Origin of the sequence: Mesonia hippocampi, assembly GCF_014197445.1 — a bacterium.
In the GTDB taxonomy this organism is placed as follows: Bacteria; Bacteroidota; Bacteroidia; order Flavobacteriales; family Flavobacteriaceae; genus Mesonia; species Mesonia hippocampi.
The window spans coordinates 1-57,671 of sequence record NZ_JACIFO010000007.1; the positions used below are offsets into that span (position 1 = coordinate 1).

Here is a 57,671-nt window from a genome sequence, read left to right on the forward strand (position 1 = left end):
GTTAGTGCCGATGGTACTGCGTATTGTGGGAGAGTAGGTCGCCGCCTTCTTTGAAACCCTTCATCATTCCGATGAAGGGTTTTTTGTTTTTATATACTTGCTTATTTTATAGATTTCTTACTATAAAGTTGATATTATTATCAATCTTTTTCTTTTTAAAATTCTTCTTTTAAGTTAAAATACTGGTTAATAGTTTTTTATATTAATAATAATTTAGTAACTTTAGTTAATATTTTATTAATGTTTCAGGTGTTAAATACTTGTATTTTTGTATCACTTGATAAAAAACAATTTATTATGAAAACAAATTTACTAGGCTATAAATATGTTTATAGCTTTATGCTATGTGTAACCATGCTGTTTAGCTATTCGATTAGTTGGGGGCAAACGACGGTTAGTTATGATTTTTCTGCTTCAGGAGCAGTAACTGGGCTTAATGCTAATCCAGCAATTGCCTTGGATGTTAATGTAGGATTTTCTTCTCATAAAAATTTAGGTTCATCTAATCCTGCAATACATTCTAGCCAGCTTCGCTTATATCAAAATGATACAAAAGGAGGCGGGATTAAAATATATGCTCAAAATGGTGTTACAATAACTAGTATTGTTGTGCATGCATCAGGAAGAACAGGTAATGCTGCTTATGTTGTAGATGGAGGATCGGAAACAGATTTAGCAGGTTCTACTACCTATACAATGAGTGGTTTGACAGCTGTTACCGAAGTGGAGTTTTATCAGAAAGATGCTAGTAGTAGTAATCGAATTTATGTAGATAGTTTTGATGTTACATATACGACTACCGCTGCCGTAGGACCACAAATCACTAACATCACTACAACACCTGCAGGTGTAATTACCTCTTCGGATGCTGTAACTGTAAATGCAGATGTTATCGATGCTGCAGGAATTGCAAATGTAGCTTTAAAATGGGGAACTACTTCTGGAAGCTTAAGCAATAGTCTAGCAATGACAAATACTACGGTAGATGCTTACGAAGCGATTATTCCTGCACAGGCAGATGGGACTACGGTATATTATGCACTAGAAGCAGAAAACACTACCGGAGATACCAATACATCTACCGAGATGTCTTATACGGTAGAAGACCCAGTTGTAGTTAATTTACCTTATGCAGTAGATGCAACAACTGTAAATCCGTTTACTGAGGGATGGACAGCACAAGATTTAGCAGGTGGAAATTCATGGCAATACAATACTGGTAGTGGTGTTAGCATGAATGCTTATAGTGATAATTGTGATGCTGAAGATTGGTTAATTACACCAGCATTTGATCTTTCTACAACAGCTAATGAATTACTTTCTTTTGAATTATACGAAAATTTTTCAGGTACCTCTATAGATGTATTATACTCTACAAATTACGATGGAGTTTCAGACCCTAATACAGCTATTTGGACTAACATTACAACAATACAAACCGGAAATTCTGGAGTTATAACCAATAATATTAGCTTACAAGGACTATCTGCAAATAAAGTATATGTAGCTTTTTTGTATGAAGGGACAGGAGGATCTTGTTCAGATTGGGAGTTAACCAACTTCTCTTTGGAAGAAGGCGTTACAACTCCTACTATACTAACTTCCACTGCAAGTCTTACAGGTCTGAACTATATGGATACTGATGGACCATCGGCGGCACAAAGCTTTGATTTAAGCGGTTTATTTTTAGATGGCACACAGGATGTTAGTATAGAAACCATGATGGGAGATTTTGAAATTTCTTTAGATGATGTTGCTTATGCCGATAGCTTAACTTTAACTAATTATGATGGAACAACCACTCCTGTTTATGTACGTTTAAAAGCAGGACATCCACAAGATATATATGCTGATTCTGTTTTAATTAATGGATATGGTTTAACAGAAATTGAAGTAAGTCTTGAAGGTGAAGTAACGCCAGTTATTGCTGGAGCTACAAACCTTTTCTTTTCTAAATATGTAGAAGGGTCTAGTAATAATAAATATTTAGAAATATACAATGGTACAGGAACAACAGTAGATTTATCAACTTATACTGTTGAGCTTTATTCTAATGGAGGTACTACAGCTAATAATACTGAAACATTAGGAAATTTAATACCTGTTTTAGGAAATGGAGAAGTTATTGTTTTAAAAAATTCATCTGCAACTTTGACTTTACCAACAGGAGTAACAGCACATAACAGTACAGTATGTAACTTTAACGGAGATGATGCTATTGTGTTAAAACATAACGGTAATATTATTGATATTTTTGGAAATATAGGTTGCGATCCAGGTTCTGAATGGAGCGAAGGAGGAAATAATACTCAAGATAGGACTTTAGTAAGAAATACTGATATTTGTGGAGGGGTTACTGTAAATCCTACTACTGCTTGTGATTTTCCAACACTTGCTACCGAGTGGACAGGATATACTCAAGATGATGTGTCAACTTTTGGTTCTCATACAGCAAATTGTGGGGTTAGCCCAATAGCCGATTACACCTATACTTCAGGCGCATGGTTTCCAATAGATCCTAATGGAATGGCTTTACCTACAGAGAGCATAGAAATTTTAGATGGTACTGCAACTTTTAATAATACCATAGAGATAAATAACCTAAGTATAGCTACAGGTGCTACTTTGGAAGTACAAGATGTTTTAACCGTAAACGGAAACATTACCAATAACGGGAACATTATTTTTAAAAGTACCGCAATAAAAACGGCTCAATTAGATGAATTTAACGGTACTATTACTGGTTCAGGAAATGTAACGGTAGAACGTTATATACCTGCAAGAAGAGCATTCAGAATGTTAAGTACAGCGGTAAGTGGGCAAACCATAGCTAACGCGTGGCAACAAAACACACATATTACAGGAGATCAAGCAGGCAACAATGGTTTTGATGCAACAGCTACAGGAAATCCTTCTATGTTTACATTTGATAATCAATATACTACTGCGCCTTGGGCTGCTATTGCCAATACCGATAATACTACTTTAACCGCAGGAAAGGCATACAGACTTATGGTTAGAGGTGATAGAACGGTAGATTTAACCAACAATGCAACGCCAGCCACCGTAACCACTTTAGTGAGCACAGGAGATTTACATACCGGAACTTACAACGATGCTAACTTAAATACCGTAGCAGGGAAGTTTAATTTTGTAGGAAACCCTTATCAAGCAGTGGTAGATATGAATTCAGTATTACCAACATCTACCAATTTAAATACAAACAACTATGTAGTTTGGGACCCTAGTTTAGCAACCCGTGGCGCTTATGTAACTATAGATTTAGCAACAGGAACAAACTCATCAGGTTCGGCGGCAAATCAATATTTACAACCAGGGCAGGCGGCGTTTGTAACCACAGCAGCAAATGGAGCAACAGAAATTGCTTTTAACGAGGTAGATAAAGCCGTAACCAATCCGCAAACAAGTGTATTTAATATGTATACAGAGGATGCACAAGCCATAACTATGCAATTGTACACACAAGAGCAATTTACAGCAGGAGAAGCCATGAGCGATAGCTTCCGTGTAAACTTTGTTGCAGGAGCTTCTAATGCCGTAAACTTAAAAGATGCACAGAAATTCCCTAACCTAGACGAAAATATTGCTTTGGTAAATAACAACGCTTATTTAAGTTTAGAATACAGAGATGTACCACAAGCTAATGAAGTATTACCAATATTTATAAACAACTACCGTGCAACGGCTTATGTGATGAACATAGAAGTAGGTACTTTTGAAAATGTTAAAGCTTATTTAAAAGATAACTATACGCAAGAAGAAACCGAATTAGCAACAGGAAACAATCAAATAACATTTAGCCTTACCGATGAAGCTAGTAAAGATGCAAATCGTTTTGAGATTTATTTTGCTGCTGTTTTAGGAACAGACAATTTCACATCGGCAGATGTTAGTTTATATCCAAACCCAGTAAACAATGGTTTACTTACAGTAAATACTGCACATGCAACCCAAGCTGAGCTTAGCCTATATAGTTTATTAGGACAAAAAGTATATCACCAAGACTTAACAGGTACAGTAAATACGGTAGATGTATCTGGCTTAAATGCAGGAACATATATTGTTAAGATTACTTCTAATAAAGCCGTAGTTACTAAGAAATTAATTATTAAATAAGAAATTATGAAAGCAAAATATATATTCCCAGTATTGGTAATTGCTTTACTACTAGTGGCAACTAGTGGTTATGCGAATCCTTTTGATGAAATTATTTTTGAAAACGATGTGGACGATGCTCCTATTGATGGATTCATTGGAATTGCAATGGCAATAGGCGCTTACTTTGGCGTAAAAAAGCTTAGAAACAGAAAATAATAAGACATTGTTATTTTAGACAAGAAAAGAGGTTGCGTTAAGCAGCCTCTTTTTTTTATATAGGTAGAAGTTTACTAATTCTTTCTTTAAAAGCTAAGAGAATTTCTTATATAAATAGTAAATTTACTACTTCAATAGCGAATAAATATATGGAAAAACCAAAAATATGGCTGTCCTCTCCTCATATGGGAGGCGAAGAGCAAAACTTTGTGAATGCCGCGTTTCAAGAAAATTGGGTAGCTCCTTTAGGACCTAATGTTAACGGGTTTGAGGAAGATATAGAAAATTACCTTCAAGCAGATAAAAAAGTAGCCGCTTTAAGCAGCGGAACAGCAGCATTGCATTTAGCACTTATACAGTTAGGCGTACAACCAGGCGATGAAGTCTTGTGCCAGAGCATGACCTTTGCAGCTTCGGCAAATCCTATTACTTATTTAGGTGCAAATCCAGTTTTTATAGACAGCGAACCCACTACCTGGAATATTTGTCCTAAAGCGTTAGAAAAAGCAATTTTAGATCGAAAAGCTAAAGGAAAAACAATAAAAGCAATTGTCATCGTACACTTATATGGGATGCCATGTTTGTGGAATGAGGTAAAGCAAATAGCCGATAAACATCAGCTTCCTATTGTAGAAGATGCTGCAGAAGCTCTAGGTTCTATTTATAAAGGCAAAAAATGTGGAACTTTAGGGCAGTTTAGCGTACTATCATTCAACGGGAATAAAATTATTACGACAAGCGGAGGTGGAGCCTTAGTATGTACAACAACCCAAGCTAAACAGAAAACCGTATTTTATGCAACACAAGCAAGAGATAATGCACCTCACTATCAGCACACACATATAGGTTATAATTACCGGTTAAGTAACATTAGCGCAGGGATAGGTCGTGGGCAGATGCAGGTGCTTGATAAGCATATAGATTTACGTAGACAAATGAATGCTTTTTATCAAGCGTTGTTTGCACCAATAGCAGGTGTAGAAGTGTTTAGCGAACCAACATCCGACTTTTTCTCGAACCATTGGTTAAGCGCAATTTTAGCAGACACAGACAAAACAGGAGGAATTTCTCGTGAAGATATACGCTTAGCTTTGCAGGAAGAAAATATAGAAAGTCGTCCGTTATGGAAGCCTATGCATTTGCAACCCATTTTTAAAGAAGCTCCTTATTATGGCGAAAAAGTAGCAGAAAACTTATTTGATAGCGGACTTTGTCTGCCTTCGGGGTCAAACCTTACCGATCAAGATCGCGAACGAATAAAAACAACAATTCAAAAACTTTTTAAGCAGTAGTGAAAATGGTAAAAGATATTATACAAAAGCGTCGTTCTATTTATCCAGAGCAATATATAGCTAAAGAGATTCCTACCTCTTTTATCCAAGATTTATTGTTAGCAGCCAATGCAGCACCAAATCATAAAAAAACACAACCCTGGCGATTTAAAGTTGTTCAAGGCAAAAAATTAGAAGATTTAGGCGCTTTTTTAGCTCAAAAATATAAAGAAACTTCGGGAGATAATTTTTCGGAGTTTAAACAAAAAAAACTACAAAGTAAAGCTACAAAATCTAGTTGTGCAATTGCAATTTTTATGCAACCAGATGCTAAAGCTCGTATTCCTGAGTGGGAAGAAGTAGCCGCTACGGCAATGGCGGTGCAAAATATGTGGTTGTTATGTACCGAAAATAATATAGGTTGCTATTGGAGTAGCCCAGGACTGATAAAACATGCTAATGCATTTTTTGACGCACCTACCAAAGAAAAATGTTTAGGTTTTTTATACATGGGGTATTATGAGGGAGAGCGTCCAGAAAGCAGTCAAAAACCTTTAGAAAATGTAGTAGAGTGGTTTTAGTAGTATTGCTTTAAAAGCATTAAAAAACAGCCTTTCAATAATTTTTAAGGCTGTTTTTTTTATTGAAAATTATGCAGAAGTAGAAAAACTAACTTCTCCGAGCCCTTTTATAGAAGCTTTTACCGTATCCTTAGGATTTAAATTTGCCATAGGCCCTAAGGCTCCAGAGAGTATTATTTCGCCCTTTTTTAAAGGGTTTCCTAACGCAATCATGGTATTGGCTAGCCAAACTACCGCTTCTAGCGGGTTTCCAAGGCATGAAGTGCCATCGCCTGTAGAAACAAGTTGGTTGTTGATATGCATTTCCATTGGACTATTAATTACATCAAAACTATCAAGACTTACTTTTTTATCACCTAAAATAAAATGGCTAGAAGAAGCATTATCGGCAATCGTATCGGTAATGCTAATATTCCAGTTTTCTATGCGGCTTCCCACTATTTCTACAGCAATAACAGCATAATCTATAGCGTTTTTTATATCTTCTAAAGTTGGTTTAGCGGCTGTTAAATCTTCTTTAAGAACAAAAGCTATTTCGGTTTCTGCTTTTGGTTGCATGAGTAAGGAGTACGGAAAACTGCTTTTATTTTGAAGCTGCATAGTGGCTAATAAGATTCCAAAATCGGGTTGGTCAACACCTAATTGCTCCTGTACTTTAAAAGAAGTAAGCCCTATTTTTTTGCCTACTGTTTTGGCTCCTTGAGCTACTTTTTTATCTATATTAAGTTGCTGAATTTTATATGCAGACGCGAGGTCTTTTTCTTCTAAATAAGTTCTAATAGGAGCACAAGCAGTTTTGTTTTTTTCTGCATTGAACAATTGCTCGGCAATAGCTGTTATATCCACAAATAATTATTTTTTAGGTTAATTAAAAGGTGGTTTTTAGAAAATAACCGACCAATTTGTATAGGCAATGTATATAAAAATTACTAGGTAGCCAAAAGCCACAAAAACTTTCATAAAGGTTGAGGCTAAAAAGCCAAGAAATGAACCAACAGCAGCACGAAGTGCGTTTTTAGATGAACTACGGTTAAAAAGTACTTCTCCAACAAAAGCCCCTACAAAAGGACCTATTATAAACCCAAGCGGAATAGGAGCAATAAGCCCTACAATAAGCCCAATGGTGGTTCCCCAAGCACCATATTTACTACCCCCAAAGCGTTTGGTACCCATGGCAGGAATGGTATAATCGAGAATAAAAATAGCAATAGCAACCACAAGCGTAATTCCTAACAGCCAGTAATTTATAGCTATGCCTTCGATAAGGTAAATAAAAAGCAAGCCAAGCCAGCTGATTGGGGGGCCAGGTAATACTGGTAAAACACTGCCTATTATGCCTACTATACAGCAGAGTAATCCTAAGATGAGCAATATAACTTCCATTGGTTTTTTTATGGAAAAGTACATAATTTTTGAATGTAAGACCTTTAAAAAACTCAAATTTTATAACTAAAAAATTAGTTAAAAAGAAAATAAAATGTATATTTGAGTTATGTAACTAAAAACTTAGTTTAAAAAAATGAAAGAACTTACAAAAGCAGAAGAAGAAATAATGCACTGGTTATGGAAATTAGAAGAGGCCACTGTAGCCACAATTATAGCACAAATGCCCGAGCCTAAACCTGCCTATAACACTGTTTCTACCATTATCCGGATTTTAGAAAACAAGGGCGTTGTTGGATACAGAAAGCAAGGTAGAGGGCATATTTATTTTCCAATGGTAAGAAAAGAGGCATATAGTAAATTTTCGTTGCGAAAATTGGTAGATAATTATTTTGATGGTTCGGCAAAAAGTCTGCTATCCTTTTTTGTGCAGAAAAACGATATGAGTGTTACAGAACTCGAAGAAATTTTAAACGAAATTAATAAAGAAAAAGACTAATCCCATGCTTAGCTATCTAGTAACCGTAAACCTGTTTCTAATTTTATTTTGGGTATTCTATAAGTTTAGCTTATCTAGAGAAACCTCTTTTGCCATAAACAGGTTTTTATTATGCAGTGTGCCTGTGGTGCTTCTTGTAGCGCCTTTGTTAGAATTTAATTTTCTAAAAACACCTGTGCCAAAAGCGGTAGAGCAATTATGGCTATTAGAGCCTGTTTTTGTAAACAATTCCATCAAGCAGCAAGAAAGCACAACAGGGGTAGGGATTGTAGCTTACCTCACATGGTTTTATGCTTTGGGAGTTCTAATGGGTGTATTAAGGTTAGGAATACTTGGTTTTCGAGTTGTTAGAATTCAGCAAAAAGCAAGAAAGAAACAACACCAAGGCATTGATTATTATTGTGTAGAAGACAGCAAACAGGCATTTACCTTTTTAGGAAAAATCATGATAGGAGAGGGAATCTCTAAAGCAATGCTTCCCATTATTTTACAACACGAGCGAGTGCATGTAAAACAAAGACATAGCTTAGATTTATGTTTCTACGAAATTTTAAAATTGCTGTGCTGGTTTAATCCTGTGGTTTATAAACTGCAAAAAGAACTCGGTTTAGTTCATGAGTATTTAGTAGATAGCGAAGTAACCAAACATATTCCTAAGAAAAAATATTATACAGAACTGCTAAACGCAAGCTTTAGTACTTCTCAAGTTTCATTCATCAATTCATTAGTCAATTATTCATTCATCAAAAAACGAATTATTATGTTACAAAAATCAACTCCCACCCGTCGGACCAAATTAAAGTATTTAGGAATATTACCTTTTTTCCTTCTTTTGTTTACTTATGTTTCCTGTGTTAAGGAAAACAAAACCGAAACTCCTGAAGCCACCTCGCCAACAACCACAACAAAAAATACAGTAACTACACAAGAGTTTGGATTTGCAGAAGTAGATCAAGCACCTATATTTCCAGGTTGTGAAGAAGCTACAGATGCAAAACAATGTATGTCTGAAAAAGTTAAGGCTTTCGTAAACGAAAATTTTGATGTGAACCGCGTAAAAGAACAAGCAGAAAAAGGTACACAACGAGCTTATGTACGTTTTAAGATAGATAAAAATGGTAACATAACCAACATCGAAGCTAGAGCCTCGCATAAACGTATAGCCGAAGAAGCCAAACGTGTGGTAGGAATGTTGCCCGCTATGAAGCCCGCAATGCATCAAGGGCAAACAATAGGTGTGTTATATTCTTTGCCCATTACATTTAAAAATGAGTAAATGCGACAATTACTATGCTTAGGGATGTTAATTGCCCATCAAGTAACTCTAGCACAAACCCCAATACAAGTAGCAGATAGCTTAATCAATGTAGGTAATTATACCGCAGCCTTGCATATTTATAACGAACAAAGCCCAACGGCAAGAAAGTATTCAAGGCTGGGGAATATTTATGAAGCCCTTGGAAATCATCAGAAAGCAAAAGTAAACTATAAAAAAGCAATACGTATAGATACAAGCTTTTTAATAGCTGCTGTACGTTATGCCAAGTTGCTGTATAAAACAAAGAATTTTCAAGAATCAGACAGTGTTTTTAAGCAATTAAGCCATCGATTTCCTAATAACCCCGACTTTTATTTTCAACGGGCAAAAGCATTAATCAAACAGCAAGATACCTTAGCGTACCCCCTGTTAAATACAGTTGTTTTATTAGATGGAAATCATCAAGAAGCTTTGTATGAATTAGCAAAATACAATTTAAGTAAGCGCAGGTTTAAGGCTACCAATGCCTTAGCTTTACAAGCCTTAAAAACCTATCCTAGCAATCCTAAAACAGTAGGTGTTTTAGCCCAAAGTAAGTTTATGCAAAAACAGTATAAAGAAGCCATAGCGCATTACCAACATTTAATAAAGTTAAACTATGGTTCTGAATATGTATATACTAATTTAGCAAACGCTTATTTTAATGTATCGGAGTATAAATATGCCATAGAAAATTATAAAAAAGCCCAAGAAATCAATCAGCATGACCCTATGCTGTACTACCAATTAGGGATGTGTTATTTTCAACAGGGCAATTATAATAGCGCTGTAAAATATTATCATTTTGCGTTACTTTTAGAAGAAAAATCATTAAAAGAATATTATCGTCAATTAGGTTTTTCTTACAAGAAATTAGAAAACTATAAAGAAGCCATAACCTATTTAAAACAAGCAGTAGCCGAAGATGCTTTTGATTATCGAGCAAAATATGAACTGGCAGTAGTAGCCGATAATTATTATAAAGATAAAACAATAGCCATTACTTATTATGAAAGCTTTTTAAAAACCTTTAAAGCATATCCCGCAGCAGCAGTTTATTATAAATTGGCAGCACAACGATTAAGGCATTTGTATAAAGAAATACATTTAGAAAACAAATCACCTAGCCCTAAATAATCGATATAAATTGGTAACGGACTAAAAATAGCTATTTAAGATATTAATTGTATTTTTAGTTATGAGTGATAGTGTTAAATAAAAAAGCCAAAAAGATATACATACCATAACCTATAAAAAAGCGAAGCCCAACAAGTGGGCTTCAGGCGGTACGAGCCGCCCGAAGCGTAACAGGTCCCTTTGAATTGTAAAAATACAAAAAAATATACAACATAAAACGAATAGTTGTAATTAGCTTTCAAAATTGTACTTTTAGTTATGATTGATAGTATTAAACTCACCACAAAAACTAATTTACGTTAATGTTGTTTTCTATGAGGTCTTATTATTCATAAATCACGTAAAGTACTAAATATTAAGGTTTGATAGGTAAGAAGCCCGCAATCTTCTACTACTCATACAATTTATCGTTGTGGTGCATTTGGAGCAACCATTCGATAAAATCTTAATCTACAGTAAAAATAAAATATATTAAAATGAAAAAAGCACTAATCCTAATTATAATTGGAATATCATTTTTTAGCTGTTCAAGTGATGACGATAACGGAAATCAAAATAACTGTGATTTTAAAACTATAATAAATAAAAATCAATATGAAGCTGCCCCATCAGACCCTTTAGCGATTAACAGTTTAGAGATAAACGACAGCTGTTTGAAAATTAATTTTAGTTCGAGTGGTTGTAGTGGAGAAACCTGGGAAATAAAATTAATCGATTCAGAAGATATTATGGAATCAAATCCACCTCAGAGGAATTTAAGATTGTCATTAAAAAATGAGGAAGTTTGTTTAGCAATAGTAACAAAAGAATTGACTTTTGATATTTCAAATTTACAAATTGGTGGAAACCAAGTCCAATTGAACATTACGAATTCTGAAGAAATAATTGTATACGAATATTAAAAACGTTGTACAACAAAGAACTGTTACACAAGCCTATAACTTTGTCTAAATTGATATTATATAAACCGTAAGCCTCCCCAAAAACAGAACTGTTTAAAAGTAGAAAAATAATTTTAACTTTGACATTATTATAAAACAGAAACGAAACAGTGAAATTAAAACAAAGAAGAAAATTAGTAACATACTTAAATATTTTAGACCAACCTGTCCGATTTAACCCATTCGTTTTCAGTCGGACTTTTTTATTATGGGCTTTACTTGGGTTAATTGGAGGAATAATTGCAGGAATTTATTGGATTGGACTTGAGTTTCTGACCCACCAATTAGCTTTTTTTAATGGTTGGCAAGTAATTCCTGTAATGGCAATTTGCGGGCTTTTAGCAGGCTTGGTAATTCACTTCATTGGAGACCCAGGAGAAATACATTTAATCGTAAACAACATTCGGTTCAACAAAGGAAAACTTGACCCTAGAAACAATCCGTCAATGATTCTCTCCTCATTACTATGTGTTGCTTCAGGAGGAAGCCTTGGACCCGAAGCACCATTAGTTCAAGTGACAGGCTCAACAGGAACTTGGTTAGGTAAATTGTTAAGGCTTAAAGGAGAAGAATTACGGTCATTAAGTATCGCAGGAATGGCTTCAGGATTTACAGCATTGTTCGGTGCTCCTTTAGGCGGTAGTCTTTTTTCTTTAGAAATACTTCACCACAAACACGCAGTTGAATATTACAAAGCCATTATTCCTGCATTTGTTTCAAGTTGTTTTAGTTACTTGGTGTTTGCATTAATCATTCATTTAGGACTTGGCCCAGTATGGGACTTATCAGCTTATGAATATTCAGGGATTTTTGATTTTGGTTATGCCGTTCTATTTGCAGCAGTTGGAGCTACTTTTGGATGGGCTTTTATTTTTTGTACCAAATTTTTTAAATCTTTATTTGAGAAAAAACCAATTCCCATTTATATCAAAACGCTAATTGGAGGAATTTTACTTGGAGTAATCGCATTCTACTTTCCAATAACAAGATACTTTGGACATCACGAAATTAACGAACTGCTTTCAGGGAATTTCTCATTGACTTTGTTGTTTGCTATTTTAATTTTCAAGATTATAGCCATTTCAATAACAGTTACATCAGGTTGGAGAGGTGGATTTATCATTCCTTTGTTTTTTGTAGGAGCAACCTTAGGACTAATTATTCATCAACTATTCCCAACAATAAATCTGTCATTAGCAATAGTTAGCTGTATGGCTGCAATTAATGCTTGCGTAACTCGAACACCTATGAGTACAACCATTTTACTTGCAACATTGACCGGATTTGGACATTTTATCCCTATCTTATTCGCAAGTTTAACAGGCTATTTTTTAGCACCAAAAATACCCTTTATTGGCTCACAAATGGAAAAAGAATAAAAATGTAGCTTATAAATATTTGCACCAAATTTATTAGATAGTCTATTTCTTAAAAAGGGAGGTTACAGATAAATTTTCTTTTTTAAGTGTGTGAAATTTTAAGTTATATAAAAAAGGCTTGGGATATGACCCAAGCCTTTTTTTATTTCAAAGCTTTTAAGATATTACTTTTGTTAATTTAGGACAAGCTTTAAGCGTACCCTGTACAATTATTTTTTTGCTTCTACAGTAAATTGCAAAGTAAAGTTATCGCTAATTACTCTATCTTTAGCTACGTCTTTAAAAACAGAACCAGAATTAAAGTTGATTTTCCAATCGGTACGGTCTATTGTAAAAGGTTCGCTAACAAGGGTCAACATCCCGTTTTCTTCAGAAACTTTTACAGGAACCTCAATATTATTGGTGATGCCTTTAAGGGTTAAATTCCCTTTAAGCGCTTTTCCTTTTTCATGTCCTGTAACCTCGAAAGTTGCTGTTGGGAAATCCTTTACGTCAAAGAAATCAGATTTTTGCTTATCGTTAGTTCCTTTTAAGTGTCCTTCAAGCATTTCTTTTTCTTCACCTTCTACATCAGTAGCGTTGATAGAATTCATATCAATAACTACTTTTCCGCTTTCAATAAGCCCTTCTTTTACAGAAAAAACACCCTCTTTTAAATTTACAGTTCCAAAGTGTTTTCCTCCAATTACCTTAGCACCTTCCCATTTCAAGGTAGAATTGTCTGTAGAAACCTTGTAGGCAACAGCTTCAACGGTTGGTTTAGCCGTTTCTTGAGCATCGGAGGTAGTCGTTTTTTTGTCGTTTTTACAAGCAACTGTTGTAGCCGTAAGGACAGCAACTACAAAAACATTCATCAATAATTTTTTCATAATGGTGATTTTTAAAGTTTACATACAAAAATAACAGACTTTTTCATATTTAGTATTAAATAAATAATAAAAAAATCAAGCGTGACATTTTGACATTTTTATAAGCTTGGCAGTACATTTGCTTATGCAAGAACACAATGCTTAATTAAAAAGTTATGAGTAAGAAAGAAAACCCGCAAACAGCAGAAAAAGCAACGGCAACAGATATAAATACAAACGAAGAAAGAGCAGCAGAAACCTCTAAGCAAACCAATGAAACTCCACAAGAGGAGGAGAAAACAGAGGTAGAGCAGCTTAAAGAAGAATTAGAGAAAGAAAAAGATAAATTTTTACGTTTATTTGCAGAATTTGAAAACTATAAACGTCGTACCAGTAAGGAACGCGTAGAGCTTTTTAAAACCGCAGGACAAGAGGTAATGCAAGCCATGCTTCCGGTGTTAGACGATTTTGACAGGGCTTTATTAGAAATAGGGAAAAGCTCGGACAAAACCTTGTTTGATGGGGTGAAATTAATTAATAATAAATTTTACGAAACCTTAAAAAGCAAAGGTTTAGAGGTGATGAATGTAAAAGCAGGCGATAGTTTTGATGCCGATTTGCATGAAGCCGTAACCCAAATTCCTGCTCCAGATAAAAAGCTAAAAGGTAAAATTGTAGATGTAGTGGAAAAGGGATATACTTTAGGAGAGAAAATTATTAGATTTCCAAAAGTAGTTACCGGGAAATAAAGTAATCAAGCTTAATAACAATAAGCTAGAAAAACAGGATTAATGAAAGAAGATTATTACGAAATATTAGGAATAAGCAAAGGAGCAAGCGCTGCAGAAATAAAGAAAGCCTACCGAAAGATGGCGGTAAAATATCATCCAGATAAAAATCCGGATGACAAAACGGCTGAAGAAAAATTTAAAAAAGCAGCCGAGGCATACGAAGTGCTTAGCAACCCAGACAAAAAAGCACGTTACGACCAATTTGGGCATTCTGCATTTGAAGGTGCCGGCGGCTTTGGTGGCGGCGGTGGCATGAATATGGATGACATATTTAGCCAGTTTGGCGATATTTTTGGTGGTGCTTTTGGTGGTGGTTTCTCAGGTTTTGGCGGCGGCGGAGGTCGTCAAGCACGAGTAAAAGGAAGCAACTTGCGTATTCGTGTTAAACTTACCTTGGAAGAAATTGCTAACGGAGTAGAGAAAAAAATAAAAGTTAAACGAAAAGTACAAGCTCCAGGAACCACCTATAAAACATGCCCTAGTTGTAATGGATCTGGCCAGGTTACCAAAATTTCTAATACAATTTTAGGAAGAATGCAAACCTCGGCGCCTTGTACACAATGTAGCGGAAGCGGACAAATAATAGATAAAAAACCTGCTGATGCCGATGCGCATGGATTAAAAGTTAGCGAAGAAACGGTAGCCATAAAGATACCTGCTGGAGTAGAGGATGGTATGCAGCTAAAAGTATCGGGAAAAGGAAACGATGCGCCAGGAAACGGAATCCCAGGCGATTTACTGGTACTTATAGAAGAAAAGCAACACGAGCACTTGCAGCGTGAAGGTGATAACTTGCATTACGATTTATACATCACTATTGCTGATGCTGCTTTAGGAGCATCTAAAGAAATTTCGACCGTAAATGGTAAAGTGAGAATAAAAGTAGAACCAGGCGTGCAAAGTGGTAAAATACTTAGGCTTAGAGGAAAAGGAATTCCGAGTTTGCAAGGTTATGGTAAAGGAGACTTGCTTGTACACGTAAATGTATGGACGCCAAAAACCTTAACAAAAGAGCAACGAGAATTTTTTGAACGCATGAAAGATGATGATAACTTTAAACCAAATCCAGAGAAAGGCGATAAATCTTTTTTTGAGAAAGTTAAAGATATGTTCTCTTAAGTTAATTTTTTAACAAAATTTTATATATATTTGAATATCACTAACAATGTTGGTGATATTTTCTTTTTCATAGCAATTTTTTTCCCATCCTTGGTTGTGTGATTACAATAAGGGTGGGTTTTATTTTTAAAAAGTTAAAGAAAATTCTACATTCGTATTTGAAATTAATATTAGTATAGATTTTCTATAAAATAACAGACTAAACTATAGTAATATAATTACCTTTAACCTATAAGCACTTAAACAATAATGAAAGATATGCTCTTAGTTGCCGAGGAAGTAAGCAAAGCCTATGGCAATTATACTGCTTTAAACAAAATGTCTATTCAGGTGCCAAAGCAAAGCATTTTTGGTATTTTAGGCCCTAATGGAGCAGGTAAAACTACTTTTATTCGTATAATCAACCAGATTACCTTACCCGATTCTGGAAAAATTTGGTTAGACGGAGAACCTTTGCAACCTAAGCACGTACAATATATAGGCTACCTTCCGGAAGAACGCGGCTTATATAAAAGCATGACGGTAGGCGCGCAAGCTCTATATTTAGCACAATTAAAAGGCTTAAGTAAAAAAGAAGCTAAAAGACGTTTAGAATATTGGTTTGAGCGTTTAGAAATAATGGGCTGGTGGAATAAAAAAATACAAGAACTCTCTAAAGGGATGGCTCAAAAAATACAATTTATTGTAACGGTATTGCACCAACCTAAGCTTTTAATTTTCGATGAACCTTTTAGTGGTTTTGACCCTGTAAATGCAAACCTTATTAAAGATGAAATTCTTAAATTAAAAGAAGACGGAGCTACGATTTTATTTTCTACACACCGTATGGAAAGCGTGGAGGAAATGTGTGATTATATGGCACTCATCAATAAGTCTAATAAATTGATAGATGGTAAGGTAACAGACCTTAAGCAAGAATACAAAACCAATACTTATCAGGTGGAAATTGTAACCCAGCAGCAAGCGGAATTAACAGAGGTGTTAACTACGCATTTTAATTTGCTACCAAATAAGTTTAGCAGCATTCATCAAGGAGAGAAGTTTACCATACGTTTAAAAACAGGGCAAACCGTAAACCAACTTTTACAAGTACTTATAAAGTATGGAGAAGTACATCATTTTGTAGAGCAAATCCCATCGGTTAACGATATTTTTATTCAAACAGTTACAGCAAATGCGTAGTTTAAAACTAATTATACATCGAGAATTCCTTGCTAAAGTAAAAAACAGAACCTTTATTATTATGACTTTTGTGAGTCCGCTAATTATGGTTGGGATGTTTTTTCTGGTGGCTTATTTAGCTAATTTAAACAACAGTGAAACCCGAAATTTAGCTATTCTAGACGAATCTAATTTAATGATACATGATTTTGTTTCTTCAGAGAAAACCAAATATCATGATTTTTCTACCTATAGCTTAACACAAGCCTTAGATTCTGTAAAAGCTAAAGCGTATTATGGGTTGTTATACATTCCGAAGGAAGATAATATAAAAGCCCTGGCAAGTAAAATAGAACTTTTTGCAAATAAAACCCCAAACGGAGCTTTTGTAGCAAATATCGAGCAGCAAATATCGCATAAGCTAACCAATAAGTTACTTACTCAGCAAGGCGTAAACCTCTCTAAAATAGATGAGGCTCAAACCCAAGTTTCTCTTAAAATAGAAAATTTTTCAGGAGAAGAAACTTCCAAAATGAGCATGATTATAAAAATGATTTTTGGAGGGGTTGCCGGCTATTTACTCATGATGTTTATTATTATTTATGGTAACATGGTGATGCGCAGTGTAATAGAAGAAAAAACCAATAGGATTATAGAAATTATTATATCCTCTGTAAAACCAAGAACCTTAATGCTAGGTAAAGTATTAGGAACAAGTCTTGCGGGGATTTCTCAGTTTCTTATATGGGTAATTATCGGGAGTGTATTGCTAGGCGTGGTAAGTACTTTTTTAGGCGGGCAACTTTCTTCTGAGGTTGCTACAGCAAATATCCCTAACGCATTAGACCAAGCTTCAATGCTTAAAGCACAGCTTGTATTACAAGAAATTTTAGCCTTACCATTGGGGCAGCTTATTGTTTGTTTTCTAATCTATTTTATAGGAGGTTACTTTTTATACAGTGCCATTTATGCCGCAATTGGAGCTGCTGTAGATAACGAAACCGATACTCAACAATTTATGTTTCCCGTTATCATGCCATTAATGCTTGCTGTATACGTAGGGTTTTTCTCTGTAATAGATAATCCTCATGGGATAGTAGCCATTGTTTTTTCGCATATTCCGCTTACTTCACCTATTGTGATGCTTATGCGTATTCCGTATGGAGTAGCTTGGTGGGAAATTCTTATTTCTATTGCCATTCTTATAGGGAGCATCTTCTTTTTTGTATGGATAGCAGCCAAAATTTACCGGGTAGGGATTTTAATGTACGGTAAAAAGCCAAGTTATAAAGAACTTATAAAATGGTTAAAATATTAATTCCATTATTTTAAAAAACCTATTTTTAAAGCTTAAAGAAGAACAATTATGCCCAACCTATTAATTATAGAAGACGAAGCTGCTATTCGTCGTGTACTTTCTAAAATTTTAAAGGAAGAAGATGAAAGCTATCAAGTAGATGAAGCTGCAGATGGAGTAGAAGGTGTTAAAAAAATAAAAGCCAACGATTACGACCTAGTACTTTGCGATATTAAAATGCCAAAAATGGATGGCGTTGAGGTATTGCAAGAAATCCAGAAGCTAAAACCAGAAATTCCTGTAATTATGATTTCTGGGCATGGAGATATCGAAACGGCAGTAGATACCATGAAAAAAGGCGCTTTCGATTATATTGCTAAGCCCCCAGATTTAAACCGATTGTTAAATACAGTAAGGATAGCTCTAGACCGTAAAGAATTGATTACCGAGAATAAACGTCTTAAGCGTAAAGTAAGCAAAAACTACCAAATGATAGGCGAATCGGAAGCCATGACTAAGGTGAAAGATATGATAGAGAAAGTAGCCCCAACCGAGGCACGAGTGCTTATTACAGGAGAAAATGGTACAGGAAAAGAGCTTGTAGCCCATTGGTTACACCAAAAAAGTGAACGCGCTAAAAAACCTATTATCGAGGTAAATTGTGCGGCAATTCCGTCAGAACTTATCGAGAGTGAATTGTTTGGGCATGTAAAAGGAGCTTTTACATCGGCAAATAAAGACCGCGCAGGGAAATTTGAGGCTGCTAATGGGGGTACTATTTTTTTAGACGAAATAGGTGATATGAGCCTTTCTGCACAAGCAAAAGTATTGCGAGCTTTGCAAGAAAATAAAATTCAGCGTGTGGGGAGCGATAAAGATATAAAAGTAGATGTACGTGTGTTGGCAGCAACCAATAAAAACTTAAAACAAGAAATTGCAGATAAAAACTTTAGAGAAGACCTCTACCATCGTTTAGCTGTTATTCTTATCGAGGTGCCAGCGCTTAACGATAGGAGAGAGGATATTCCTTTATTGATAACGCATTTTGCTGAGAAAATAGCTAAAGAGCAAGGAACACAAGTGTGTACATTTACCAATAAGGCAATAAAGTTATTACAAAATTATAATTGGACAGGTAATATTAGAGAGTTGAGAAATGTAGTAGAACGCTTACTTATTTTAGGCGGTAAGGAGATAGACGATAAAACTGTAACCCAATTTTCTGGAAAGTAAAAAATCAAAATAAAAAGTCATTTATGTATTTGCATAAATGACTTTTTTAATGTTTATTTTATAAAAGTAATGCTTAAAGGATATTTCATTAAGGCTTCTCCTTTTGATGCTTTTATACCGTTAATAATCGGGAAAACAGTACCAAGTACGGCTACGACTAATAAGATAAGAAAGCCAACCAAAATAATCATGGTAAGACTACCTATTACTCCATAGAGTAATAAGCTTAGCTGAAAGTTAACAACGGCCTTTCCGTGCGCATCCATATTATCAATCTCATCCTTTTTAACCTGCCATAAAATAATAGGAACAATCAATCCGCCAACAAGGGTAAAAAGATTTAAAAGTTGACTGTAATGCAAAATACTAAGCATTTGAGTATCTTGTTTCTTCATAAGTGTTAGTTTTTAAAAATCACTACAAACATAAAAAGTATATTTGTTAAATTTATTTTTTATGCTTGTTTTTATGCAAAAATCGGCAGATACACCTATTTTATAAACCATAAAACTATCATAAAAAACGTACCTTTGCGCTATGAAAAACGATACTATTGTTGCCCTAGCCACAGCTCCAGGAAGCGGAGCAATTGCTGTTATACGCGTTTCTGGACCAGAGGCTATAAGCTTAACCGAGCCTGTTTTTGAAGCTAAAAACAAACAAAGTCTTAACCTGCAGGCTTCACATAGCTTGCAATTAGGTTATATAAAAGACGATTATAGAATAATAGATGAGTGCTTGGTTTCTGTATTTAAAGGAACACGCTCTTATACTGGAGAAAATACCGTAGAAATTTCTTGCCATGGGAGTCCATATATCCAACAAGAAATAATCAACTTACTTTTAAAACAAGGATGCAGAACGGCAAATCCTGGGGAGTTTACCTTGCGTGCATTTTTAAACGGAAAAATGGCGTTAAGCCAAGCTGAAGCTGTAGCCGATTTAATTGCGAGCGATAATGCTGCAGCACACCAATTGGCAATGCAACAAATGCGAGGAGGCTTTGCATCAGAAATACAACAACTAAGGGAGGAGCTGCTTAATTTTGCCTCGTTGATAGAGCTAGAACTCGATTTTTCTGAAGAAGATGTAGAGTTTGCTAACCGAGAGCAGTTTCAGGAATTAGTTTTTAGAATACAAAAGGTGCTAAGCAGGCTTATCGATTCGTTTGCTGTAGGTAATGTGCTAAAAAACGGAATTCCTGTGGCTATTGTAGGCGAACCTAACGTAGGGAAATCTACACTGCTTAATGCTTTGCTGAATGAAGATAGAGCTATTGTAAGCGATATTGCAGGAACTACCCGTGATACTATCGAAGACGAAATCTCTATAAACGGGATTGGGTTTAGGTTTATAGATACAGCAGGAATCAGAGAAACGTCAGACACCATCGAAGGACTTGGGATAAAAAAAACCTTCCAGAAAATGGAGCAGGCACAAGTGGTTATCTACCTCTTTGATGCATACAATATCTTGCATAAAAACAATAGAGGAATTGTAGGAGTGCTTACCGAGATAGAAAAAATTAAAAATAAATTCCCTGCTAAACCCTTGGTAATTATTGCAAATAAAACCGATAAACTAAACCCGGTAGAAGTACAGCAATTAACCGAGCAAATACCGAGTCTGTTAACGCTCTCGGCACATAAAAAGCAAGGCTTGGAGGCTTTAGAGAAAAAACTACTCTCTTTTGTAGATACAGGCGTTTTACGCAACCAAGATGCTGTGGTAACCAATGCCCGCCATTACGATGCTTTATTAAAAGCACAAGCAGAAATTAACCGTGTTCAAGAAGGTTTAAATATGGGCTTAACAGGAGATTTATTGGCTATAGATATCCGACAGGCATTGTACTATTTTGGCGAAATAACAGGCGAAATAACCACCGATGACTTGCTAGGAAATATCTTTGCTAATTTCTGTATCGGGAAGTAATTAAGCTTCTTTTTATTAGTTCTTGCTTGTTTTTCAGTGGTTTACATATTCTTTTTTGTTGCCTAATTGCCCTTTTTTAACTATATTTGTTTCATATATGTTGCCCATTATACGGATTTGTTGCCCAAATCTGTTGGCAAAAATAAAGGCGAAATGATGCACCATATTGCCCCACGTTGCACCATAACGCTACATAAAGCACCATTTATGAGCAGTAATTTATACATCCCGAAAACTTGTAAGCATTGCGGAAATGCTTTTACAGCACGTACAACAGTAACTCAATACTGTGGTAATTCTTGCGCTAAAAAAGCCTATAAGGCCAGAAAGCGTAAAGAAAAAATTCAATCAACTCTTAATGCTGATATGAAGCAAAAGAATGAAGTGGTTGAGGTTCAAAATCCAAATGCTGTAAACAATAAAGATTTTTTAAGCGTTACAGAGGCTTCTCAATTAATTGGTGTTAGTAGATGGACCATTCAAAGAATGATTCAACAAGGACGTTTAAAAGCTGTTCCTTTCGGAAGAAAACGTATTGTAGCCAGATGGCAAATAGAAAACCTTTTTAATTAGCATCCTATGAAAGTAACATTAAGACAACGCAAGAAGAATGACAAAATAAGTTTGTATTTAGATTACTATCATAAAGGCAAACGTAAAACCGAATATTTGCGTTTATACCTTACACCTAACCCTAAAACTAAAACCGAAAGAGAGGTTAACAAGAAAACTAAACAATTGGCGGAAACAATTTGCGCACAACGACAGGTTGAAATTCAAAACGGTATTTATGGGTTCCAAGATATTGAGAAATTAAAAGGGAGTTTTATTACTTATGTAACAGCATTAGCAGAGAAAAAGAATACAAGCTCGGGTAATTATGGTAATTGGAACAGTATGCTAAAACATCTAAAAACTTTTTGTCCAACAGACGTTAGTTTTCAAGATATTGATAAGGATTTCGTAGAACGCTTTAAAGAGTATTTAGATAAGGATGCAATGGCAAGAGCAGGTAAAAAATTATCTCAAAACTCTAAATATTCCTATTATGGAAAATTCAACGCTGCATTAAAACAAGCTGTTAAGGATGGTATTTTAAGAATAAATCCAGCAAATGGTGTTGAATATTTTAAACAAGGGGAACCTCAACGAGAGTTTTTAACTTTGGATGAATTACAAATAGCAGTTAACACAGAATGCGAGTTACCACTTTTAAAAAGTGCTTTTATATTTTCTGCGCTTACTGGGTTACGTTGGTCAGATATTGAAAAACTGATTTGGTCAGAAATTCAACATTCTAAAGAAATGGGATATTATATTCGTTTCAGACAAAAGAAAACAAAAGGGGTTGAAACTTTACCTATTTCAGACCAAGCAGCAGAATTATTAGGAGATAAAGGTAAACCCGAAGAAAAAGTTTTTCAAGGTTTACATTATAGTGCCTGGTCAAATTTAAAGTTACAACAATGGATGCTTAAAGCAGGAATAACAAAAAATATCACGTTCCATTGTGCGCGTCATACCTATGCAACTTTACAATTAACTTTGGGTACAGACATTTATACAGTATCAAAATTATTAGGTCATAAAGAGTTACGCACTACACAGATTTATGCTAAAGTAATTGACGATAAAAAGAAAGAAGCTGCTAACCGTATTCAACTGGATTTATAATGAAAGGAAGTATATTTTCAAGTTTGATTTCTATAACCAATGGCTTACATAGAGATAATAGACAGGAAAAGGATTTTAAATACTTATTGTCTGATTTTAAATTGAACCAAAAAGCTAATAACGCAGTTTTTAAAGTAAACTTTAAAAAACCTTTAAATGCGAAAAAAGAATACTATCAAAAGCTAATATTTAATAAAACAGAAAATACAGTAGCTTCATTTGTAAAGGAATTTCCGAAAAATGCAACTACACCAGAAAATAAATACAGTTATACCATTCTACTTAATAAATTTGATAAGTACTTAAATGACATTTCAACTTATATCAATAAAAGAGGAATAACAACAGATTTAAATAATGATGACAATTATATCATAAACTACTTAAAAGTATCTGTAATAAGGTTGTATGCTGAACTACAAGAGCAATACGGTCAGTTTTCCGTAAACACAAAATTCTCAATTGCTGAAATTGCAGAAAAATACTTTAATGATGAAACTTTTGATATTAGCCTAATAGAAAAGAGTACCACTAAAAAAGTTGCTACCAAAACAACATCAAAAAAGAAAGCAAAACCAAAGACCTCTTTTGGATATAAAAGCAACGACACCTCAACCTTGCTAACTGTGCTCAAACTGGTAAATCTAAAAATAGATTTGTTAGATAACCGTACAACTGTTGAACAGTTGCACGCATTATTATTAGCAAAAGATTTTACCAATACAGAATCGCAAATTTATCTTCAATGCGAAACGACACAGTTTAGTTACCTTGTAACGAAACTAAAGCCATTTTTTAATGGTTTTAATCCTACCTCAATAGAACGTTCTGAAAAATTTGTTACTAAAACAGGTACGCTATTAAAAGCGAATAATCTTCACAAAAACAAAGTTCACAACCCAAAAGAAAAGGAAGAAATAGATAAAATCATCCAACAACTGCAATAAAAAACAGTAAGAATAGTAAGAAATCTTACTGTTGTCTTACCCTTGTTTTACACTCTTACTAAAAACGGGAAGCCAATTTTCAACCTTTGTCCTGTTCTTGAAAACCAAGAATGACATTTGGCCAGATGTCCTCATTTATTTAAAACAAAATAAACGATGGACACAAATATCATCGAAAAGTTAGACCGCATTGAAAAACTCTTGTTAGAGCAACAAACAATGCAAAAGCAAGTATTAAACTTTAATGAAACTTGCAAGTATTTAGAATTATCCCAATCGCACTTGTATAAACTTACAAGTACGGGAACCATTCCACATTATAAACCGAATGGTAAAAAGATTTATTTTCAACGAGAAGAGTTAGACCATTGGTTACTGCGTAACCGTATGGACTCAAGAGACGAAATCGAACAGCAAGCTGCCGATTATCTAATTAAGAAAGGAGCGGTGAAGTTATGACTGAAATAATCGATTTACTCTTAACGCTCTCGCAAGATGTTAAGCACTTAAAAGCACGTATCGAATTGTTGCGACAATCGAGAGCAGAAGTATTAAAAGATACGTGGATAGACAATCAAGATGTATTGCAGACCTTACATATAAGTAAGCGAACGCTACAAACTTTAAGAACCAATGGCACTTTGCCTTACAGCAAAGTAAAAGGTAAATTTTACTATAAAGTTGCTGACATTGAGCAGTTGCTTCAAGACAACTACTACAACCATAATTTCAAGCGAGATGGAAATAAGTAGAGAAGCAATTTTAGACAAAACACATTATGGTTTAAAAATCTATGCCTATGTGTTGAGACAGTATTATCCTAATCAAACAGTCCTTTCTGTAAAAGGAAGGGACTGTGGGATAACTCGAAACCCTTTTAATGGCGGTAAAGAAACCTTACGGATTCATATTGATGGCATTATAGCAACACATAGAGATACAGAATTAGAAGCCTTTAAAGGTGATGTATTCGATTTTGCACAATACCATTTTAGAATAACCGATGAAGAAGAATTATTCCAGAAGATAAATAAAGAGTTACATCTAAATTTAGAAGTCAAGGAAAAAGACGAATTGGAATGGCTTAATGAACCAGATGATACCTGGTATGCCAACTGTAGCTTTTTCAAAGCACCTGTTCGCAATGTATTTCCTTCGGAAACCTTGCGACTGCATCAAGTATTTGCATTAATCACAAGTGATAAATACAAAAGCATTACTGAAGAATTAAGAGCAATTACCAATGTAAAAGAAGCACGTAAATTCAAAGCGAATCGCTTTGATTACGTGACACTTTCAGGAACATTTGAAAAACGAAGCGATAACAATTTGCTAAAGCATTCTAATTTATTAACCATTGATTTTGACCATTTAGAGAATCTACAAGAGTTAAGAACGCAACTCTTAAATGATGAATATTTTGAAACCGAAATGCTCTTCATTTCACCATCTGGTGATGGCCTAAAATGGATTATTAGAATAGATGTTTCAGAGGTAACACATTCAGAATATTTTACAGCAGTAGCAAATTACATTAAACACAATTATAACATTGAGGTTGACCAGTCAGGTAAAGACGTTTCCAGAGCGTGTTTTTTACCATACGACCCAACAGCCTTTCTACATAAAAGACATCAAGCATTATGACTAAAATATTTAACCCAAAAGATTGGTTAGAAGTTCCTAAAGAGCCAACAAAACCAAAAAGCAACACAGCAACAACCAATGTTGTTGCTGTTGCTGATACAGACATTGAATCCTACATTTCAGCAATCGAGCAATCAAGCACAGACATAACAGGAAGTTATGCCACTTGGAGAGATTTAGGCTTTGCTTTAGCAGAAGAATATGGAGAAACAGGAAGAGATTATTTCCATCGTATAAGTAAAAATTATGCAGGTTACGATACCAAAGAATGTGATGCACAATTCGATAAATGCTTAAACGCAAAAGGACACGGAATTACAATTGCTACCTTTTATCACTATGCACATCAATCAGGTGTCAAACCGACTAAACTACAAAACAACAACGAAGTTGCAACAAAGGTTGCAACTGTAGTTGACACACCAAATGAATCTATGCCAACAATACCAGAAACGGTATATGAGAATTTGCCACAGTTTTTACAACAAGTTGTAAACCCTGCTAATGGACAGGAAGAAAAGGACATTTTATTGTTAGGCGCATTAACAGCATTTAGTGCGTGTTTTCCTAAACTCTTCGGAATCTATGACCAACGTAAAGTGTTCAGCAACTTATATTTATTTGTAACCGCACCTGCATCTGCAGGTAAAGGAAGGCTTAACCAAATTAAAAATTTGGTAGAGCCTGTACACAAATTAAAACGAGAACAAGCCAAAGTGCTAAAACAGCAATTTCAAGCAGAAACTGCTACTTACAATATGAACAAAGGCAAAGATGAAAACTTGGAAAAACCAAGTAAGCCACCAGAACGAATGTTGTTTATTCCTGCTAACAATAGTGTAACAGGCGTATATCAATTAATTTCTGATAATAAAGGCAGAGGGTTAATTTTTGAAACCGAAGGCGATACGTTAGCACAAGCCTTTAAAAGCGATTATGGTAATTATTCCGATGGTTTTCGTAAAGCCTTTCATCACGAAACTATAAGCTATTATCGCAGAACAGATAGAGAATATGTAGATATTGAAAGACCTTGTTTGTCAACGGTGTTGTCTGGTACACCTAAACAAGTGGCAACCTTAATACCCAATGCAGAAAATGGTTTGTTCAGTCGTTTTATGTTTTACTATATGAATATTAAACCAACTTGGAAAAACGTGTTTCAAAATAGCAATAAGGTAGGTTTAGATGATTACTATAACCAATTAGGTAGTGAGTTTTTGGGACTTTACAAAACGCTAAAAAACAATCCAGAGATTGAAATACGATTAACCACAACCCAACAACAGCAATTCAATACGTTTTTTGAATCCTTACAAACCAAATACATCAACCTACAACCCGAAGAATACATCGCAACAATAAGGCGATTAGGCTTAATTGCGTTTAGGATAATGATGCTATTCACAGCTTTCCGCATTATGGAAGATGGTGATGTAAACGCAACTAAAGAATGTGAGGATATAGATTTTGAAAATGCACTAACTATTATTTCAATTTTAGTAAAACATAGTAGTAAAGTGTTTAACGACTTACCTATTGAGCAAAAAGCAACAAAACGTTTAAATAGAAAAGAACGCTTTTTAGAAAGTTTGCCAAAGCAATTTAGCAGGCAAGAGTATTTAGATTTAGCAACAAAGCAGAGCATCCCACACAAAACCGCAGAAGGCTATATTACCAAATTTGTAGAAGCAGGTTTAATACACAGAGAAGCACACAATAACTATTCAAATCCTGCAAAGACGTAAATTAAGGATTTTAAGGATTTAAGGAATTAAAGATGTTATGTCAGCCTATAGCCTTACTTTTTGTTTATTAATGTCAGTTTGTAAGCTGACGAAATATTTGTTTATGTCAGGTTAAAACCTTACGTTTGTAAATAATATGTCAGTCTAAAGCCTTACGTTATGAACAAGAAGAGATTACAATTAGAACAATTAGACCGAAAATTAAGAGGGTTTAATACAGCTGCTCAAGTAACGCCACCACCCACTGGTTGGCTCAAGGCGGTAAGAGTATCTTTGGGTATGTCTTTACAGCAGTTGGCAGATAAATTGTCTATTACAAAACAGAGTGTACAGGAGATTGAAACAAGGGAAAAAGAAGGAAACATAACCCTCAAAACCTTAAAGGATACTGCAAGTGCGCTCGATATGCAATTGGTATATGGCTTCGTGCCTAAAGATGGTACGTTAGATGATTTAATAGAGCGAAAAGCCAAAGAATTGGCGATACGCATTGTATCCAGAACGTCTAATACAATGAAATTGGAAGATCAAGAAAACTCTAAACAGCGCATTAAAAAAGCGATTGAAGAGCGCACAGCCATTATTAAAAACGAAATGCCAAAAATGCTATGGGATTAAACTTGGACTACATAGATGGGCAAACCCCAATTGATGAAGAAGAAAAAGAGGGCTTACTCATAGAAACCATATCCACTAAAGGTGAATTGGACGAGTTCGAACAACTCAATATCGAAGAAGCCTTACAGTGGATATTTGGTAAAAAGTTCAAACCCCAACAGGTGTTCACAGAAAAATTTATTTGTGACTTACATAAGCGTATGTATGGCAATGTGTGGGCGTGGGCTGGAACATTCAGAAAAACAGAAAAAAACATAGGGGTTAAGAGTTATCTAATCCCAATGCAGTTAAAAGCGCTTTGTGATGATACGCTATTTTGGATAGAAAACGAAACCTATCCACCAGAGGAAATCGCAATTCGCTTTAAACATCGTTTAGTAAGCATACACTGTTTCCCTAATGGAAATGGGAGACATAGTAGATTAATGGCTGACATTATTATTGAAAAGCTATTTGGTAAAGAACCCTTTTCTTGGGGTGCGGCTAATCTCTCTAAAGATAGCGATACACGTAAAGCGTATCTTAAAGCAGTAAAACAAGCCGATAATAACCACTACAAACCCTTATTAAACTTCGCTCTGTCTTAATTAATAACAGCTCAATTTATAATCAGTTATCATAAAGCGGTCTTTCCTTTTTGTATTAAAAACGACCTACAATTCGACTTTGGGACCCATAGCTGAAATGTCCGTTAAAAACAAAAAGCTGTTTGAGAAATGTATTTCGAGTTCTTTTTGTTTAGGACATAAAGCGTAATGGGTAAATAAGAATTGTAAGCCTAGATTTTTTTGTTTCTTTTTTGATCAATGCAAAAAAGAATAAAATAATCACTTAATTCCTCAATATCCTCAACTTCCTCATTATCTGTTAACAACTGTTTATATCTTTTTATTTTCCTTTACTTACTTTTTCTTACATTAGACAGATATTGACAAGTCAAAATCTCTCTAAAATGGCATTTGGTAATTATATAAGGAAGTTAAGGGAAGAGAAGCAACTATTACTTCGTGAAGTAGCATCTCAAATGAGTATCGATACTGCGCTATTAAGTAAGATTGAACGCGGTACACGTATCGCCAGAAAAGAACAAGTAGAGGATTTGGCAGAGGCTTTAAATGAAAGTGAAAATGAGCTACTAAAGCTTTGGATGGCAGATAAAATTGTCAAAATGATTAAAGATGAATCCAACAGTACGGAAATCCTCAAAAAAGCAGAAGAAGAAATTAAGAACTTAACCAACAAAAAACAGCAGCTTTAAATGGCACTATTTCAAACATCAGTATTAAAAACATATCTGGCGCAACAAGACACAGCTATTGTAGAGCGTGCCTATAAGAAATATACCAAGTATTTTCACAATGCTACCATTCAGGAGAATATCAAAAACTCTAAAGAAGAACAATACCAGGCAAAGTTTCTGGACGAGCTGTTTGTTAACGTCTTGGATTATACCCTGAATCCAAAACCTGATTTTAACATTACCACCGAGTTTAAAAACCAAAAAGGAGCAGGTAAGGCAGATGGAGCCATTTTAAAAAAATCTAAAGCCATTGGCGTAATTGAACTTAAGGGAACCAATACCAAAGATTTAGAAAGCATCCGCAAACAGGCATTCGATTATAAAGCCAACCAAAAGGGCTGTGTGTATGTTATTACGTCCAATTTTGAGAAGTTGCGCTTTTACATCAATGATGCTACCGAGTTTTTGGAGTTCAATCTCTTTCAATTAGCACCAGGAGAATTTGCTTTAATGTACCTCTGTTTGCAAAAAGACAACATTCTCAACAATCTACCATTAACCATTAAAGAAGCATCTTTAGTAGAGGAAGACAAGATTACCAAACAGTTTTACAACGACTATTCCGTATTTAAACGCGAACTCTTTAGAGACCTCGTAAAACGAAATGCCAAACGCATTAAATCCGAAGCTGTCACATCGAGCACTACCGAAAAACTTAAAAATTTAAGTTTAGAAGGTACTGAAGCGAAGCTTTCCGAGATGTCTCAAGAAACAGGCGAACTAAAATCACTCGAAAAAAACGTAAAACTTTCCCTATTCAAAAAATCACAGAAACTCATAGACCGTTTCCTGTTCATTTTCTTTGCTGAAGATAGAGACCTATTACCACCAAACTCAACCATACAGATTTTAGACAAGTGGAAAGCCGACATCGATTTTGGTGATGAACGTCCATTGTATAACCTCTTTAAACAATATTTTCATTTCTTGGATGAAGGTAGAAAAGGCACAACCTCAAGAGCAGAAATCTATGCCTATAATGGCGGATTGTTTAAACCGGATGCCATTTTAGATAGTTTGGAGATTGATGATGATTTGCTTTACAAACACGCCTATAAACTCGCTAAATACGATTTTAGCAGTCAAGTAGATGTCAATATTTTAGGTCACATCTTTGAAAACTCGCTTAACGAAATAGAAAGCGTTAATGCCGAAATTGAAGGTGGTGAGTTTGATAAGCAAAAAAGCAAACGTAAAAAAGATGGCGTGTTCTACACACCTAAATACATTACCAAATACATTGTAGAAAATACTGTTGGTAAACTTTGTCAAGAGAAAAAAGACCAATTAGGTTTTAAGGAAGAAGCCTATTTCGAGATAAAAAAGGGAACACACCAAAACACCAAAAAGCAACTATTAGAAGTTTTAGATAATTACAGAGCGTGGTTACTGCAAATAACCATTTGCGACCCTGCTTGTGGCTCTGGAGCATTCTTAAACCAAGCGTTAGACTTTTTAATAAAAGAACACCGTTACATCGATGAGCTAAAAGCAAAAGTATTGGGTGGTGGCCTTATTTTAAGCGATATAGAAAACACCATTTTAGAAAACAATATTTACGGCGTAGACCTTAACGAAGAGTCTGTAGAAATTGCCAAATTATCCCTATGGTTACGCACCGCACAACCACGACGAAAACTCAACGATTTAAGCAACAATATTAAATGTGGTAACTCATTAATTGATAGTAAAACCGTTGCAGGAGATAAAGCCTTTAATTGGCAACAAGAATTTCCACAGATATTCAATCCGTCATTGCAAGGAGGCACAATGAAGCAATCTGCTGATGTAAAACAAGGCTTTGATGTAATTATTGGGAATCCGCCTTATGTTAATGCAAATGAATTAAAGAAAGGGCTTTCTAAAGACCAATACTCTTATTTAAAATCAAATTATGAAACAGCTAAAGGAACAGTAGACTTATATATTTATTTCTTTGAAAAAGGATTAGATATTATTAATCAAAAGGGTGTCCTGTCTTACATAACGCCGAATAGATTTTTGTCAGCAAGCTATGGTAAGGCATTAAGAGAAATTTTGGTTAATCGATATGAAATATTAAGCTTAATAGATTATTCTGACAAGCGAGTTTTTCAAGATGCGAGTACTTATCCTGTCATTTCCTTTTTAAAGAAAAAAGAGAGAGAAAACTATAAAGTAACAACAGGAAGGTTTGATGAAATTTCAAAACAAATTATTGAATCTAAATTTGATTCAAAAAAACTAAATGTTTTGGAGGATTATATTTTAGGTTTTTTATTGAATGATAAATTAATAATAACTGAAAAAATTATTAATCAATCTGAAAGTTTAGAAAATGTAGGAAAGATTAATGCGACTTCAACCGCAAGTGAGGCTGATGATTATTCTAAACTTATTACTGAAGATGGTCAAGGTTATAAATTAATTAATACAGGAACAATAGACCCTTATTCTACAACTTGGGGAATTTCTGAATTAACTGATAAAGGCAGAAAATTGTTAACACCTTTTTTACCCAAAGAATCAGAAAGCATTTCTGAAAATAGACATAATTTATATTCAGCACCTAAAATTATTATTGCAAAAATAGGATTAAGGTGTGAAGCTTTTTATGATGACAAAGGGGAATATTCATCTATAAATACAAATTGTATTCATTCATTTAGTGAAGATTATTTGCCAGAATATATACAATGCTGGATTAATTCAAAATTGTATAATTATATGTTCGAGTGCTTCTTTGATGGTTTAAGAATGTCAGGTGGGTATCTACTATTTTCAGCACCTAATTTGCGAAATACTTATATAAAGAGAACACCTATTGACAGACAGAATCTTTTTACCCAATTATCCCAAGATTTACAGAAGAAAAATAGTGATTTCAATATTATGCTTGCACGCTTTAGTAGTTTCTTTTCTAATAGTATAGAAATAGAAAAACTAACCCGCAAACTACAAAACTGGCACGAGTTAGACTTTGCAGTCTTTATAAAAGAACTCAACAAAGCCATTAAAAAAGCAGGTGGCACACCGCTTACCAAAAAAGACGAGTTTGAGTGGTTGGAACTTTTTGAGGACAACAAGAATAAAGCCGAAGAGCTACAAACCCAAATCACTCAAACAGAAAAAACAATTGACACTATGGTGTACGATTTATATGGCTTAACAGAAGAAGAACGAAACATTGTAGAAAATAGTTAAAAGTAGTTATGTTTAAGGAAAATAAATATTTCGGTGAAGTATGGTTTAAGGATTCAGAGGATACTAAATGCTTCTGTGTTCTTGAATTGATAGATGATAAAATATTTATTACTACAAACCTCACCGAAAAATATACAGCTTATCAAATAGACGTGATTTATGGTATGTTCACAGGTTTGGGCTATGTAACCTTTGTTAACTGTAATATTCAGCACAGTAGTACTGGCATTGTTGAAACTAAAGTTTATAGACCTAAATACACTTTTGTTTGTGCCTATCATCTAATAGACCCTATAAACCTCAAGACAAATGAGTTTCAAATCGATAATGCAGCAATTGTCAAATGGGTAAGAAAAATGAACTGGTATAATTCAATCGAAGATAAGGTTGAAAAACAAGAGGACATAAAACACCAAACAGTTATTTCAGAAGACTTAACGTTAACAATAACAAAATCTACTACATACACTTCCAATCACGACTTTTTAAGAATGGATAACGTAGGCTATGTAGATTTCAAGTCAGGAAAGAATTTAAGTATTCTGGAGAGCATAGAACTTTACAATTCATTCCAAAAATTATTTCATTTCATTTATGGTAAATCTGTTCAGTTTAAGTCATTTAATTTTAAATGTTTAAGCTGTGGTAAGTGGGCTTCCTTATATTATAAGGATGACTTTAATAAGGAGAACATTTCAGGGTTTATTACACTTGATTATGATACAATTAATGAAGATTTATCCAAAATAATTAAACATTGGTTTACGAATCCAGATATTACGTATTGTGCAGATATAATTATTGAAAATTTACTATCTGTTAAAACAAGTCATAGTAGAAGATTTACAAATTCTTACTCTGCTTTTGAAGCCTACAGTTTTAAATTCGGTAAAACATATAAAAACCCAACTGTTGAAAAGTATTTATTAGAGCATGAAGAGTTAATTCATAGAATTACTTCAATTCCTAAAAATGAAATCAAAGGATATGTTTCTAAAATTGTGAGACATAGGGATTATCTAACTCATCGAAATAAGATTAAGAATAACATTTTTTCTCAATTTGAGTTGCTATACATTTCCTTTTTATTGGATTATATAGTTGGTATTGGACTAATGGGCAAAATGGATGTTTCAGCAGAAGTTATAGATAAGATAATGTTAAGAGCAAAATCTACTTATCAAGATATGCAATCAGTCAATAAACTTTTAAATAAAGATGTTTTAGATAACTCATAAGTGACTACAAAAACAAAAAATATGGTAAAAAGTAGTAAAATATGGTATAAAGTTTGTACTTTTGCAGTAACAGTACACACCACGCTACCCATTAGAACAGCGTCCCAGGGTGTGTCTTTTGCTTTATATACCTTCCTTTTGTTAAACAGTAATACAACCTTCAATGTTTAGCAAAAAGCCAATTACCATACAACAACAGATTGCTCAATTACAAAAAAGAGGTTTGCAAATCTCTAATGTGCCATTGGCAGAAAAATACTTGGCTAATATAAGTTACTACCGTCTCGGTGAATATTGGTATGTAATGCAAGAAGATAAAGAAAATCACACCTTTAAACCTAATAGCAGATTTAAAGACGTAATAGCATTATATAATTTTGATGCAGAATTACGCCTATTGTTATTTGATGTCATTGAAAAAATAGAAATTAGTTTACGAACCAAACTCATTTATAATCTTTCACACGAAATTGACCCTTGGTGGTTCTGTAATTCAGAGATTTTTATTGATAGATTACAGTTTACACGAACACTTGCAAAAATTGAAGAAGAAATCACCAGAGCTAGAAGCAAGGACATAACTATTAAAAACCATTTTAAAAAACATAAAGACGATTTAAGGTTTCCACCATCTTGGAAGTGTTTAGAGCAAGTAAGTTTCGGTAACTTATCAAAACTATATGGTAATTTAACACATAAGGTTAATTCTAAAGATAGTATTGCCCAAGAATTTGGTGCAGTTAATCATACCTATTTACCAAGTTGGTTGCAATCTATTGCACAGATACGCAACTTTTGTGCGCATCACTCACGTCTTTGGAATCGTAATCTTCCAGGTACGGTAAAGCTGTTGCCAAAACCACCTAATCCTTGGATTACAGATATAGATAATGTTCCAAAACAGCACGAGTTTAGTAAGCTGTATGTACATATGTGTTTAATGAAATATCTATTAAATACCATACAGCCTAACAACCAATTTACAACCCGTTTAAATGATTTATTTATAAAATATCCTAATGTAGACCCAAATGCATTGGGAATGAAACTTAATTGGCAAAAAGAACCTTTATGGCAATAATTTAAATACGAATACCAATGCAAGAACACCTCAAAACTAACATACTCAACTTTAAATGGCCTAATAGTGCGCCTACTATTTATTTAACTTTAGAGGATATGGAAGGCAGTCATCCCATCCATAAATCTAAATTTTCAAGGCAGATTAAAGAGGTGTTTCCAGACGCAGACTTATCTAATACAGACCAAATATTTACAACATTTACAACAGAAATACCCAATGCACCAAGCATTAAGCTAAATTTAGTAGATGGTAGAGAATTAAGAATATACAAGCAATTCCTTAAACACCAATTAAGAAGCTATTTTAAATTGAAAGACTATATAGTAGTAAAAAACTTTGTTGGCGATGTACAAGTGTGGATGCCTTCTCTCAAAGGCAATACAGAACATTATAATTTGTATTACAAATTCTCATTCAAAATACTGTTTGCAACACTAACCGACTTACCAGAACTTGTGGTATCGTATGATGGCACCTCAAAAGTCCTCACAAAGTCAGTTAAGGAAATTGAGGAAACAGAGTATATTAAGCGTTGTGTATATGGTCAAAAAACGTTTAATTACCAAATGGACCTCGATACAGAGGAAAAAGAAGAATTTTACAATACTATTCAGTTTGAGCAAGCATACCCAATTTTTAATTTGCCATTAGCACGAGCATTAAACATACCTATTGAAGAACCAGACAGACCAAAGAACAGATACCAAAAATATGTAACACTCATTACTAATTTTGCAGAAAAGTATTTATTCACAGAAGAATTTAAAGTCCTGTTCCCGTTTAAGCAAGATGCCTTTATAGATGTTCCTGGCAACCGTATTAATCACATTAATCCTAACTTGGGTTTATTAGAGTTTGGTAAAGACCAATATGGTAACAAGAAAACCCATTTAGTGCCTAAAAAGGCAATGAACATTCTAGACCCTTACAGACGGCCAAACAATCAAAATATCAAGATATTTTTCATTTGCCATACCTCACATAAAGATTCTGTGCTGGCTTTCTATCAAAATTTAAAAGAAGGTGTAAATACTGAAAAGAACTATTACAAAGGATTGGAGGCTTATGTAAATATAAAGGCTACAGCATCAAAAGAGCATTTTATTGAGTTTACTAACGAAAACGACCCAATTCCAGAAATAGTTGAACAGCTTGAAACTTTAACTTTTGACCACGACAATATAAAGTATGCAGCATTTTACATCAGTCCTTTCGATAAGTTTACACCACATCCAGACGATAGGGAAATTTACATCCGCATTAAAGAACTGTTTTTAAATGAAGGTATTGTAACCCAAGTGGTCGATTACGAAAAAATGATTGTAAACATCCAAGACCAATACAACTTCCAATTTTCATTACAAAATATGGCGTTGGCTATTCACGCCAAATTAGGTGGCGCACCTTGGAAACTTGCTGTAACCGATAAAAAAGAATTAGTAATAGGTGTTGGTGCATTTACCAATCAAGGCGAAAACAGGCGGTATATAGCAAGTGCCTTTAGTTTTCAAAACAATGGCTTATTTAGAAAGTTCGAATATTTTGACCAAAGCGAAACAGACCTATTGGCAGGAAGTATATGTAAAGCCATTAGAGATTTTACATCGGTTGCAGAAGCAGATAAAGTAGTCATTCACTTTTATAAGGAAATGAGTTACGAGGAACTAAAACCAATTATTAGAGGGATGCATACATTAGGCTTAAAAATTCCGCTCTACATTTTAAATATCAATAAAACAGAAGCAGAAGATATTATTGCTTACGACCTTAATTGGAACAAAAAGTTAATGCCTGTAAGTGGGACATACATACGTATTAGCGAAAATCAATTTTTGTTGTTTAATAATGCACGTTACCCTAATTCACAGCGGTATGCAGATACAGATGGTTATCCGTTTCCAATAAAAATTAAGGTAAGCAGTCCAGATGAAGATGCTTTTGAAGATGCAGATGTAGTGTTAGAATTATTAACGCAAGTGTATCAGTTTAGCAGATTATATTGGAAATCACTTCGACAACAAAATGTACCAATCACAATAAAATATCCTGAAATGGTAGCACAAATAGCACCGCGTTTTAATAATGGCGTTCCAGACGATGCTAAAGATGCGTTATGGTTTTTATAATTTACCAATCAATTTATTTGCACAACCATTGCATTCAATAATTTGTATATTTGTATAAGTTATATGAAAATATTTGTTTCCATATCAATGTCTATTTTATTCTTTTTTCAAGGGATAAGCATAGATATGGACTTTTGTGGTCCAATTAAAGAAATTTCAAACCTTATTACCCATTATCAAGACCATAAAGTTTATGGAGACTCTTTCCTTGATTATGTAGTTGAAGATTACATTGACAGCGATGCAAAAAATGAAGAGCATCATCACAACCCAGATAAGGAGAATACACCAGTCCATTCCCATAATCAATGCTGTCACCCTTTAGTTTTAATTATTGCTAACAATAATTTGGCTTTAACCAATCGACTAAAGTTTGAAGAGAAAAAACAATATAATTTACATAAAGTAAACTTCACTTCCAGATATTTGGAATCACTTTTCCAGCCACCTAAAGTATAGTTCAGTTTTTTAATGGATAGCTATATCCAATTTTGAGCCTAAAGGGTTCATTTCATTTCGTGTAATTCTATTTTCTTATATCAGAATTATTTCGAATAGTTTAACTGAATTAATACATTTTCTATGATTAATAAAATCATTGATTTTTCAATCAATAACAAATTCATTATTGGTTTGCTTACGCTTACCATAATTGGAGCAGGTATTTGGAGTATGACCAAAGTGCCAATAGATGCTGTTCCAGACATTACCAATAACCAAGTACAGGTTATTACACAAGCACCCAATTTAGGTACAGAAGATATTGAACAATTTGTAACCTATCCTATTGAGGTGGCAATGAGCAACCTTCCCGATGTACAGGAAATTAGGTCTATTTCTCGTTTTGGTTTATCTGTGGTTACTATAGTTTTTGACGATGATATGGGAACCTATCTACCTCGTCAATTAGTAGCAGAAAAACTAAACGATGTTAAAGAACAAATACCGAGTGGTTTTGGCGAGCCAACTATGGGACCTATTTCAACAGGATTGGGAGAAATTTATCAATACACACTTAAAGTAAAACCAGAGTATAAAGACAAATATTCGGTTACTGATTTGCGCACAATGCAAGATTGGATTGTACAGCGTCAAATGGCTATGGTAGAAGGTGTAGTTGAGGTAAACGCTATAGGTGGAAAAATTAAGCAATACGAAGTAGCTGTAGACCCAAACGAATTAAAAGCTATTGGTTTAACAATTACCGATGTTTTTGAAGCTCTTGAAGCTAACAATCAAAATACAGGTGGAGCATATATTGAAAAGAACCATCAAGCCAATTTTATTCGTGGAGAAGGTTTGGTGCGTAGTTTAGAGGATATTAAAAAGATTACGGTTAAAAACACAAACAATATTCCAATTACCGTTGGCGACATTGCTACGGTACAATTTGGTGCTGCTATTCGCTATGGAGCTTTAACCCAAGATGGAGAAGGCGAAGTAGTTGGTGGTTTGGTTATGATGCTTAAAGGCGCTAATTCAAACGATGTAATTGAGAATGTAAAAGTGCGAATGGCTCAAATTGAAGAGTCATTACCTGAAGGTGTAATTATTGAACCCTTATTAGACCGAAGTAAATTAATTGGAGAAACAACTTCTACTGTAACCACAAATCTTATTGAAGGTGCATTGATAGTTATTTTTGTGCTTATCTTCTTATTAGGTAATTGGCGAGGTGGTTTAATCGTTGCTTCAACAATACCATTATCCTTATTATTCGCTTTTATTTTAATGAACGTGTTCGATGTTTGGGTAAACTTAATGAGTTTGGGAGCAATAGATTTCGGTATTATAGTTGACGGCGCTGTAATTATTGTAGAAAGTACAGTATTTCTCATTGCATCACAAGTACTAAAAAAGAAACAGCTTACATCCAAAGAGCGAGATAAAGTGGCGTCTAATGCTTCAAAAAAGATGATGAACGCTGCGTTTTTCGGTCAGTTGATTATCCTTATCGTTTTTCTACCCATTTTAGCCTTACAAGGTATTGAAGGAAAGATGTTTAAACCAATGGCATTGACCTTTATTTTTGCTATGATTGGTGCAATGGTACTGTGTTTAACCTATGTGCCAATGATGTCTGCTTTAGTGTTAAGAGCACCAAAAAATGATAAAAAATCTTATGGAGATAGATTTGTACATTGGGTTGAAGACAAATATCAACCTTTATTGGTTAGAGCCTTGCGAAAAGGTAAATGGGTAATTGGTATTGCAGTTGTGTTGTTTGGGATAACTGTTTTTATGTTTTCAAGAATGGGTGGTGAATTTATCCCGCAACTCGATGAAGGTGATATTGCATTTCACGCTATTTTAAAACCAGGTAGCTCACTTACAGAAACTATTGAAACTACGACCAAAATAGAACAAATAGTAAAAGCCAAATTTCCAGAAGTCGAAAAAATTGTGAGTCGTATTGGTGTTGCTGAAATACCAACCGACCCAATGCCAATGGATTTAGCTGATGTTTTTGTTATTCTGAAACCTAAAAGCGAATGGACAACAGCAGAGACAAAAGATGAATTGATTGAGAAAATGAAAGAAGCGGTTGAAATCGTTCCTGGTGTTAATTATGAATTTACTCAACCTATCGAAATGCGTTTTAATGAGTTGCTTGAAGGTGTGCGTGAAGATATTGCCATTAAACTCTATGGTGAAGACATTGACATACTATCCCAAAAAGCTGAAGAAATATCTAAAATTATTGCAGGTACTGAAGGTATTGGAGATATGAAAGCGGAAGCCACAACGGGTTTACCACAAATGACCATCAATTACAACCGGAATAAATTAGCACAATACGGACTTCAAATAAATACGCTCAATCAAACCGTACAATCTGCATTTGCAGGTGGTACAGCAGGTGTGATTTTTGAAGGTGAAAAACGCTTCGATTTAGTGGTGCGTTTAAGTTCTCAAAACCGAAAGGATATAACAGATGTTCAAAACCTGTACATCAATTTACCTTCAGGTGCTCAAATTCCTTTACGTGAAATTGCAGATGTAAGCTACAAAGCAGGACCAATGCAAATAAGTAGAGACAATACCAACAGAAGAACCTATGTAGGTATCAATGTCAGAGGTCGAGATGTAAAATCTTTAGTAACTGAAATAAAATCAAAATTAGATGCACAATTGGAACTACCATCGGGTTATTTTATTCGCTATGGTGGTGCATTTGAAAATCTGGAACGTGCCAGCAACCGATTACAAACCGTTGTGCCTATTGCATTGTTACTCATATTTATTCTAATATACTTTGCATTAAAATCTTTACCACAAACCTTAATGATTTACATAGCCATTCCAATGGCAACCATTGGTGGTGTTGTAGCCTTATGGTTGCGTGATATGCCATTTAGTATTTCAGCAGGTGTTGGTTTTATTGTGTTGTTTGGCGTTGCAGTTTTAAATGGATTGGTAATGATAAGTGGACTTAACGAATTAAAAGACGAAGGAGTAACCAACCTAAAAGACAGAATTGTTGAAGGCACTAAACGAAGAATCAGACCTATTATGCTAACTGCTTTTACAGATGTGTTAGGCTTTCTACCAATGGCGATTTCATCATCAGCAGGTGCAGAAGTACAACGTCCATTGGCAACTGTAGTTATTGGTGGATTATTAACTTCAACTTTGCTAACACTATTTGTGTTACCTATTTTATACCATTGGGTAGAAAATAAATCTTTTACGTTTAAGCCAAATAAAAAGTTAGTAACAGCAACAGCAGTTGTATTATTACTGTTTGGCTTTTCACCACAAAGTAACGCTCAAGAGTTGAATGATACAATTCCCGAAATTTCATTACAGGAAGCTGTTAAACTCGCAAAAAGTAATTATCCATTGCTCAAACAAAAGCAGTTGGAAATTACAAAACAAGAGCAATTAAAAGCGACTGCCTATGATTTCGGAACGACTCAAATTTTTACAGGTGGTGAAGAAATTAATAGTGGTAATGGCATCTATACAACCATAGGTGTTGGTCAATCCAACATTGATTTATTTGGAATTGGTACAAAAAAGAAGCTGCAAGAACAACGCATTCAATTGGCACAAAAAGCCTTTCAACTTTCCGAATTAGAACTGGAATTGGAAGTAAAAAAAGCGTGGTCAAAATGCTATCAAATGAAACGGAACTATAACTTGTATAAAGAACTGGATTCCATTTATTCCAAATTTGAACAAGCAGTAGCTTTAAATTATGAAGTCGAAGCCATTTCTAAATTAGAATATTCGGCAGCAAAAAATCAAGCGTTTCAAATTAAAAATAAAAAAGCGCAAGCCTATAGTGATTACCTTATTGCCTTACAGCAATTCAATTTGTGGTTGGTATCAGAAGAAATTTTTACAGTTTCAGATGAATTTGAGGTAGCGATAGATAGTGATATGGAAACGATTAGTATTGAAAACCATCCGTTGTACGGTATGTCGCAGAACATTGTAGATGAAGCGGAAGCTAAATATAAAGCTGCAAAAGCAGATAATTTGCCAAAGTTCAATCTTCAAGGTGGTATACAGAAAGTAAATGGCAATTCAGGGTTTTACACGTATCAAGCAGGTATTTCCATTCCGTTTTTATCAGGTACTAACAAAGCACAAATTAGAAGTTCCAAAATTGATAAAGAAATAGCAGAAACCAATGTAGCGTTCAAAAAACAGGAAGTACAATCAAGGTTTGTTCAGGCTAAAGAAAACTATATAAAATGGAAAACATCTTGGGAGTTTTACAAAGACCAAGTTTTACCATTAACAAAAGAGCAAAAAACAGGTGCATTACTGGCGTACAGAGAAGGCGAAATAGATTATACTGCATTTACGCAGTTGATAAAAGAAGCCATTCAATCGGAACTTGAAGCACAGACTGCATTAGTAAACTATTTAGAAAGCACATTTCAATTACAATATTTTAATCAATAAGACAATGAAAAATAAAATATATAAATTCCTTACCGTAATGGTGTTAACCATTTTTGTTTCAGCTTGCGGAAATAAAGAAAATCATAACGAGAATGATGGTCATTCCCACGATGAGGAAGAAAAAACAGAAGTTGACGAAGAACATAATGAAAGCGAAGAAGTAATGCTATCACAACAGCAATTCGATGCTTTAAAAATGAAAATAGATACGTTGGCATTACGTAATATGAGCGGCTATGTAGAGGCAAACGGAACGTTAGAAGTACTACCACAAAACGAAGCAGCTATTACTACTGTTGTTGGTGCAAATGTCGTTTCAATTGAAGTGATTGAAGGTGATAAGGTTAATAAAGGTCAAGTTGTGGCTTATCTATCGCACCCAAATATCATACAAGCGCAAACGGATTATTTAAACGCTTATAGCAATAGCGAGCTTGCAAAGAAAAATTATGAACGTCAACAAAAATTATACGATGCTGGTGTTGGTTCTGGTGCTAATTTCCAGAAAGCAGAAGCAGAATATCAAGCATCAAAAGCAATGGTTAATGGTTTAGAAGCGCAATTAAGAATACTCAACGTTAACACTACATCAGTTCGCAATGGAACAATTGCACAGCGCATAGCATTGCGAAGTCCAATAGAAGGCTTTGTGCAAAAAGTTGAAGTAAAAACAGGTCAATATGTAGAGCCACAAACCGAATTATTTGAAATTGTAAATACGCATCACGTTCACGCCGATTTTATGGTCTTTGAAAAAGATGTCCATAAAGTACAGAAGGGTCAAAGAGTAAACTTTACGGTACAATCTATACCAGATACAGAACTTACCGCAGAAATCTATTCCGTAAGCATAACCTTTGAGGACAACCCAAAAGCAGTTCACGTTCACGCAGAAATAGAAAACAAAAAAGGTAATTTAATTCCTGGTATGTATATTCAAGGTAAAATTCAAGTAGATAATACCCAAACAAAAGCTTTACCAGAAAGTGCAATTATAAAAGAAGGCGAAAGATATTATGTGTTTTCAGTAGAAAAAGAAAATGACGATTGGAGCTTTAAACCTATCGAAGTTGTGTTAGGTACTAAAGATGGTGATTGGGTATCGGTTCAATTTATTGAAGATATAGAAAGTAACACACAATTTGCCTATAACAATGCTTATTACCTTAACGCAGAAATGAAAAAAGGAGAAGCAGAACACGAACATTAATTATGCAGACAATAGAACAATTATTAGAGTCAAAACAAATTCGTATTACAGCAATGCGTTTGCTTATATATAAGTTTCTTGCAGAAAAAGAAATAGCAGTAACATTAAGTGACATTGAAAATGCTTTTGAAAAAGCAGATAGAACTACCTTATACAGAACTATTAAAACATTTGAAGATAAAGGAATAGTCCATCAAATAGACGATGGCACAGGGATAACAAAATATGCGTTATGCGAAGAGGGATGTAATTGTGATATTAAAAACGATTTGCATTTACATTTTCATTGTAATAATTGCAATGAAACCATTTGCTTAACAGAACATAAAATACCTCAAATAAAAGTGCCAAATGGTTTTGTGTCAGAGAATGTAAATTTGGTGGTAAAAGGTATTTGCGATAAGTGTAGTGTCTAATTATTGCACTTCCATTGCACTGTTTTTAATTGCATTTTTGTAATCAAAGAATTAAGTAATTATGAAAAGTAAATTAGCGATAACAAGTTTGCTTACAGCAATTACAGCTTCATTATGTTGTATAGCCCCAGTTTTGGCTCTAATCGCGGGAACAAGTGGATTTGCTTCAACTTTTTCTTGGATAGAACCATTTAGACCTTACTTAATAGGGCTAACAATAGTAGTTCTTCTATTTGCTTGGTATCAAAAACTAAAACCAGAAAAAGAAATAGACTGTGAATGTGAAACGGATGAAAAACCAAAATTTATGCAGTCAAAAACCTTTTTAGGTGTTGTAACAGTATTCGCAATAGTGTTGTTGGCTTTCCCATACTACTCAAGTATGTTTTATCCCAATTCAGAGAAACAAATTGTTGTCGTTGATAAATCAAATATAAAAACAACAGAGTATAAAATAAGTGGAATGACTTGTGCCAGTTGTGAAGCTCACGTAAACCACGAAGTAAATAAACTTAACGGAATTGTAAACTCAAAAACATCATACGAAAATGGTAACGCAATCATTGAGTATGATAAAACTAAAACAAATGAAGCGGAAATTGAGAAAGCAATTAACGCAACAGGTTATAAAGTAACTGATAAAAAAGAAAATTAATGAAAACCATATTAAAATCGGAAATCACTTGCCCTAACTGCGGACATAAAAAAGAAGAAGATATGCCAACAAATGCTTGTCAATTCTTTTACGAGTGCGAGAATTGTAAAACGGTACTAAAACCAAACGAAGGTGATTGTTGTGTGTATTGTTCTTATGGTACAGTTCCTTGTCCACCAATTCAACAAAACAAAAGTTGTTGCTAAAACAAAACTAAATGAAAAAAAAGAAAGTCAATTTAAGAGATTTAAAACCAAATTCAGAAGTGCAACACACGCATAATGATGGTCATAATCACGGTAATGGAAGTGCATTCAAAACCTACGTGCCTGCAATAATAAGTTTTACAATGCTTATCATTGGTATAGGTTTAGATTATTTTGATGTTTCATTCTTTAAGGATTGGATTCGTATTGCTTGGTATGGTATTGCATATCTTCCTGTAGGGTTTCCTGTTGTAAAAGAGGGTTGGATTAGTATTAAAAAAGGTGATGTTTTTACAGAGTTCTTTTTAATGTCTATAGCAACCATTGGTGCATTTGTTATTGGTGAATATCCCGAAGGTGTTGCAGTAATGCTATTTTATGCAGTAGGCGAATTATTTCAAAGTGCTGCTGTAAATCGTGCAAAAGGAAATATAAAAGCATTATTAGATGTTAGACCTAAAGAAGCCAATGTATTTCGTGAGGGAGATTATAAAAGTGTTTCGCCTGAAGTTGTCAATATTGGAGAGAAAATTCAAATTCGTGTAGGTGAAAAAATTCCATTGGATGGCATTTTATTATCCGAAAAAGCATCTTTAAATACAGCTGCGTTAACAGGAGAAAGCAAACCAGATTCCATTCAAAAAGAAGCAAAGGTTTACGCGGGTAGTATTAATTTGGAAAGCGTTATTGAAGTTGAGGTAACCAATAAGTTTGAAGACAGTTCTATTGCGAGAATATTAGACTTGGTTCAAAATGCAACAGCACGTAAATCTAAAACAGAATTATTCATCAGACAGTTTGCTCGTATCTACACACCAATTGTAGTGTTTTTAGCTATTGGTGTTACTTTTATACCTTACTTTTTTGTAGATGATTATGTGTTTAGAGATTGGTTATACAGAGCATTAATTTTCTTGGTAATATCTTGTCCTTGTGCGTTAGTGATTTCAATTCCATTAGGATATTTCGGTGGATTGGGAGCAGCTTCAAAAAATGGAATCTTATTTAAAGGTGCTTCATTTTTAGATGCAATGACCAAGATAAATACTTTGGTAATGGACAAAACAGGAACCGTAACTAAAGGTGTTTTTAAAATCAAAGAAGTAAAAGCAATTGATTGGAAAGAAACCGAATTTATGCAATATTTAATGGCGATGGAAGAACAATCCACGCATCCAATTGCTAAAGCAATTTTAGAGTATAAATCAGAAGGAGAAGATTTTGAAGCTCAAGACGTTTCTGAAATTGCAGGTAAAGGATTAAAAGGAATTGTAAATGGTAAAACAGTTTTAGTAGGAAATAAAGCCTTAATGACTGCGAATAATATAAATGTTCCAACGGAAACGGAATCTATTGTAGAATCGATAGTATTAGTTGCAATCGATAATCAATTTGCAGGTTATGTAGTCATAGCAGATGAATTAAAGGAAGATGCAAAAGAAACAATTACAGCATTACACAAAGTAGGCATTAAAAATATTATGATGCTTTCTGGTGATAAAGATTCCATTACTCAACAAGTCGCTAAAGAACTAAATATTGAAAATGCTAAAGGTGGTTTATTACCAGAAGATAAGTTAAACGAAGTTGAAATTTTAAAAAAGAATCCTGAAAATAAAGTAGCATTTATAGGGGATGGTATAAACGATGCGCCTGTTTTAGCAGCAAGTAACGTTGGAATTGCAATGGGTGGTTTGGGTAGTGATGTAGCTATTGAAACAGCAGACGTTATCATTCAAACCGACCAACCTTCAAAAGTAGTTAGAGCCATTAAAATAAGTCGTTCCACACGAAAAATCGTTTGGCAAAATATTATTTTGGCATTTGGTGTCAAAGTCATTGTCTTAATTTTAGGAGCAGGTGGTTTAGCTACAATGTGGGAAGCAGTATTTGCAGATGTAGGCGTAGCATTATTAGCAATATTAAATGCTGTTAGATTACAACGAATGAGTTGGTAGTTTTCCCCACAACCCAAAACCCAGTTTTTTCGTACCTCAAAATCCTCTGTCTTTTGTTTTGTTCCGCTATCCACCGCACTTGTAGTTTTTGGTTGCCAACCCTCACACAGCACATTGCTTATTTTATTTGCTATTATATTTTAAAAGTAGTACAATAAAAAAGCAAAGAGCTGTTGCCATCCCTCACACCAAAAACTACCCCAAGCTATGTTTACATAACGGGTAGTTATAGGAGCAAAAATCCTTTCAACGGTTGCCTACGGCGTTTTTTTATATTTTCGTGCCTATAACTGTCATTATGTAAAATATCCACACAGCCAACGCTCACATCCGCACATATAAACACATTTTGAACAAGTATTAAACAGTAGTAAATTTAAAAGGTTGAATTAGTTTAGTATTATATTCGTTATCTCATTCAAGCTGCACAAAACCATCGTTAAGTCCAAGTATTCCTTACCTCAAGTCTTTGTTTGTTTCATTTCGTTAACAAATATAAAAGTCCACTTTTCCCCACCACCCAAGTCAGCGGTTTTAAAAAAATAGGTTTAGAGTATGTAGTACTATGCCATAGCATATTGCTTTTTATCGTGCCTCAAAAAAACAAAAAGCTATTGCCTAAAAGTCCTGTATAAGTAGCTTGTTTAAATGCTGTTTTATCAAACAACTATTTAAAACGCTACCCATACAAACGCTTCATCCCACGCTCAAATTGAAAACAACCTATTTTTTTAAGAGTTTATGCCCCAAAAAGTGAATTAAGTTGAACAAAAAAAATAATAAAAAAAGGTAGCAAATATATGTGGCTTCCTTCTGCCAACGCGCAAGGCTATAAAGGTCAAGCCCTACGGGTTTTGAATAAAACTTTTTTCAAAAGCATTTTTCACAATCATTAAACAATTAATCTCAAAAAACTTTTATCCAAAAACCTTGACAGCCTTATCCACGCCACAAGAGCATTAGGCTTTCTTTTTTTATTGTTTTTCTTTTAAAAAATTAATGGTGCGAAGCGTAGCGAAGCAATTTTAAATTGGATAGCTATGTCAACTTTTGAACTAAAAACACACCAAATCGGAAGAACTTACTCAAACCCTCATTTTTTTATCCTAAACAAAGGGCAAAACAGCGGAAAGCCTTTAATAAATCCTTGTCCTAATTGTTTTGTGGTATCTACATCAACCGAAGAAGAAAAACAAACCCTTTACCATTTATCAATGATGTTGCAAATAGGCGGTTTTTATGCTTATTATTTAAAAGGGAGTGTTATTCCGTTTATCTCAATAGATGATTGCCGAAACACCTTAAAAAACAGTTACACCTCGTTGTTAAATGATGAATTTGAGTTACAAAAGCATATTAATATAGTGTCAGCAATTTGTAAAAAAGAAGCTCAACTTCAAAAAGTAATTTCAAAAATGGCAGATTTAAAATTGTCATACATACAAAATCTATTTTCTAAAAAGCAAAATCGGGCAACAAAGGGCAACAAAAACCAAATCAATCTATTAGCATAGTATTTGCCATATATTACTTGTGTTGGTTAAAGACCGTACCAAGTCCGTACCAACTTCGAACAAGTATTAATTTTAAATTTTATATACAATGGGTGTTATTTCACAAGGAATCCTGGGCGGTGTATCAGGTAAAGTAGGAAACGTAGTTGGTGCTTCTTGGAAAGGTATTGACTATTTGAGAATCAAACCCTCAAGCGTGGCAAATCCACGTACAGAGGGGCAAGTTAACCAAAGAAACAAGTTTACTGTTACTTTGGAGTATCTTCAACCGAATTTAGGCTTTATCCAAAAGGGATATAAGTCTTATGCGGTGCAAAAAACAGAGTTTAATGCTGCAATGTCTTATGTATTGAATAATGCTATTACAGGAGCTGCACCAAACTTTACTGTAGATTATGCTTTAGCTTTATTAAGTAGAGGTAACTTATCAGGAGCATTAAACCCTGCAACAGATTTAGCAACTGCGGGACAAGTAGAATTTACTTGGGATGATAACTCTGCTGAAGGTAATGCAAATGCAACTGATAAAGCAATGATTTTGGTTTACAATCCAAGTAAAAAGGAATCAATGTATATTCTTGATGGTGCTGATAGAACTGTAGGATCTCAAATCATTACAATTCCAAGTACCTATGCAGGTGATACAGTCGAGCTTTTTATGGCATTTATTACTGCTGAAGGTAATACAGTGTCAAACAGCGTTTATTTAGGCTCTGGAACAGCTAATTAACGGTTGATGTTTTTATGTATGAAACCACTCTTTATGAGTGGTTTTTTTATGCTATATTCGTAATTGAATTTATTAATAATTGTCTTTAATTTATCCTTTTTAGGTGTTTTTTGTATCCTATTTGTTGCCCAAATGCTCTAACCCCAATAAATATAAGGTAAATTACATATTGTATCGGGAAGTAAATAAAACAATAATGTATAGGCGAAATTATGTTACACATAGTCACACTATATCATAAAATGTCTCACTATTACAAAATATTGTTCTCATAAGTGTAACTCAAGACACACTAACAAATAAAAGATTTGTGAGCTAAAAAAAGTAAGTGTAAAAAAACTTTTAACTAAGGGTTATAGGTTTTATGTAATATTCTTGTTTTAACATAAAAAGTTATATATTTTTGATAGTGAGGTTCTAACAATAATCGACATACCCGTTAGGGCGTTGTGTGCAAGTTGAGCGATGAAACGGAATATTTGGTAATAATAAAAATTAATTAAAATGGTATTTGGTGCAGGACATGTTCAGGATATGAATAATCGGATGAAACAAAACCGAGCGCAACGTCCATCAAATCGACCAAAGTTTAAAGAGAATAATCGTGATGGAATTTATTCAACTAACAAGAAAACAGAACGATCGAATTTTAAAACTGTACCTGAAAATGAACTGACAGAAATAAAAAAAAGGATTCGTAAACGTGCTGAAAAGGAACAAAGAAAAGAACGATTAATTTTCGGAGTTTTTATTGTTTTCGGATTGATTTCAGTAATTGGAATTCTAATCTGGTTGAAATAAAAACCTGCGTAAAACACCAGTAGCCAGTACATAAGCCCACAGTTTTGTATTGTAAGTATCTGTTTTTTTAGAAAGTCTACAAAAACGGGGGCTTACTAAAATTAAAGAGCCTTTTTAACAAAATTAATCTGGCTGCTCTAAAATAAATAGGTCATTTCTATAAATTGATGTTCTGCTATTATTTAGTTTGTATGAAATAATTCTTTCTCCATAATCTTTATAAAGACTAGGGTTGATTTCTCCTTTAAAAAGGAGCTCTCCATTTTTGTTATAGGTTTTTATGCGTACACTATTATTTTCTCTACTTAACTGTGAATAGGCTTCTGACCTGTACCTGCTATCGGCTTTTATCCAAACGGTACCATGGGTTAATTTGCCTTCTGAAAAAACAGCAGTATCTAAGGGTTTATTGTTTTTATACTGAATTACTTTACCATGTAACCGGTGGTCTACTTCATTGTAGGTAAGTAAGGTATTTCCTTGCAAATCGTAAATGCTTGTACTCGTTTTATCTTCCGATGTATAAAGGGTTATGGTTTTATTCTTCGTTGTTGTTCTTGTTTCCTTTATAAGCGCACCGTCTTTATATATTTTTTCACGGTCATAAAAAACGATTTTTCCTTCAAAAGGATTCCCGTTTTTGTATAAAAGTCGGGAAATTTCTTTTCCGTTTTTATCGTAATAAATAGCGTACCCATCTTCTTTACCATTTTTATAATTTTCTTCTTTTTCGATTTTACCATTTTTGTAATATGTAAATGTGCCTTGTTTTTTATCGTTAGCGTACTGTCCTTTTTCTTGTAAGGTTTCTTCATCGTACCTAAACTTTCGGTAAGTTCCTTCTTTTACGCCATTTATAAAGTTCATTTCTTCTCTACTTTTAAAATCGTATAGAGTTCCAGTAGGCTTTTGGTTGGTATAAGTGGCTTGTGCTATCAAAACTCCTTTTGGGGAATAAAATTTCGCAGAGGAGTTGATGTCAATGTTTTCCCGTAATATATAGTTATAGGCTCTTGTGTCTCTGTTGTATACTTTTTGGTATCTTTTGCTTTTTATTAATTTATCATTATTAAATTCTGTAATGGATTTTACTTGATCCGACTCATAAAAATAAACGTATTCGGTTCCTGTTTTGGTAGAATAATTAAAAGAGCCTATTGTTTTTCCTGTTTTGTCATAAAAAGTAGCGGTTTCCTTTTTTTTATAGGAATTGGGTTTATAGGTTATTTCGGTTTTTTTGCCACCATCGATGTAGTAGGTAATGGTTTTTGATAAATCTCTATCCTGATATAACCTAGTCTCTTTGTAGATGTTGGTGCTTTCTATATAAGTATAAGTTGTTTCTTCGGTTAATTTTTCATTGCTGAAATGTTTTTTATCGGTGATTTTATTTTTGTAATTTTTTTTGAATAAAACACCTTCTATGGGTGTTGGCGAATAATAATCGGCTTCTAAAATCCCAGGGTTGTAATAGCCTGCTTTTAGTTTTACTTTTAATTTTCCTAATTCCTTGCCCGATAAATCAAAATACGTGATTTCTGAATTTTTTAAGTGCGAAAATATTACTGTAGTGTCAGCATAATAGGTTAAGGCTTCTTGTACTATGCCGTTTTTATAGGTAATGTCTTTTTTCTCTGCTCCCGAAGTCTCTATGGTACGTCCTTCAAGCTTATCGTTTATTTTTTCTAGGATGCCTATTTGTTTTCCTTGGTTGTTATAGCTTGTAACTTTAGTAGGTATTCCATTTGTGTATTCAGTTTCTTTAATTAATTTACCTTGTTTGTTGAATTCTTCAATATGGGTTAAGTAGCCTTTTTTATAAGTTTTTGTTTGTTTAATGGTAAAAGGCGTGCTGTAGGTAAATAAATAGTCTTTTCCTTCATAAGGGGTTTTATAGGTTGAATCTTCTTTGTAACGAAATTGTATAGTTCCTAGTTGATTACCTTGGTCGTTGTAAAAAGTTTCAGTAAGGGTGTTTTTATTAAAATGGTTTCGGGCAATTCCGTTGGAGTAGAAGTATTGTGTGAAAACGGGCCTAAAGTCTTTGTATTCTGTAATGGACTTTATTCGCATAGGCCTGTAGTAATAGGTAACCTTTTTTCCGTCAGAATATCCTTTATCATCATAAACAGATTCGCCTATTTTTTTTCCGTTTTCGCCGTAATAAATCTCTTTGTAGTTTGCGTTGTTTTTATAATATTCTTCGTAGCGGATACCTTTTCTATCTCCATCAAAGCGCATTAGTTTTGCTATTTCTCCTTCTTTATAAACAAGTTCTTCGGTTGCGGTAGTGGTTAGGTCTTCGTTTTGAATATAGTATATACGCTTTCCATTGCGTAAGGCAGCATCTTTGTAGTTAATTTCGTTTAGAGGGTAGCCCGCTTCATTATACCATATTGCTTGTAGTAAAGATATACTATCCTTATATTTCGAGAGCCCGCTCATTTGTAGGGTTCCGTTTATATAAAAATCTTTTACGCGGTATAGTTTTCCTTCTTTTTGTACGGGTATTCTGTAGAAATGAGCATTTTTTTTAGTGGTTTCTTTCCAATTTTTATCAAACCAAAGGCTATCTTTTTGGGCAGAGGATATGGTGAATAAAAAAATGGATATAGTAGTTAAAAAAAGCTTCATAAAATAGATGGGTATGTAAGTTTATATTTGACTGTAAAAGTAAGTATTTTTGAAACTACAGAAAAACCATTTTCCCGCTAATAAGCCTGTGTTTAGTTGAAATTTTGCTTTAATTAGATAGGTTTTAAGCGTATAATAATGTAAAGGTGCTTTGTGAATATATGAATTTTTTGTTAAAAATATCATACATTTACATTGGTTATTAATAGTTTTTACTTGAAGTGTAATGGTGTGACTTCTAGATGTTGTGAATTGCCTTATTATTGTTAAAGTTAGCATTTTAATACAAATTGTGATATCCGTTAGGACATTAACTTCAGGTAAAGCAATATGTTCGAACAATAGAAAATGGCTAAAACAGAACTCATTATTTTAAATTTTACAGAAATTAGAAAAAGAAGCATAAAACTTTGGCGTGCGCTTCCTAAAAGTTGTTATTACTGGAGACCTGATGAAAATGCGATGAGCGCGATAGAAATGATAAGACACGTATTGGCGGCTGATTATGGTTGGAATATAATTATTAACCAGGGCGATATGACAAATTATAAAAGCCCTTGGGAAAATAGACCATTTGTAAGTGTGAATGACGAAATTAAATTTGCAAAACCATACCGGGAAACATTCCTGCGAAACGTTAATCAATTATCTGATTTTCAGATAAGCGAAACAGAAATTATTCATCCAGGAAATGGGAAAAAGAAAAATCTAGGTGAATATCTACTGCGTATTGGATATCATGAATCTGTACATGCAGGACAATTTTTATCCTACTTAAGGGCAATGAAAATTGATAGGCCTGAAATATGGGATTAAAAAAACGTATACCGTTACACATTTCTAAGCTTTTCCAATAAAAAAAAATAACTTTGCCACTTTCTGTCACGATAAACCCCTGAATAAAAAAGAAATTATATGATTGTAAAATTGGAAAAATTTACAGAAGCAGACTTTGACAATTACTTCAAGTTAGTAAACAATGCGAAGGTGATGGAAATGATAACAGAAAGAGCAATTGAACGAGAGGAAGCAAAAAAAGATTTTGAAAACTTACTAGAGAATAATAAGCTTCAACATGATTTGGGTAACTTTAAAATTATAGAAGAAGAAACAGAAAAATTTCTAGGCTTAGCAAAACTAGAAATTAAAGAAGCTGATAGCCATGAGGCAGAACTTGGTTATATGATAATGCCTAACTATTGGGGAAAAGGAATTGCAAGTAAGGTAGGGCAAAAGCTAATTGAAACAGGAAAAAAACAAAACGCTATAAAGCGGATTTTTGCAATTATCGACCCTAAAAATATACCTTCGAGAAAAATCCTTATAAACAATGGATTTGTTTCAGAGCAGTTTAAAGATTTTGATGGTTTGCCAGGAGAAATCCTTGAATTGAAATTAACAAAACCTTGAGTTAGAATAAATGTTTTCTATAAATAAGACAAAAATTTCCATCCGTCCATCCATAACAGTCAATTCTTGTTGCGAGAACACTAGAGATTAGCTAAAAATAAAAATCTTTATAAAATCTTTATAACTCAATAATTAACTTTGAAAAAAATATGGATTTACTTAGCACAAGAAAATATAGTAAAAATAAACAATACCTAATAAGTGTTTTACTTATTACCGTTACGGCTATTCTATGCTTTTTTTCGGTAGATATTATAGGCTATAGAGCCGTTGCATTAATCCTACTTCTAGGTGTTTCTGTTAACGCGATACTCTTTGATATTTTCCCTGTAATGCTATCGGCACTGTTAAGTGCTTTAATCTGGAATTTCTTTTTTATACCTCCTATTTTTACGTTGCAAATAGAAACAGCAGAAGATGCATTGATGTTTCTTATGTACTTTGTAATTGCATTTATAAATGCTGTACTTACCTATAAAATTAGAAAATTTGAACGTAAAGAACGAGAACAACACGAAAAAGAAAAATCGATAAAATTATACAATACCATACTCAATTCACTTTCTCATGAATTAAGAACCCCCATTTCGACAATAATAGGAGCGATAGATACAATTAAAGACAACCAGATTAAGCTTTCTAAAACAAACAGAGATGAACTTTATACTGAAATTGAAACAGCAGGTTTTAGATTAAACAGGCAAGTAGAAAACCTGTTAAGTATGAGTAGGCTAGAAGCTGGGTTTATTCAGTCTAAAACCGATTGGTGCGATTTTAATGAACTCGTTTTTTCTGCCATAAAGCATAACAAAAATAATGCACAACATCACGAGATTATATTTGCTCCAAAGGAAAACTTTCCTTTAGTTAAAATAGATAGCGGTTTAACCGAGCAAATTCTCTTTAACCTTATACATAATGCACTTCAGCATACGCCCAAAAATACCAAGATTACAATCCAATTGGACTATAATCTAACCCATTGCTTTATAGAAGTATCCGATAACGGTACAGGCTTTCCAGAAAATGAGATTAAACATGTTTTTGATAAATTTTACCGTTTAAATAAAACCGCAACAGGAGGAACAGGTTTAGGGCTTTCTATCGTGAAAGGTTTTACAGAGGCAATGAATGGCAAAGTATTTTTAAATAACTTAAAAACAGGAGGAGCTAAATTCACTATTAAAATTCCATGTGAATTCTCTGAAAGCATAAACTTAAAAAATGAATAAAGCAGAAATTCTAATTATAGATGATGAACCCCAAATTAGAAAATTACTTCAAATAAATTTAGAAAGTAATCATTACAAGGTTGTACAAGCAAGTACAGGAAAAGAAGGGCTTGTTTTATCTGCTAATCATATCCCTAATTTAATTCTGTTAGACATAGGCCTACCAGATAAAAGTGGGCATGAAGTTTTAAAAGAATTACGCGAGTGGTATAACAACCCTATTATCATACTTTCGGTACAGGATAATGAATCCGATATTGTTGCTGCCTTAGATAATGGAGCTACCGATTATTTAACCAAACCATTTCGTACAGGAGAACTTTTAGCAAGAATTCGCTCAGCAATTCGAAGAAGCCAAAACACCGCAAACACCTCTGTTATTTCTTGCGGAGCTATTGAAATCGATTTGGTAGCCCGAATTGTAAAACGCAATAACGAAATTATAAAACTCACCTCTACAGAATACAACCTATTAGCCTTATTTGCTAAAAACGAAGGCAAAGTTCTTACCCATCAATACCTATTAAAAGAAATTTGGGGGTATAGCTATCAAACAGAAACACAGTATTTACGCGTTTTTGTGGGTACACTTCGTAAAAAAATAGAAGAGAACCCTAATAACCCACAACACATTATTACCGAAAGTGGCGTTGGTTATCGTTTTCAGTAATCTTTATAAAATCTTTACACATATCTACCAATCCTTGATTTTTTAATTATCACTTCTACCTGACTTTTGTATCATCAAAAATACAAGAAGATGAAATGGCATTTTTTCTATGATGAAAGTGAAGTTAAATCCTACAAATCTACTCAAGATTGGTATAAGGATATCAAATATTTAATTTCTCCAATAATTGTTATGGCAGCTTTAGGGCTGTTGTTTATTACGATTACCGATTTTTTTATCGCCAGGTCTTGTTCTAAATAAGGAGTTGCCAATAGTAAAGACAAAGGAAGTCCTAATGGTTAAGTTTTACAGCTTTTCAAGATTTTCTGGAAAGAAAATGTAAAGCAACTTCAGCATAGTGATGAGGTGATAAAAGAGCTAAACCCTATTGTAAATATCCAAATTTAAAACAGTATAACGGGAACAGCGAAGTAATTAGCTGCCTTAAATTAACTCCGTAACGCCATAAAAGCGTTCAAATTTACGTAGATAATAAAGCGAATAACGGCTGCTTTTCTAACCTTCAAGTGTGTTTAATAAACCCTAAGTAAAAAAATTAAAACAAATAAAACATTATAAACTAAACAATTTATGTACAAAACTTTTATAAAGCAAGTAGCTAGTTTGCAAATTATTTTAGGACTGGTAATGCTAGTGCCTTCTATTTTTGCAATTATTTATCAAGAATGGTATTCGCTGGTAGGTTTTTTAATCTCGGGAACATTTACCGTCCTGTTGGGGTGGTTGGTTCATAGGGTTTATAGAAATACAAAAGAGCCTCAAAAAAAACATTCGTTGGCAATAGCTGCCATAGGTTGGCTAATGATAGTAATTTTTGGGGCAATTCCTTATTTTGTTATTGCGCATATTACGCCCTTAGGGGTAATGCAGCAGTTTGTTCCTGAGGGGATGAAGTACACTTCGAGTTTATTAAATTTTAGAAACCCTTTACATTGCCTATTTGAGAGTACAAGTGCTTTTACTACAACGGGTTTAACAATGGCTTATAATGAACCTTCGGTAGGTAAGTCTATTTTGTTTTATAGGTCTTTCTCTCAATGGGTTGGAGGAGCTGGTTTTATTGTAATGGCCATAGCAATTTTTAGGCATGTACCAGGGCAAGGAGCAATTCAGCTTTATGGCTCGGAGGCTAGTGGTACTAAGCTAAGAACTAATGTTATAGAAACAGCGAGAGCCATCTGGAAAGTCTATTTTGTGGTTACACTCAGCATGTTTATTTATATAGCTGTTGGAACTTATTTTATATTACCAGAATACCCGTTGGCTGAAAATATTTTTGATGCTATTAATCATGCTATGGCAGGATTATCTACCGGAGGTTTTAGTACTTTAGATGATAGTATTGCAGGATATCAATCTGTAAAAATGGATATATTGTTCCTTTTACCAATGTTTTTAGGAGGTTTATCTATTCCGTTTTTTTACAGGTTTATTTTTCAACGGAAAATAGATGAAATATGGAAAGATGCTCAAACTAGAGCATTCATTATCGCTACTATAGTAGGCGGGGTGGTGTTATCTGTATTTTTAATGATTTCCAATACGGTAAATAACCCGTTTAGAGAAGGTGTATTTCAGTTTGTAAGTGCACTATCTACAACAGGATGGCAAACTTCTAATATTGGAGTATGGGACGATATATCTATGTTGTTTATAGTTGTTTTTGCTATGCTTATAGGCGGATCGGCAGGAGGTACTGTTGGTGGGATTAAAATTATTAGAGCATTATTACTTCAAAAAGGCTTAAAATGGCATATCAATAAAATTTTCTTATCTAAAAACACGGTAAAGTCTGTACGTGTTAACAATAAAATATTACTTCCAGAAGAAATGAACTCAGAACTTTCTAGGGCAGGGATTTTTGCACTTATCTATATACTATTTGTTTTTGTGTCTACCTTATTTACCCTGTATTTTATGCCGTCAGGTTTCACGTTAGCAGACGCTGTTTTTGAGTCGGCATCTGCACAAGGAACAGTAGGGTTAAGCTCAGGGATAACAACCCCCGATATGCACCCAATTCTAGAAGGTATTTATATTATACAAATGTGGGCTGGAAAACTAGAAATAATACCAATCCTAGTCTTATTAAGGGTAATGTTTTATGGAACAAAACCAAGAATTGTTTAACATTTAAAAATTATATTATGCATTTAATTATTATTGGTTCGGGACGAACCGGAAAACATGTTATCGAAGCGGCTGTAAAAGACAACCATGATGTTTTTGTGATTGATAAAAATAAAGAAACAACCGATTGGGTTGCCTCGCATTTTGACTGTATGGCTATCCACGCAGACGCCACGAGTATTGAAGCATTAAAAGAAGCGAATGCAGAAAAAGCAGACGCGATTATTGTAACCACCAACGATGATGCTGTAAACTCTTTAGTTATTTTGTTGGCCAAACAATTAGGTATTAATCAATTAGTGAGTGCGGTAAACAACGAAGAGCATCTATCTGTTTTTGAACAATTAGGAACAGATACCGTAGAAAGCCCTTACCGACTTAACGGAAGGTACCTT

General features: G+C 34.1%; 51 protein-coding genes (1 of these 51 running past the window's edge). 46 read left to right on the forward strand and 5 right to left on the reverse strand.

Annotated elements, in window-relative coordinates; all coding sequences use genetic code 11:
* Positions 1-297 precede the first annotated feature (297 nt).
* The 4 genes from GGR32_RS08730 (at position 298) to GGR32_RS08745 (ending at position 6,187) form a co-directional block, all read left to right on the forward strand.
* Positions 298-4,137 (forward strand): T9SS type A sorting domain-containing protein, encoded by a 3,840-nt coding sequence (locus GGR32_RS08730; RefSeq protein WP_183477825.1) that lies wholly within the window; start codon positions 298-300, stop codon positions 4,135-4,137.
* A gap of 6 nt (positions 4,138-4,143) precedes the next feature.
* Positions 4,144-4,335 (forward strand): PID-CTERM protein-sorting domain-containing protein, encoded by a 192-nt coding sequence (locus tag GGR32_RS08735; RefSeq protein WP_183477826.1) that lies wholly within the window; start codon positions 4,144-4,146, stop codon positions 4,333-4,335.
* 149 nt (positions 4,336-4,484) lie between these two features.
* Positions 4,485-5,627: a DegT/DnrJ/EryC1/StrS family aminotransferase gene (locus tag GGR32_RS08740; protein WP_183477827.1), complete on the forward strand. Its 1,143-nt coding sequence runs from the start codon at positions 4,485-4,487 to the stop codon at positions 5,625-5,627.
* Positions 5,628-5,632: 5 nt separating this feature from the next.
* Entirely contained in the window at positions 5,633-6,187 is a 555-nt protein-coding gene (locus GGR32_RS08745; protein ID WP_183477828.1) for a nitroreductase family protein, read from the forward strand.
* Between the two features lie 69 nt (positions 6,188-6,256).
* On the opposite strand, the gene GGR32_RS08750 is transcribed toward GGR32_RS08745, so the two are convergent.
* Positions 6,257-7,033 (reverse strand): 2-keto-4-pentenoate hydratase, encoded by a 777-nt coding sequence (locus GGR32_RS08750; RefSeq protein WP_343066439.1) that lies wholly within the window; start codon positions 7,031-7,033, stop codon positions 6,257-6,259.
* 36 nt (positions 7,034-7,069) lie between these two features.
* On the reverse strand, positions 7,070-7,570 hold the full coding sequence (locus GGR32_RS08755; protein ID WP_183477829.1) for a DUF456 domain-containing protein: 501 nt from the start codon (positions 7,568-7,570) through the stop codon (positions 7,070-7,072).
* A 136-nt stretch (positions 7,571-7,706) separates the two neighbouring features.
* Here GGR32_RS08755 and GGR32_RS08760 point away from each other — a divergent pair, with 136 nt between their 5' ends.
* From GGR32_RS08760 to GGR32_RS08780, 5 genes are all read left to right on the forward strand, one after another.
* The gene (locus GGR32_RS08760) at positions 7,707-8,069 is read left to right on the forward strand and encodes a BlaI/MecI/CopY family transcriptional regulator (RefSeq protein WP_183477830.1); all 363 of its coding nucleotides are present in this window, start codon (positions 7,707-7,709) and stop codon (positions 8,067-8,069) included.
* 4 nt (positions 8,070-8,073) lie between these two features.
* Positions 8,074-9,345, forward strand: a complete 1,272-nt coding sequence (locus GGR32_RS08765; protein WP_183477831.1) for a M56 family metallopeptidase — start codon at positions 8,074-8,076, stop codon at positions 9,343-9,345.
* Positions 9,346-10,503: a tetratricopeptide repeat protein gene (locus GGR32_RS08770; RefSeq protein WP_183477832.1), complete on the forward strand. Its 1,158-nt coding sequence runs from the start codon at positions 9,346-9,348 to the stop codon at positions 10,501-10,503.
* Between the two features lie 476 nt (positions 10,504-10,979).
* On the forward strand, positions 10,980-11,405 hold the full coding sequence (locus GGR32_RS08775; protein ID WP_183477833.1) for a hypothetical protein: 426 nt from the start codon (positions 10,980-10,982) through the stop codon (positions 11,403-11,405).
* A 149-nt stretch (positions 11,406-11,554) separates the two neighbouring features.
* A complete protein-coding gene (locus GGR32_RS08780) occupies positions 11,555-12,823 on the forward strand; it encodes a chloride channel protein (RefSeq protein WP_183477834.1) in 1,269 nt (422 codons plus the stop codon).
* 209 nt (positions 12,824-13,032) lie between these two features.
* Here the strand turns inward: GGR32_RS08780 and GGR32_RS08785 are convergent, their stop codons facing one another.
* The gene (locus GGR32_RS08785) at positions 13,033-13,692 is read right to left on the reverse strand and encodes a YceI family protein (protein ID WP_183477835.1); all 660 of its coding nucleotides are present in this window, start codon (positions 13,690-13,692) and stop codon (positions 13,033-13,035) included.
* Positions 13,693-13,847: 155 nt separating this feature from the next.
* On the opposite strand from GGR32_RS08785, the gene GGR32_RS08790 reads away from it, so the two are divergent.
* The 5 genes from GGR32_RS08790 (at position 13,848) to GGR32_RS08810 (ending at position 19,272) form a co-directional block, all read left to right on the forward strand.
* Positions 13,848-14,420 (forward strand): nucleotide exchange factor GrpE, encoded by a 573-nt coding sequence (locus tag GGR32_RS08790; protein WP_183477836.1) that lies wholly within the window; start codon positions 13,848-13,850, stop codon positions 14,418-14,420.
* 42 nt (positions 14,421-14,462) lie between these two features.
* Positions 14,463-15,581, forward strand: coding sequence for a molecular chaperone DnaJ (dnaJ, locus tag GGR32_RS08795; protein ID WP_183477837.1), 1,119 nt, complete (start codon positions 14,463-14,465; stop codon positions 15,579-15,581).
* A gap of 249 nt (positions 15,582-15,830) precedes the next feature.
* Positions 15,831-16,763 (forward strand): ABC transporter ATP-binding protein, encoded by a 933-nt coding sequence (locus GGR32_RS08800; RefSeq protein ID WP_183477838.1) that lies wholly within the window; start codon positions 15,831-15,833, stop codon positions 16,761-16,763.
* Entirely contained in the window at positions 16,756-18,060 is a 1,305-nt protein-coding gene (locus tag GGR32_RS08805; RefSeq protein ID WP_183477839.1) for an ABC transporter permease, read from the forward strand. The genes GGR32_RS08800 and GGR32_RS08805 overlap by 8 nt, the downstream gene beginning before the upstream one ends.
* A gap of 48 nt (positions 18,061-18,108) precedes the next feature.
* Entirely contained in the window at positions 18,109-19,272 is a 1,164-nt protein-coding gene (locus GGR32_RS08810) for a sigma-54-dependent transcriptional regulator (protein ID WP_183477840.1), read from the forward strand.
* Between the two features lie 53 nt (positions 19,273-19,325).
* Here the strand turns inward: GGR32_RS08810 and GGR32_RS08815 are convergent, their stop codons facing one another.
* Entirely contained in the window at positions 19,326-19,667 is a 342-nt protein-coding gene (locus tag GGR32_RS08815; RefSeq protein WP_183477841.1) for a DUF4870 domain-containing protein, read from the reverse strand.
* Positions 19,668-19,809: 142 nt separating this feature from the next.
* On the opposite strand from GGR32_RS08815, the gene mnmE reads away from it, so the two are divergent.
* From mnmE to GGR32_RS08940, 25 genes are all read left to right on the forward strand, one after another.
* Positions 19,810-21,207 carry a tRNA uridine-5-carboxymethylaminomethyl(34) synthesis GTPase MnmE gene (gene mnmE / locus GGR32_RS08820; protein ID WP_183477842.1) on the forward strand — a complete coding sequence of 466 codons (1,398 nt, stop codon included), beginning with the start codon at positions 19,810-19,812 and terminating at the stop codon, positions 21,205-21,207.
* A gap of 153 nt (positions 21,208-21,360) precedes the next feature.
* Positions 21,361-21,780, forward strand: a complete 420-nt coding sequence (locus GGR32_RS08825; RefSeq protein WP_246415186.1) for a helix-turn-helix domain-containing protein — start codon at positions 21,361-21,363, stop codon at positions 21,778-21,780.
* 6 nt (positions 21,781-21,786) lie between these two features.
* A complete protein-coding gene (locus GGR32_RS08830) occupies positions 21,787-22,881 on the forward strand; it encodes a site-specific integrase (protein WP_183477843.1) in 1,095 nt (364 codons plus the stop codon).
* The gene (locus GGR32_RS08835; RefSeq protein WP_183477844.1) at positions 22,881-23,828 is read left to right on the forward strand and encodes a DUF6617 family protein; all 948 of its coding nucleotides are present in this window, start codon (positions 22,881-22,883) and stop codon (positions 23,826-23,828) included. The genes GGR32_RS08830 and GGR32_RS08835 overlap by 1 nt, the downstream gene beginning before the upstream one ends.
* A 156-nt stretch (positions 23,829-23,984) precedes the next feature.
* On the forward strand, positions 23,985-24,287 hold the full coding sequence (locus GGR32_RS08840) for a helix-turn-helix domain-containing protein (protein ID WP_027879783.1): 303 nt from the start codon (positions 23,985-23,987) through the stop codon (positions 24,285-24,287).
* On the forward strand, positions 24,284-24,580 hold the full coding sequence (locus GGR32_RS08845; RefSeq protein ID WP_183477845.1) for a helix-turn-helix domain-containing protein: 297 nt from the start codon (positions 24,284-24,286) through the stop codon (positions 24,578-24,580). The genes GGR32_RS08840 and GGR32_RS08845 overlap by 4 nt, the downstream gene beginning before the upstream one ends.
* Entirely contained in the window at positions 24,567-25,475 is a 909-nt protein-coding gene (locus GGR32_RS08850; protein ID WP_183477846.1) for a BT4734/BF3469 family protein, read from the forward strand. The genes GGR32_RS08845 and GGR32_RS08850 overlap by 14 nt, the downstream gene beginning before the upstream one ends.
* Positions 25,472-27,223 carry a DUF3987 domain-containing protein gene (locus tag GGR32_RS08855; RefSeq protein ID WP_183477847.1) on the forward strand — a complete coding sequence of 584 codons (1,752 nt, stop codon included), beginning with the start codon at positions 25,472-25,474 and terminating at the stop codon, positions 27,221-27,223. Before GGR32_RS08850 ends, GGR32_RS08855 begins: the two co-directional genes overlap by 4 nt.
* Before the next feature lie 159 nt (positions 27,224-27,382).
* A complete protein-coding gene (locus GGR32_RS08860; RefSeq protein WP_183477848.1) occupies positions 27,383-27,841 on the forward strand; it encodes a mobile mystery protein A in 459 nt (152 codons plus the stop codon).
* Positions 27,832-28,428: a mobile mystery protein B gene (locus GGR32_RS08865; protein WP_183477849.1), complete on the forward strand. Its 597-nt coding sequence runs from the start codon at positions 27,832-27,834 to the stop codon at positions 28,426-28,428. Before GGR32_RS08860 ends, GGR32_RS08865 begins: the two co-directional genes overlap by 10 nt.
* Before the next feature lie 365 nt (positions 28,429-28,793).
* Positions 28,794-29,099: a helix-turn-helix domain-containing protein gene (locus tag GGR32_RS08870; protein ID WP_183477850.1), complete on the forward strand. Its 306-nt coding sequence runs from the start codon at positions 28,794-28,796 to the stop codon at positions 29,097-29,099.
* Positions 29,100-32,324: an Eco57I restriction-modification methylase domain-containing protein gene (locus GGR32_RS08875; protein WP_183477851.1), complete on the forward strand. Its 3,225-nt coding sequence runs from the start codon at positions 29,100-29,102 to the stop codon at positions 32,322-32,324.
* A gap of 8 nt (positions 32,325-32,332) precedes the next feature.
* Positions 32,333-33,562, forward strand: coding sequence for an ApeA N-terminal domain 1-containing protein (locus tag GGR32_RS08880; RefSeq protein WP_183477852.1), 1,230 nt, complete (start codon positions 32,333-32,335; stop codon positions 33,560-33,562).
* A gap of 163 nt (positions 33,563-33,725) precedes the next feature.
* Complete coding sequence (locus tag GGR32_RS08885; RefSeq protein ID WP_183477853.1) at positions 33,726-34,643, forward strand: Abi family protein; 918 nt, start codon at positions 33,726-33,728, stop codon at positions 34,641-34,643.
* Positions 34,644-34,660: 17 nt separating this feature from the next.
* Positions 34,661-36,772, forward strand: a complete 2,112-nt coding sequence (locus GGR32_RS08890; protein WP_183477854.1) for a Piwi domain-containing protein — start codon at positions 34,661-34,663, stop codon at positions 36,770-36,772.
* Between the two features lie 126 nt (positions 36,773-36,898).
* Entirely contained in the window at positions 36,899-37,231 is a 333-nt protein-coding gene (locus GGR32_RS08895) for a hypothetical protein (RefSeq protein ID WP_246415187.1), read from the forward strand.
* A 123-nt stretch (positions 37,232-37,354) separates the two neighbouring features.
* Positions 37,355-41,689, forward strand: coding sequence for a CusA/CzcA family heavy metal efflux RND transporter (locus GGR32_RS08900; protein WP_183477855.1), 4,335 nt, complete (start codon positions 37,355-37,357; stop codon positions 41,687-41,689).
* A gap of 4 nt (positions 41,690-41,693) precedes the next feature.
* A complete protein-coding gene (locus GGR32_RS08905; protein WP_183477856.1) occupies positions 41,694-42,899 on the forward strand; it encodes an efflux RND transporter periplasmic adaptor subunit in 1,206 nt (401 codons plus the stop codon).
* Between the two features lie 2 nt (positions 42,900-42,901).
* Positions 42,902-43,315, forward strand: a complete 414-nt coding sequence (locus GGR32_RS08910; RefSeq protein ID WP_036122963.1) for a Fur family transcriptional regulator — start codon at positions 42,902-42,904, stop codon at positions 43,313-43,315.
* A gap of 61 nt (positions 43,316-43,376) precedes the next feature.
* The gene (gene merTP / locus GGR32_RS08915) at positions 43,377-43,970 is read left to right on the forward strand and encodes a mercuric transport protein MerTP (protein ID WP_036122966.1); all 594 of its coding nucleotides are present in this window, start codon (positions 43,377-43,379) and stop codon (positions 43,968-43,970) included.
* Entirely contained in the window at positions 43,970-44,176 is a 207-nt protein-coding gene (locus GGR32_RS08920) for a GDCCVxC domain-containing (seleno)protein (RefSeq protein ID WP_084176750.1), read from the forward strand. Before merTP ends, GGR32_RS08920 begins: the two co-directional genes overlap by 1 nt.
* A gap of 11 nt (positions 44,177-44,187) precedes the next feature.
* Positions 44,188-46,134, forward strand: coding sequence for a heavy metal translocating P-type ATPase (locus GGR32_RS08925; RefSeq protein WP_183477857.1), 1,947 nt, complete (start codon positions 44,188-44,190; stop codon positions 46,132-46,134).
* A gap of 1,040 nt (positions 46,135-47,174) precedes the next feature.
* A complete protein-coding gene (locus GGR32_RS08930; RefSeq protein ID WP_183477858.1) occupies positions 47,175-47,648 on the forward strand; it encodes a DUF6943 family protein in 474 nt (157 codons plus the stop codon).
* Between the two features lie 88 nt (positions 47,649-47,736).
* Complete coding sequence (locus tag GGR32_RS08935) at positions 47,737-48,378, forward strand: DUF6266 family protein (RefSeq protein WP_183477859.1); 642 nt, start codon at positions 47,737-47,739, stop codon at positions 48,376-48,378.
* 504 nt (positions 48,379-48,882) lie between these two features.
* Complete coding sequence (locus GGR32_RS08940; RefSeq protein ID WP_183477860.1) at positions 48,883-49,179, forward strand: hypothetical protein; 297 nt, start codon at positions 48,883-48,885, stop codon at positions 49,177-49,179.
* A gap of 123 nt (positions 49,180-49,302) precedes the next feature.
* Here GGR32_RS08940 and GGR32_RS08945 read toward each other — a convergent pair whose 3' ends face one another.
* On the reverse strand, positions 49,303-51,813 hold the full coding sequence (locus GGR32_RS08945) for a toxin-antitoxin system YwqK family antitoxin (protein WP_183477861.1): 2,511 nt from the start codon (positions 51,811-51,813) through the stop codon (positions 49,303-49,305).
* Between the two features lie 348 nt (positions 51,814-52,161).
* Here GGR32_RS08945 and GGR32_RS08950 point away from each other — a divergent pair, with 348 nt between their 5' ends.
* From GGR32_RS08950 to GGR32_RS08980, 7 genes are all read left to right on the forward strand, one after another.
* On the forward strand, positions 52,162-52,629 hold the full coding sequence (locus GGR32_RS08950) for a DinB family protein (protein ID WP_183477862.1): 468 nt from the start codon (positions 52,162-52,164) through the stop codon (positions 52,627-52,629).
* A 99-nt stretch (positions 52,630-52,728) separates the two neighbouring features.
* The gene (locus GGR32_RS08955) at positions 52,729-53,223 is read left to right on the forward strand and encodes a GNAT family N-acetyltransferase (RefSeq protein ID WP_183477863.1); all 495 of its coding nucleotides are present in this window, start codon (positions 52,729-52,731) and stop codon (positions 53,221-53,223) included.
* A 149-nt stretch (positions 53,224-53,372) separates the two neighbouring features.
* Entirely contained in the window at positions 53,373-54,455 is a 1,083-nt protein-coding gene (locus tag GGR32_RS08960; RefSeq protein ID WP_183477864.1) for a sensor histidine kinase, read from the forward strand.
* A complete protein-coding gene (locus GGR32_RS08965; RefSeq protein WP_183477865.1) occupies positions 54,448-55,125 on the forward strand; it encodes a response regulator in 678 nt (225 codons plus the stop codon). The genes GGR32_RS08960 and GGR32_RS08965 overlap by 8 nt, the downstream gene beginning before the upstream one ends.
* Before the next feature lie 90 nt (positions 55,126-55,215).
* Positions 55,216-55,386, forward strand: coding sequence for a hypothetical protein (locus tag GGR32_RS08970; RefSeq protein WP_183477866.1), 171 nt, complete (start codon positions 55,216-55,218; stop codon positions 55,384-55,386).
* Positions 55,387-55,716: 330 nt separating this feature from the next.
* Positions 55,717-57,276: a TrkH family potassium uptake protein gene (locus GGR32_RS08975; RefSeq protein WP_221403713.1), complete on the forward strand. Its 1,560-nt coding sequence runs from the start codon at positions 55,717-55,719 to the stop codon at positions 57,274-57,276.
* A 17-nt stretch (positions 57,277-57,293) separates the two neighbouring features.
* Positions 57,294-57,671, forward strand: the 5' portion of a protein-coding gene (locus GGR32_RS08980; protein ID WP_183477867.1) for a potassium channel family protein. The gene runs 282 nt beyond the window's last position; the window shows 378 of its 660 coding nt (coding positions 1-378); its start codon is at positions 57,294-57,296; its stop codon lies off the right edge, out of view.

Excerpts from the sequence above, each read along its gene's own strand:
- GGR32_RS08880 (WP_183477852.1), top strand. The coding sequence starts at position 32,333 with ATGTTTAAGGAAAATAAATATTTCGGTGAAGTATGGTTTAAGGATTCA.
- GGR32_RS08965 (WP_183477865.1), top strand. The coding sequence starts at position 54,448 with ATGAATAAAGCAGAAATTCTAATTATAGATGATGAACCCCAAATTAGA.
- GGR32_RS08825 (WP_246415186.1), top strand. The coding sequence starts at position 21,361 with ATGATGCACCATATTGCCCCACGTTGCACCATAACGCTACATAAAGCA.
- GGR32_RS08895 (WP_246415187.1), top strand. The coding sequence starts at position 36,899 with ATGGACTTTTGTGGTCCAATTAAAGAAATTTCAAACCTTATTACCCAT.
- GGR32_RS08830 (WP_183477843.1), top strand. The coding sequence starts at position 21,787 with ATGAAAGTAACATTAAGACAACGCAAGAAGAATGACAAAATAAGTTTG.
- GGR32_RS08970 (WP_183477866.1), top strand. The coding sequence starts at position 55,216 with ATGAAATGGCATTTTTTCTATGATGAAAGTGAAGTTAAATCCTACAAA.
- GGR32_RS08870 (WP_183477850.1), top strand. The coding sequence starts at position 28,794 with ATGGCATTTGGTAATTATATAAGGAAGTTAAGGGAAGAGAAGCAACTA.
- GGR32_RS08785 (WP_183477835.1), bottom strand. The coding sequence starts at position 13,692 with ATGAAAAAATTATTGATGAATGTTTTTGTAGTTGCTGTCCTTACGGCT.
- GGR32_RS08850 (WP_183477846.1), top strand. The coding sequence starts at position 24,567 with ATGGAAATAAGTAGAGAAGCAATTTTAGACAAAACACATTATGGTTTA.
- GGR32_RS08730 (WP_183477825.1), top strand. The coding sequence starts at position 298 with ATGAAAACAAATTTACTAGGCTATAAATATGTTTATAGCTTTATGCTA.
- GGR32_RS08800 (WP_183477838.1), top strand. The coding sequence starts at position 15,831 with ATGAAAGATATGCTCTTAGTTGCCGAGGAAGTAAGCAAAGCCTATGGC.
- GGR32_RS08835 (WP_183477844.1), top strand. The coding sequence starts at position 22,881 with ATGAAAGGAAGTATATTTTCAAGTTTGATTTCTATAACCAATGGCTTA.
- GGR32_RS08805 (WP_183477839.1), top strand. The coding sequence starts at position 16,756 with ATGCGTAGTTTAAAACTAATTATACATCGAGAATTCCTTGCTAAAGTA.
- GGR32_RS08950 (WP_183477862.1), top strand. The coding sequence starts at position 52,162 with ATGGCTAAAACAGAACTCATTATTTTAAATTTTACAGAAATTAGAAAA.
- GGR32_RS08860 (WP_183477848.1), top strand. The coding sequence starts at position 27,383 with ATGAACAAGAAGAGATTACAATTAGAACAATTAGACCGAAAATTAAGA.
- GGR32_RS08770 (WP_183477832.1), top strand. The coding sequence starts at position 9,346 with ATGCGACAATTACTATGCTTAGGGATGTTAATTGCCCATCAAGTAACT.
- GGR32_RS08945 (WP_183477861.1), bottom strand. The coding sequence starts at position 51,813 with ATGAAGCTTTTTTTAACTACTATATCCATTTTTTTATTCACCATATCC.
- GGR32_RS08890 (WP_183477854.1), top strand. The coding sequence starts at position 34,661 with ATGCAAGAACACCTCAAAACTAACATACTCAACTTTAAATGGCCTAAT.
- GGR32_RS08815 (WP_183477841.1), bottom strand. The coding sequence starts at position 19,667 with ATGAAGAAACAAGATACTCAAATGCTTAGTATTTTGCATTACAGTCAA.
- GGR32_RS08740 (WP_183477827.1), top strand. The coding sequence starts at position 4,485 with ATGGAAAAACCAAAAATATGGCTGTCCTCTCCTCATATGGGAGGCGAA.
- GGR32_RS08735 (WP_183477826.1), top strand. The coding sequence starts at position 4,144 with ATGAAAGCAAAATATATATTCCCAGTATTGGTAATTGCTTTACTACTA.
- GGR32_RS08885 (WP_183477853.1), top strand. The coding sequence starts at position 33,726 with ATGTTTAGCAAAAAGCCAATTACCATACAACAACAGATTGCTCAATTA.
- GGR32_RS08765 (WP_183477831.1), top strand. The coding sequence starts at position 8,074 with ATGCTTAGCTATCTAGTAACCGTAAACCTGTTTCTAATTTTATTTTGG.
- GGR32_RS08910 (WP_036122963.1), top strand. The coding sequence starts at position 42,902 with ATGCAGACAATAGAACAATTATTAGAGTCAAAACAAATTCGTATTACA.
- GGR32_RS08935 (WP_183477859.1), top strand. The coding sequence starts at position 47,737 with ATGGGTGTTATTTCACAAGGAATCCTGGGCGGTGTATCAGGTAAAGTA.
- GGR32_RS08905 (WP_183477856.1), top strand. The coding sequence starts at position 41,694 with ATGAAAAATAAAATATATAAATTCCTTACCGTAATGGTGTTAACCATT.
- GGR32_RS08745 (WP_183477828.1), top strand. The coding sequence starts at position 5,633 with ATGGTAAAAGATATTATACAAAAGCGTCGTTCTATTTATCCAGAGCAA.
- GGR32_RS08865 (WP_183477849.1), top strand. The coding sequence starts at position 27,832 with ATGGGATTAAACTTGGACTACATAGATGGGCAAACCCCAATTGATGAA.
- GGR32_RS08760 (WP_183477830.1), top strand. The coding sequence starts at position 7,707 with ATGAAAGAACTTACAAAAGCAGAAGAAGAAATAATGCACTGGTTATGG.
- GGR32_RS08955 (WP_183477863.1), top strand. The coding sequence starts at position 52,729 with ATGATTGTAAAATTGGAAAAATTTACAGAAGCAGACTTTGACAATTAC.
- GGR32_RS08920 (WP_084176750.1), top strand. The coding sequence starts at position 43,970 with ATGAAAACCATATTAAAATCGGAAATCACTTGCCCTAACTGCGGACAT.
- GGR32_RS08755 (WP_183477829.1), bottom strand. The coding sequence starts at position 7,570 with ATGGAAGTTATATTGCTCATCTTAGGATTACTCTGCTGTATAGTAGGC.
- GGR32_RS08940 (WP_183477860.1), top strand. The coding sequence starts at position 48,883 with ATGGTATTTGGTGCAGGACATGTTCAGGATATGAATAATCGGATGAAA.
- GGR32_RS08975 (WP_221403713.1), top strand. The coding sequence starts at position 55,717 with ATGTACAAAACTTTTATAAAGCAAGTAGCTAGTTTGCAAATTATTTTA.
- dnaJ (WP_183477837.1), top strand. The coding sequence starts at position 14,463 with ATGAAAGAAGATTATTACGAAATATTAGGAATAAGCAAAGGAGCAAGC.
- GGR32_RS08810 (WP_183477840.1), top strand. The coding sequence starts at position 18,109 with ATGCCCAACCTATTAATTATAGAAGACGAAGCTGCTATTCGTCGTGTA.
- GGR32_RS08925 (WP_183477857.1), top strand. The coding sequence starts at position 44,188 with ATGAAAAAAAAGAAAGTCAATTTAAGAGATTTAAAACCAAATTCAGAA.
- GGR32_RS08875 (WP_183477851.1), top strand. The coding sequence starts at position 29,100 with ATGGCACTATTTCAAACATCAGTATTAAAAACATATCTGGCGCAACAA.
- GGR32_RS08845 (WP_183477845.1), top strand. The coding sequence starts at position 24,284 with ATGACTGAAATAATCGATTTACTCTTAACGCTCTCGCAAGATGTTAAG.
- mnmE (WP_183477842.1), top strand. The coding sequence starts at position 19,810 with ATGAAAAACGATACTATTGTTGCCCTAGCCACAGCTCCAGGAAGCGGA.
- GGR32_RS08855 (WP_183477847.1), top strand. The coding sequence starts at position 25,472 with ATGACTAAAATATTTAACCCAAAAGATTGGTTAGAAGTTCCTAAAGAG.
- GGR32_RS08930 (WP_183477858.1), top strand. The coding sequence starts at position 47,175 with ATGTCAACTTTTGAACTAAAAACACACCAAATCGGAAGAACTTACTCA.
- GGR32_RS08960 (WP_183477864.1), top strand. The coding sequence starts at position 53,373 with ATGGATTTACTTAGCACAAGAAAATATAGTAAAAATAAACAATACCTA.
- merTP (WP_036122966.1), top strand. The coding sequence starts at position 43,377 with ATGAAAAGTAAATTAGCGATAACAAGTTTGCTTACAGCAATTACAGCT.
- GGR32_RS08775 (WP_183477833.1), top strand. The coding sequence starts at position 10,980 with ATGAAAAAAGCACTAATCCTAATTATAATTGGAATATCATTTTTTAGC.
- GGR32_RS08790 (WP_183477836.1), top strand. The coding sequence starts at position 13,848 with ATGAGTAAGAAAGAAAACCCGCAAACAGCAGAAAAAGCAACGGCAACA.
- GGR32_RS08840 (WP_027879783.1), top strand. The coding sequence starts at position 23,985 with ATGGACACAAATATCATCGAAAAGTTAGACCGCATTGAAAAACTCTTG.
- GGR32_RS08900 (WP_183477855.1), top strand. The coding sequence starts at position 37,355 with ATGATTAATAAAATCATTGATTTTTCAATCAATAACAAATTCATTATT.